48 protein-coding genes and 1 riboswitch (1 of these 49 cut by a window edge) are annotated in these 56,458 nt (G+C 73.4%); of the genes, 21 read left to right on the top strand and 27 right to left on the bottom strand.

What is annotated here, in order from left to right; translation table 11 throughout:
* The 3 genes in view from ACFVHB_RS24130 to ACFVHB_RS24120 are tightly spaced (each overlapping or abutting the next) and all read right to left on the bottom strand, a layout consistent with a single transcriptional unit that may run on beyond the window.
* Positions 1-495, bottom strand: the 5' portion of a protein-coding gene (locus tag ACFVHB_RS24130; protein ID WP_380325906.1) for an ATP-binding cassette domain-containing protein. Its footprint begins 315 nt before the window's first position; the window shows 495 of its 810 coding nt (coding positions 1-495); it begins with the start codon at positions 493-495; the stop codon falls past the left edge of the window.
* Positions 492-1,523, bottom strand: a complete 1,032-nt coding sequence (locus tag ACFVHB_RS24125; protein WP_380325903.1) for an ABC transporter permease — start codon at positions 1,521-1,523, stop codon at positions 492-494. The genes ACFVHB_RS24130 and ACFVHB_RS24125 overlap by 4 nt, the downstream gene beginning before the upstream one ends.
* Positions 1,520-2,539 (bottom strand): substrate-binding domain-containing protein, encoded by a 1,020-nt coding sequence (locus ACFVHB_RS24120; protein ID WP_380325900.1) that lies wholly within the window; start codon positions 2,537-2,539, stop codon positions 1,520-1,522. Before ACFVHB_RS24120 ends, ACFVHB_RS24125 begins: the two co-directional genes overlap by 4 nt.
* Positions 2,540-2,992: 453 nt before the next feature.
* On the opposite strand from ACFVHB_RS24120, the gene ACFVHB_RS24115 reads away from it, so the two are divergent.
* Complete coding sequence (locus ACFVHB_RS24115; protein ID WP_380325897.1) at positions 2,993-4,096, top strand: alpha/beta hydrolase; 1,104 nt, start codon at positions 2,993-2,995, stop codon at positions 4,094-4,096.
* Between the two features lie 163 nt (positions 4,097-4,259).
* Here the strand turns inward: ACFVHB_RS24115 and ACFVHB_RS24110 are convergent, their stop codons facing one another.
* Positions 4,260-5,852, bottom strand: coding sequence for a PucR family transcriptional regulator (locus tag ACFVHB_RS24110; protein WP_380325894.1), 1,593 nt, complete (start codon positions 5,850-5,852; stop codon positions 4,260-4,262).
* A gap of 421 nt (positions 5,853-6,273) precedes the next feature.
* Between ACFVHB_RS24110 and ACFVHB_RS24105 the strand changes: the two genes are divergently transcribed.
* The 5 genes from ACFVHB_RS24105 to ACFVHB_RS24085 all read left to right on the top strand — a co-directional run bounded on the left by ACFVHB_RS24105 (position 6,274) and on the right by ACFVHB_RS24085 (position 13,314).
* Positions 6,274-7,161, top strand: a complete 888-nt coding sequence (locus ACFVHB_RS24105; protein WP_380325891.1) for an FAD binding domain-containing protein — start codon at positions 6,274-6,276, stop codon at positions 7,159-7,161.
* Positions 7,158-7,646, top strand: coding sequence for a (2Fe-2S)-binding protein (locus ACFVHB_RS24100; protein ID WP_380325888.1), 489 nt, complete (start codon positions 7,158-7,160; stop codon positions 7,644-7,646). The genes ACFVHB_RS24105 and ACFVHB_RS24100 overlap by 4 nt, the downstream gene beginning before the upstream one ends.
* Positions 7,643-10,015, top strand: a complete 2,373-nt coding sequence (gene pucD, locus ACFVHB_RS24095) for a xanthine dehydrogenase subunit D (protein WP_380325885.1) — start codon at positions 7,643-7,645, stop codon at positions 10,013-10,015. Before ACFVHB_RS24100 ends, pucD begins: the two co-directional genes overlap by 4 nt.
* A gap of 423 nt (positions 10,016-10,438) precedes the next feature.
* The gene (locus tag ACFVHB_RS24090) at positions 10,439-11,920 is read left to right on the top strand and encodes an NCS2 family permease (protein ID WP_380325882.1); all 1,482 of its coding nucleotides are present in this window, start codon (positions 10,439-10,441) and stop codon (positions 11,918-11,920) included.
* 83 nt (positions 11,921-12,003) lie between these two features.
* Complete coding sequence (locus tag ACFVHB_RS24085; protein ID WP_380325879.1) at positions 12,004-13,314, top strand: XdhC family protein; 1,311 nt, start codon at positions 12,004-12,006, stop codon at positions 13,312-13,314.
* 59 nt (positions 13,315-13,373) lie between these two features.
* Here ACFVHB_RS24085 and ACFVHB_RS24080 read toward each other — a convergent pair whose 3' ends face one another.
* Positions 13,374-13,667: a hypothetical protein gene (locus ACFVHB_RS24080; protein WP_380325876.1), complete on the bottom strand. Its 294-nt coding sequence runs from the start codon at positions 13,665-13,667 to the stop codon at positions 13,374-13,376.
* Between the two features lie 255 nt (positions 13,668-13,922).
* On the opposite strand from ACFVHB_RS24080, the gene ACFVHB_RS24075 reads away from it, so the two are divergent.
* Positions 13,923-14,216, top strand: coding sequence for a hypothetical protein (locus tag ACFVHB_RS24075; protein WP_380325873.1), 294 nt, complete (start codon positions 13,923-13,925; stop codon positions 14,214-14,216).
* Positions 14,217-14,289: 73 nt separating this feature from the next.
* Here the strand turns inward: ACFVHB_RS24075 and ACFVHB_RS24070 are convergent, their stop codons facing one another.
* Positions 14,290-14,493: a cold-shock protein gene (locus ACFVHB_RS24070; RefSeq protein WP_380325870.1), complete on the bottom strand. Its 204-nt coding sequence runs from the start codon at positions 14,491-14,493 to the stop codon at positions 14,290-14,292.
* Positions 14,494-14,611: 118 nt separating this feature from the next.
* Here ACFVHB_RS24070 and ACFVHB_RS24065 point away from each other — a divergent pair, with 118 nt between their 5' ends.
* Positions 14,612-15,673 (top strand): helix-turn-helix transcriptional regulator, encoded by a 1,062-nt coding sequence (locus tag ACFVHB_RS24065; RefSeq protein ID WP_380325867.1) that lies wholly within the window; start codon positions 14,612-14,614, stop codon positions 15,671-15,673.
* Here ACFVHB_RS24065 and ACFVHB_RS24060 read toward each other — a convergent pair.
* From ACFVHB_RS24060 to ACFVHB_RS23995, 14 genes are all read right to left on the bottom strand, one after another.
* On the bottom strand, positions 15,664-16,578 hold the full coding sequence (locus tag ACFVHB_RS24060; protein WP_380325864.1) for an SDR family oxidoreductase: 915 nt from the start codon (positions 16,576-16,578) through the stop codon (positions 15,664-15,666). The genes ACFVHB_RS24065 and ACFVHB_RS24060 overlap by 10 nt on opposite strands.
* Positions 16,579-16,727: 149 nt before the next feature.
* Complete coding sequence (locus ACFVHB_RS24055) at positions 16,728-18,461, bottom strand: SDR family oxidoreductase (protein WP_380325861.1); 1,734 nt, start codon at positions 18,459-18,461, stop codon at positions 16,728-16,730.
* The gene (locus ACFVHB_RS24050) at positions 18,458-19,447 is read right to left on the bottom strand and encodes a M24 family metallopeptidase (protein ID WP_380325858.1); all 990 of its coding nucleotides are present in this window, start codon (positions 19,445-19,447) and stop codon (positions 18,458-18,460) included. The genes ACFVHB_RS24055 and ACFVHB_RS24050 overlap by 4 nt, the downstream gene beginning before the upstream one ends.
* Before the next feature lie 14 nt (positions 19,448-19,461).
* Positions 19,462-20,550: a PDR/VanB family oxidoreductase gene (locus ACFVHB_RS24045; protein ID WP_380325855.1), complete on the bottom strand. Its 1,089-nt coding sequence runs from the start codon at positions 20,548-20,550 to the stop codon at positions 19,462-19,464.
* A gap of 253 nt (positions 20,551-20,803) precedes the next feature.
* Complete coding sequence (locus tag ACFVHB_RS24040) at positions 20,804-21,718, bottom strand: metal-dependent hydrolase (RefSeq protein ID WP_380325852.1); 915 nt, start codon at positions 21,716-21,718, stop codon at positions 20,804-20,806.
* A 200-nt stretch (positions 21,719-21,918) separates the two neighbouring features.
* A complete protein-coding gene (locus ACFVHB_RS24035) occupies positions 21,919-22,698 on the bottom strand; it encodes an IclR family transcriptional regulator (protein ID WP_380325849.1) in 780 nt (259 codons plus the stop codon).
* A gap of 173 nt (positions 22,699-22,871) precedes the next feature.
* Entirely contained in the window at positions 22,872-27,608 is a 4,737-nt protein-coding gene (locus ACFVHB_RS24030) for a hypothetical protein (RefSeq protein WP_380325846.1), read from the bottom strand.
* Positions 27,605-28,165 (bottom strand): hypothetical protein, encoded by a 561-nt coding sequence (locus ACFVHB_RS24025; RefSeq protein ID WP_380325843.1) that lies wholly within the window; start codon positions 28,163-28,165, stop codon positions 27,605-27,607. Before ACFVHB_RS24025 ends, ACFVHB_RS24030 begins: the two co-directional genes overlap by 4 nt.
* A gap of 250 nt (positions 28,166-28,415) precedes the next feature.
* Positions 28,416-29,876, bottom strand: coding sequence for a catalase (locus ACFVHB_RS24020; protein ID WP_380325840.1), 1,461 nt, complete (start codon positions 29,874-29,876; stop codon positions 28,416-28,418).
* A gap of 78 nt (positions 29,877-29,954) precedes the next feature.
* Entirely contained in the window at positions 29,955-31,220 is a 1,266-nt protein-coding gene (gene alc / locus ACFVHB_RS24015; protein WP_380325837.1) for an allantoicase, read from the bottom strand.
* Between the two features lie 9 nt (positions 31,221-31,229).
* Positions 31,230-32,606 (bottom strand): allantoinase AllB, encoded by a 1,377-nt coding sequence (allB, locus tag ACFVHB_RS24010; RefSeq protein ID WP_380325834.1) that lies wholly within the window; start codon positions 32,604-32,606, stop codon positions 31,230-31,232.
* A 196-nt stretch (positions 32,607-32,802) separates the two neighbouring features.
* Positions 32,803-33,960 carry a glycerate kinase gene (locus tag ACFVHB_RS24005; protein WP_380325831.1) on the bottom strand — a complete coding sequence of 386 codons (1,158 nt, stop codon included), beginning with the start codon at positions 33,958-33,960 and terminating at the stop codon, positions 32,803-32,805.
* A 420-nt stretch (positions 33,961-34,380) separates the two neighbouring features.
* Positions 34,381-35,268: a 2-hydroxy-3-oxopropionate reductase gene (locus ACFVHB_RS24000; protein ID WP_380325829.1), complete on the bottom strand. Its 888-nt coding sequence runs from the start codon at positions 35,266-35,268 to the stop codon at positions 34,381-34,383.
* A gap of 62 nt (positions 35,269-35,330) precedes the next feature.
* A complete protein-coding gene (locus ACFVHB_RS23995; protein ID WP_380325826.1) occupies positions 35,331-36,173 on the bottom strand; it encodes a TIM barrel protein in 843 nt (280 codons plus the stop codon).
* A 216-nt stretch (positions 36,174-36,389) separates the two neighbouring features.
* On the opposite strand from ACFVHB_RS23995, the gene ACFVHB_RS23990 reads away from it, so the two are divergent.
* The 7 genes from ACFVHB_RS23990 to ACFVHB_RS23960 all read left to right on the top strand — a co-directional run bounded on the left by ACFVHB_RS23990 (position 36,390) and on the right by ACFVHB_RS23960 (position 42,267).
* Positions 36,390-36,635 carry a thiamine-binding protein gene (locus ACFVHB_RS23990; protein ID WP_380325960.1) on the top strand — a complete coding sequence of 82 codons (246 nt, stop codon included), beginning with the start codon at positions 36,390-36,392 and terminating at the stop codon, positions 36,633-36,635.
* On the top strand, positions 36,632-37,012 hold the full coding sequence (locus ACFVHB_RS23985; RefSeq protein ID WP_380325823.1) for a helix-turn-helix domain-containing protein: 381 nt from the start codon (positions 36,632-36,634) through the stop codon (positions 37,010-37,012). Before ACFVHB_RS23990 ends, ACFVHB_RS23985 begins: the two co-directional genes overlap by 4 nt.
* 197 nt (positions 37,013-37,209) lie before the next feature.
* Positions 37,210-37,713, top strand: a complete 504-nt coding sequence (gene uraD / locus ACFVHB_RS23980) for a 2-oxo-4-hydroxy-4-carboxy-5-ureidoimidazoline decarboxylase (RefSeq protein ID WP_380325820.1) — start codon at positions 37,210-37,212, stop codon at positions 37,711-37,713.
* A 60-nt stretch (positions 37,714-37,773) separates the two neighbouring features.
* Positions 37,774-38,109, top strand: a complete 336-nt coding sequence (gene uraH / locus ACFVHB_RS23975) for a hydroxyisourate hydrolase (RefSeq protein WP_380325817.1) — start codon at positions 37,774-37,776, stop codon at positions 38,107-38,109.
* 27 nt (positions 38,110-38,136) lie between these two features.
* Positions 38,137-39,057 carry a factor-independent urate hydroxylase gene (pucL, locus tag ACFVHB_RS23970; protein WP_380325814.1) on the top strand — a complete coding sequence of 307 codons (921 nt, stop codon included), beginning with the start codon at positions 38,137-38,139 and terminating at the stop codon, positions 39,055-39,057.
* A 274-nt stretch (positions 39,058-39,331) separates the two neighbouring features.
* Positions 39,332-40,825, top strand: coding sequence for a nucleobase:cation symporter-2 family protein (locus ACFVHB_RS23965; RefSeq protein WP_380325811.1), 1,494 nt, complete (start codon positions 39,332-39,334; stop codon positions 40,823-40,825).
* 56 nt (positions 40,826-40,881) lie between these two features.
* Positions 40,882-42,267, top strand: a complete 1,386-nt coding sequence (locus ACFVHB_RS23960) for an 8-oxoguanine deaminase (protein WP_380325808.1) — start codon at positions 40,882-40,884, stop codon at positions 42,265-42,267.
* A gap of 282 nt (positions 42,268-42,549) precedes the next feature.
* On the opposite strand, the gene ACFVHB_RS23955 is transcribed toward ACFVHB_RS23960, so the two are convergent.
* Entirely contained in the window at positions 42,550-44,010 is a 1,461-nt protein-coding gene (locus ACFVHB_RS23955) for an MFS transporter (RefSeq protein ID WP_380325806.1), read from the bottom strand.
* Between the two features lie 55 nt (positions 44,011-44,065).
* On the opposite strand from ACFVHB_RS23955, the gene ACFVHB_RS23950 reads away from it, so the two are divergent.
* Positions 44,066-45,091 (top strand): helix-turn-helix domain-containing protein, encoded by a 1,026-nt coding sequence (locus ACFVHB_RS23950; RefSeq protein ID WP_380325803.1) that lies wholly within the window; start codon positions 44,066-44,068, stop codon positions 45,089-45,091.
* 151 nt (positions 45,092-45,242) lie between these two features.
* Here the strand turns inward: ACFVHB_RS23950 and ACFVHB_RS23945 are convergent, their stop codons facing one another.
* On the bottom strand, positions 45,243-45,629 hold the full coding sequence (locus ACFVHB_RS23945; protein WP_380325800.1) for a gamma-glutamylcyclotransferase: 387 nt from the start codon (positions 45,627-45,629) through the stop codon (positions 45,243-45,245).
* A 143-nt stretch (positions 45,630-45,772) separates the two neighbouring features.
* Positions 45,773-47,425, bottom strand: coding sequence for a malate synthase A (aceB, locus tag ACFVHB_RS23940; RefSeq protein ID WP_380325797.1), 1,653 nt, complete (start codon positions 47,423-47,425; stop codon positions 45,773-45,775).
* A 201-nt stretch (positions 47,426-47,626) separates the two neighbouring features.
* Between aceB and ACFVHB_RS23935 the strand changes: the two genes are divergently transcribed.
* Complete coding sequence (locus ACFVHB_RS23935) at positions 47,627-48,424, top strand: IclR family transcriptional regulator (RefSeq protein ID WP_380325794.1); 798 nt, start codon at positions 47,627-47,629, stop codon at positions 48,422-48,424.
* 197 nt (positions 48,425-48,621) lie between these two features.
* Positions 48,622-49,218: a hypothetical protein gene (locus tag ACFVHB_RS23930; protein WP_380325791.1), complete on the top strand. Its 597-nt coding sequence runs from the start codon at positions 48,622-48,624 to the stop codon at positions 49,216-49,218.
* 101 nt (positions 49,219-49,319) lie between these two features.
* Here the strand turns inward: ACFVHB_RS23930 and ACFVHB_RS23925 are convergent, their stop codons facing one another.
* On the bottom strand, positions 49,320-50,555 hold the full coding sequence (locus ACFVHB_RS23925) for a hypothetical protein (protein WP_380325788.1): 1,236 nt from the start codon (positions 50,553-50,555) through the stop codon (positions 49,320-49,322).
* A gap of 2 nt (positions 50,556-50,557) precedes the next feature.
* Positions 50,558-50,682, bottom strand: a riboswitch (cyclic di-AMP (ydaO/yuaA leader).
* A 463-nt stretch (positions 50,683-51,145) separates the two neighbouring features.
* Here ACFVHB_RS23925 and ACFVHB_RS23920 point away from each other — a divergent pair.
* A complete protein-coding gene (locus tag ACFVHB_RS23920; RefSeq protein ID WP_380325785.1) occupies positions 51,146-51,475 on the top strand; it encodes a MoaF N-terminal domain-containing protein in 330 nt (109 codons plus the stop codon).
* A 240-nt stretch (positions 51,476-51,715) separates the two neighbouring features.
* On the opposite strand, the gene ACFVHB_RS23915 is transcribed toward ACFVHB_RS23920, so the two are convergent.
* Together ACFVHB_RS23915 and ACFVHB_RS23910 are read right to left on the bottom strand one after the other, a co-directional pair.
* On the bottom strand, positions 51,716-52,858 hold the full coding sequence (locus ACFVHB_RS23915; protein WP_380325782.1) for an alpha/beta hydrolase: 1,143 nt from the start codon (positions 52,856-52,858) through the stop codon (positions 51,716-51,718).
* 283 nt (positions 52,859-53,141) lie between these two features.
* Entirely contained in the window at positions 53,142-53,768 is a 627-nt protein-coding gene (locus ACFVHB_RS23910; protein ID WP_380325957.1) for a TetR/AcrR family transcriptional regulator, read from the bottom strand.
* Between the two features lie 269 nt (positions 53,769-54,037).
* Between ACFVHB_RS23910 and ACFVHB_RS23905 the strand changes: the two genes are divergently transcribed.
* Positions 54,038-54,802, top strand: coding sequence for an SDR family NAD(P)-dependent oxidoreductase (locus ACFVHB_RS23905; protein ID WP_380325779.1), 765 nt, complete (start codon positions 54,038-54,040; stop codon positions 54,800-54,802).
* A gap of 216 nt (positions 54,803-55,018) precedes the next feature.
* Here the strand turns inward: ACFVHB_RS23905 and ACFVHB_RS23900 are convergent, their stop codons facing one another.
* Positions 55,019-55,768 (bottom strand): TetR/AcrR family transcriptional regulator, encoded by a 750-nt coding sequence (locus ACFVHB_RS23900; protein ID WP_380325776.1) that lies wholly within the window; start codon positions 55,766-55,768, stop codon positions 55,019-55,021.
* A 104-nt stretch (positions 55,769-55,872) separates the two neighbouring features.
* On the opposite strand from ACFVHB_RS23900, the gene ACFVHB_RS23895 reads away from it, so the two are divergent.
* The coding region (locus tag ACFVHB_RS23895) for a carboxymuconolactone decarboxylase family protein (protein ID WP_380325773.1) at positions 55,873-56,458 on the top strand (586 nt) is incomplete at its 3' end.

Below are 56,458 nucleotides of genomic sequence, written 5' to 3'. Positions count from 1 at the left end.
CTTGGCGCCGAAGTGCACGGCGCGGGCGATCGCGACGCACTGGCGCTGGCCGCCGGAGAGGGTGCCGATCGGCCGGTCGACGTCGTGCAGGTCGATGCCCATCCGGGCGAGCGCCTCGCGGGTGGTGGCGCGCATGCCGTCGGCGTCCAGCCGCAGGCCGCCCCACCGCTTGTGCCCCCGCTCGGAGCCGAGGAAGAAGTTCCGCCAGACCGGCATCAGCGGCACCACGGCGAGGTCCTGGTAGACGGTGGCGATGCCGCGGTCCAGGGCCTGGCGCGGGGAATCGAAGCGGACCTCCTCGCCGCCGACCGTGAGGGTGCCCTCGTCGTGCTGGTGCAGCCCGGCGATGATCTTGATCAGGGTGGACTTGCCGGCGCCGTTGTCGCCGAGCACGCAGCTGATCTCGCCGGCCCGCAGGCTCAGCGAGACGTCCTCCAGCGCCCGGACGGTGCCGTAGGTCTTGCCCACGCCCTCCAGGGCGAGCAGCTCCGTCATCGCGGTCCCCTCTCGGCGCGGCGCTTGACCCAGGAGTTCAGCAGGGCGGCGAGCAGCAGCATCGCGCCGAGGAAGAACTTGAACCAGTCGGGGTTCCACTGGGCGTAGATGATGCCCTTGCTGGCCATGCCGAAGATCAGCGCGCCGAGCGCGGAGCCCACCACCGAGCCGTAGCCGCCGGTGATCAGGCAGCCGCCGATGACGGCCGCCACGATGTAGATGAGCTCGTTGCCGACGCCCTCGCCGGACTGCACGGTGTCGAAGGAGAACAGCAGGTGCTGGCCGAGCACCCAGGCGCCGAAGCCGACGCCGAGGTAGAGCACGGTCTTGGTCCGGGCCACCGGCACGCCGACCGCCCGGGCCGCGGCCGCGTCGCCGCCGACCGCGAAGATCCAGTTCCCGAAGCGGGTGCGCAGCAGCACCCAGCTGCCGACCGCGAGCAGGCCGAGCCACCACCAGACGGTGGCCTTGATCGTCAGGCCGCCGACGGTGACCTCGGAGGCGAACAGCCAGCGGCAGGAGGCGAAGCCCTCCATGTCGGAGATCGGCTTGGTGGAGACGGTGCCGGAGACCAGCTTGGTGACTCCCAGGTTGGCGCCGGTGAGCATCAGGAAGGTGCCCAGGGTGACGATGAAGCTGGGCAGCTTGGTCCGGCCGAGCATCCAGCCGTTGAAGAGGCCGACGGACAGCGTGACCGCGAGCGAGACCGCCACCCCGACCCAGGTCACGGCGGTCAGCTGGTAGCTGACCATGGACGAGGTGAGTGCGGCGGTGGTGACCAGCACGCCGGCCGAGAGGTCGAACTCGCCGCCGATCATCAGCAGCGAGACCGGCACCGCCATGATCCCGATGGTGGACGCCGCGTACAGCACGGTGCCCAGCGAGGAGACCCGCAGAAAGGGTTCGGCGAGGGCGGCGAAGACCAGGAAGACGGCGGCGGCGGCGATCAGCGCGCCGAGCTCCGGCCGGGCGAGCAGCCGGCGCACCGCCGCCGGGCGCTCCTGGACGAGGACGTCGGTGGTGCTCAACGCGTCCCCCTCGCGACGTACTCGGCGAGCGCGTCCGCGTTGTCCTTGGTGAGGATCTGCGGGCCGGTCAGCACCGGCTTGCCGCCGCCGAGCATGTCGAGGTTGGAGCGGTGGAGCCAGAGCAGGTCGACGCCCTCGTAGCCCTGGAGGTAGGGCTGCTGGTCGACGGCGAAGCCGACGCTGCCGGACTTGAGGCCGGCCACCACGGCCTGGCCCAGGTCGAAGGTGTCCAGCTCGACGGTGCGGCGGGCGTCCTGGGCGGCCTGCAGGCCGGTGGCGGCCATCGCGCCGGAGAGGGTGAGCACGGTGTCGACGGCCGGGTCGGCCTGGAGCTTGGCGGCGATCGCGGCGCGCGCGTCGGGCATGTTGACGCCGTCCACGTAGAGCACCTGGAACGAGCCGCCGGCCTTGGACTGGGCGCCGGAGCAGCGCTGCTCCTGACCGACGTTGCCCTGCTCGTGGATCACGCAGAGGACGTTCCGGCGGCCGCGGGCGGCCAGCTCGGCGCCGGCGGCCTGGCCGGCGGTGGACTCGTCCTGGCCGATGTGGGTGAGCGCGCCGAACTTGGCGGAGTACTCCTGGCCCGAGTTGATGGTGATCACCGGGATGCCGGCGGCCTTGGCCTTGCCGAGCACGTCGGCCATCGCGTCGCCCTTGGCGAGGGTGACCAGCAGGCCGTCCACCTTCTGGTCGATGGCGGCCTGGACGAGCTGGACCTGGTTCTGGGTCTGCGCGTCGTTGGAGTACAGGAAGGTGATGTTGTCCTTGGCGGCGGCCTGCTCGGCGCCCTTGCGCACGGTGTCCCAGAAGGCGTCGCCGGCGCCCGCGTGGGTCACCATGGCGACCTTCCAGCGCGGGGTGGTGACGGCGCTGCCGGCGGCGGCCGCGGCCTTGGCGCGGGCCTGCTCGGCGCGGAGGCCTCCGGTACTGCTGCAGCCGGCCACGGCGGCCAGCAGGGCCAGCGCGGCGCAGACGGCTCGGGACCGGCGGGAAGGGCGAAAGCGGGTTGTGCTCATCCCCATAGTCTGGCTGGCCGGTCGAGTGCGGCTCGCACCGCCTCGCCCGCCGCCCGGCTCGGCGCGGCGCGGCTCCCCTCGGCTCCGCCCGGCTCCCCCTGCCGCACCCGGCTCCGTCGGCGTCCCTCGGGGGTCCGCCCCGGTCCGTTCGGGTCCGTCCGGGCGGTATCGTGCCCTGTCGGGGGGCGATCCTGGGAGTCGGCTGGGCACCTCGTCCGGACGCGGGCCGTCAGGGTGGCAGACTATGGCGGGCCCGAAAAGGGATCACCACGGAAACGTGATGTTCCTCTCAGGTTCCGCACAGATTCGGACGGCAACCGATCCCCGTTTCAGGCCGTCCAATGCCATTGGAGCGAGTTCCGGGCGAGTGGGGCCCGGGGCGGCTTTGAACCCGGATACGAGAACTTGATGCAACTGACAGGTACGCCATTCCTCCTCTGCACGATCATCCTCGTGCCGATCTCCATCGCGGTGGCCCTGCTGCTGTGGGGCAAGGTGCGCGGACCTCAGCCGGTGCGGATCCTGTCCAGGCTCGCGATGATCCTCTTCTGCCAGGTCACGGCCGTGCTGATGGTCTTCGTCATGGTCAACAACGCCAACCTGATCTACGGCAGCTGGGACGACCTGCTCGGCACCGGCAAGCACGTCCGCGCGGTGCCCGCGGTGCCGCCGGCCGATCCGGGCCCCGGCGGCGCCGCCCAGCCCGGCGGCACCCAGGCGGGCGGGGACGCCAAGGCGCCGAAGGTCACCCAGCAGTTCCGCGGCGTCGACGACCCGAAGGTGCCGAACGACGTCCAGAAGACCGACCTCAAGGGCCAGCTGTCCGGCGTCGACGGCGAGGTGCTGGTCTGGCTGCCGCCGCAGTACCACGACCCGGCGTTCAAGGACAAGAAGTTCCCGGTCGTCAAGCTGATCCCGGGCTTCCCCGGCTCCTCCTCGACCTGGTACGGGACGCTGAAGGTCTCCGAGCAGCTGAAGCCGCTGATGCAGGAGGGCAAGGTCGCCCCGTTCATCCTGGTCTCGCCGCGCACCCTGCTGCTGGGCAACAGCACGGACGCCGGCTGCACCGACGTGCCCACCAAGGTCAACGCCGACACCTGGCTGACCCGGGACGTCCCGCAGATGGTGCTGGACAACTTCCGCGCCGACCCGTCCCCGGACCGCTGGGCGGTCGCCGGCTACTCGGCCGGCGCCCACTGCGCCACCAAGCTGGCCCTCGCCCACCCCAACCGCTACCGGGCCGGCGTCAGCCTCTCGGGCTACAACGACCCGGCGACCGAGAAGGACTCGCTGGTCGGCAAGGACCCGAAGCTGCGCGAGGCCAACAACCCGGTCAACATCGTCAAGAACGCCGCCCAGCCGCCGAAGGTCGCGCTCTACGTCTCCGGCAACAAGGGCGACGGCTACGAGGACGGCCAGGCCATCGCCGCGGTCGCCAAGGCGCCGACCACGGTGCAGGTCCAGGAGACCACCGGGCCGCACTCCAGCGACGTCTGGAAGAACATGGTGCCCGGCGTCTTCCAGTGGCTGACGGGCGTCATCCCCGCCCAGCCGTAGGCGCCTGACGCCCGCACACGGAAGGGCCCCCGTCGCGACAGCTCGGGGCGGGAGCCCTTCGCCGTACGCACGGCGGCCGCTGCCCGCGCACGGCGGCCGCTGCCCGCGGACGGCGGCCGTTGCGGGCGGCCGCCCTTGCGTGCCCGCGGGCCCCGGCGGACCGTCAGGCCAGTTCGAGGGCCAGGTAGAAGTCCACCCGGTCCTCCAACCGGGACAGGTCACGGCCGGTCAGCTCCTCGATCCGGCCGATCCGGTAGCGCAGCGTGTTGACGTGCACGTGCAGCTGGGCGGCGCAGCGGGTCCACGAGCCGTCCGAGCGCAGGAACGCCTCCAGGGTGCGGACCAGGTCCGCCTGGTGCTCGATGTCGTAGGCGATCACCTTGTCCAGCAGCCGGCTGCGGAAGGCGCGGCGGACCTCGTCCGGGACGGCGGCCAGCAGCAGCACGTGCGAGGCCAGCTCCTCCGGGCCGGCCACGCAGACCCGGCCGACCCGGGCGGCGGCGATCCGGCGGGCGTGCCGGGCCTCCTCCAGGGCGCCGCGCAGGCCGCCGGCCTCGGAGGCGGGGGCGGAGACGCCGAGGGTGATCCGCCCCTCGGAGCCGAGACCGGCCTCCAGCGGGGCGAGCAGCTCGCGCAGGGTGTCGGCGGGCACCGCGGTGTCCAGCGCGGGCAGCACCACGACGGCGCCGGTGCCGGAGCCGGCGACCAGGGCGCGGTCGCTGGTCCCGCCCAGCGCCTCTTCGAGGACCGAGCGCACCGCGCCGTCGGGCAGGCCGGTGCCGTCGGCGCTGAGCACCAGCCAGGAGCCGTCCGGGGCCTGCGGCTTGGGCTCGGGGGTCTCGTAGCGGGCGGCCATCGCCGAGGAGGCGTACAGGGTGCGGCTGATCTCGGCCGGGTCGGCGTCGCGCTGCAGCAGGGCGAGCACCTCGTCGGCGAGGCGGCGGCGCAGCCGGCGGCTCTCGTCCCGGCGGTGCCGCTCGGCGGCGACCAGCCGGGCCAGGTTCTCGGCGAGCTGCTGGCGCTTGCCGGTCCACTCGGTGACGTCGCCGGCCACCGCGAGCACCCAGTCGGCGAGCGGCGCCTCGGCGTCGGGGTCGGCCGGGGCGGGCAGCAGCGAGTAGGAGCCGGTGAGCAGCCGGGCCCGGTGCGGCGGGCGGCGGCGCTGGCGCTGGGCGCCCAGGTGGGCGCGGACCAGCTGGTCGCGGTCCTCGGCGGAGAGCCGGTCGGCCGGGCCGGCGATCACCGCGCCGGTGGGGGTGAGCACCCAGCAGTCGAGGTCGAGGTCGCCGCCGAGCAGGTCGAGGACGGCGTCCAGGCCGCCGCCGCCGGCCGCCGAGACCAGCAGGCGGTGGCGGTCGACCAGGGCGGCCAGGTCGGCCGCGCGGTCGGCGGAGACCTGCCGGCCGATGAACTCGGTGACGGTCCCGAAAGCGATGTCGTCGGGTACGGCCAACAGGGGCATCCGGTGGCGGCGGCACGCCTCGACCAGGTCGTCGGGGACGGGGCCGACCTCGGCCTCGCCGGCCGCCAGGGCGACGGCGCCGCCGGCCACGATGGTGCGCACGAACCGTTCGGAGTCGGCCGGGCCGGTGCGCCAGAGCATGCCGGTGAGCACCAGCTCGCCGCCGTGCAGGTACCGGCCGGGGTCGTGCAGGTCCGTGGTCATGACACCGCTGACCTGCCGGTCCAGCTCTTCCTCGGCCGCGAGCAGGCGCAGTCGCGGGGCTCCGGGGGCGAGCAGGTCACGGACACGCATCCGGGGACTCCTATCGGGCTGGGGGGTGAGGGTGGGGGGCCCGAGCGCTCGGTCCGGGGAGACAGTGTGCCCGAACATCTGTGCTCGGTGTTACGTACCGAGGGGTGCCCGGATCACGGGCCCGTAGCTTGGGAATCACGGCCGGATTACGGTCGTAGGTAGCGCCCGGGGAACAGCTGGGCTGCGAGATTGTCCGCCTTAGAGGAACGTACAGGATGCCGGGCGGGACCACAGCCGGGGCTTCATGCCATCGGTGACTCCCAGTGGGCCCGGTCACAGCGGTTCACTGGGCCACAAGCCGCCGGACACACCCAGGTGACCAGGACGCAACGCGAAGGCGAAAAAGCAGTAGCACAGTCCGAACACCGGAAGCGGGCACTGTGCCCACCGTCTGGCCGGCAACGACTTGAGGAGACACCGCATGGAGTTCCTTCGGCCCGCTACCTGGGACGAGGCACTCGCGGCGAAGGCTGAGTACCCGACCGCGCTGCCCATCTCGGGTGGTACGGACGTCATGGTCGAGATGAACTTCGACGTGCACCGGCCATCCGCGATTCTCGACCTGAACCGCATCACCGAGCTCACCGAATGGTCGAACGACGGCGACGTCGTCAAGCTCGGCGCCTCGGTCCCGTACACCCGGATCATCAACGAGCTGTCCGGGCCGCTGCCCGGCCTGGCTCTGGCGGCCCACACCGTCGGCTCGCCGCAGATCCGCAACCGCGGCGGCGTCGGCGGCAACCTCGGCGGCGCCTCCCCGGCCGGTGACGCGCACCCCGCGCTGCTGGCCGCGGGCCGCGACGTGTTCGTCGAGGCGGGCTCGGTGCGCGGCACCCGGATGGTCCCGATCGACGAGTTCTACGTCGGGGTGAAGCGGAACAGCCTGGAGGCCGACGAGCTGATCCGGGCGGTGCACATCCCGGTCGCGGACGGCCCGCAGCAGTTCTCGAAGATCGGCACCCGCAACGCCATGGTGATCGCGGTCTGCGCCTTCGGTTTCGCCCTTCACCCGAAGAACGGCACCGTCGGCACCGGTATCGGTTCGGCTGCCCCCACGCCGCGCCGCGCCGTCGAGGCCGAGGAGTACCTGCAGGGCGTGCTGGCCGAGCGCGGTCTCTGGGAGTCCGGCGAGCTGCTGGGCGCCGAGGTGATCCAGCGGTTCGGCGAGCTGGTGAAGGCCGCGGCCTCCCCCATCGACGACGTCCGCGGCACCGCCGACTACCGCCGGCACTCGCTGGCCGTGATGGCCCGCCGCACCCTCACCTGGTGTTGGAACGACTACAGCAAGCAGATCAGGAGCGCGGCATGAGGGTCACTTTCACCGCCAACGGCAAGCCGGTCGAGGCCGACGACGTCTGGGAGGGCGAGAGCCTGCTCTACGTGCTGCGCGAGCGGGTCGGCCTCCCGGGTTCGAAGAACGCCTGTGAGCAGGGCGAGTGCGGCTCCTGCACGGTCTACCTGGACGGCGTGCCGGTCTGCTCCTGCCTGGTCGCGGCCGGCCAGGTGCAGGACCGCGAGGTCCGCACCGTCGAGGGCCTGGCCGACGAGAACGGCGAGCTGGGCCTCGTCCAGCAGGCGTTCATCGACGCCGGCGCCGTCCAGTGCGGCTTCTGCACCCCCGGCCTGCTGGTGCAGACCGACGCCCTGCTGGAGAACGACGCCCAGCCGAGCGACAACGACATCCGCGAGGCGCTGTCGGGCAACCTCTGCCGCTGCACGGGCTACGAGAAGATCATGGACGCGGTGCGGCTGGCTTCCGCCCGCAAGTGCGCTGGTAAGGCGGCTTCGGAATGAGCACTCGCACGATCCAGGGTCAGAAGAACCTCCAGAACATCAACCAGGCCAGCAAGGACGGCATCGGCGGCTCGCCGCTGCGCCCGGACGGCAACCTGAAGGTCAAGGGCGAGTTCGCGTACTCGTCCGACATGTGGCACGAGGACATGCTCTGGGGTATGGCGCTGCGCTCGCCGCACCCCCGCGCGAACATCCTGAGCGTGGACGTCTCCGACGCCCTCAAGGTGCCGGGCGTGTACGCGGTGCTGACCCACGACGACATCCCGGGCTCGAAGTACTACGGCCTGGAGATCCAGGACCAGCCGGCCCTGGCCATCGACAAGGTCCGCTACCACGGTGAGGCGATCGCGCTGGTCGCGGCCGACCACCCGGAGACGGCCCGCCGCGCGGTGAAGAAGATCAAGGTCGAGTACGAGGTGCTCACCCCGATCGTCACCGAGGAGCAGTGCCTCGACCCCGAGACCCACGGCTACGTGCACGAGCCGCACGAGTACAAGTCGCACGGGTACGGCAACATCTGCCACGAGCAGAAGCTGGTCTCCGGCCTCGGCGTGACCGACGAGGTGCGGGCGATGGCGGACGTCATCGTCAAGGGCAGCTACGAGGTCGGCATGCAGGACCAGGCCTTCCTCGGCCCGGAGTCCGGCCTGGCCGTGCCCGCCGAGGACGGCGGCATCGACCTCTACATCGCCACCCAGTGGCTGCACGTGGACCGCCAGCAGATGGCGCCCGTGCTGGCCCTGCCGGAGGAGAAGGTCCGGCTCACCCTGGCCGGCGTCGGCGGCGCCTTCGGCGGCCGCGAGGACCTGTCGATGCAGATCCACGCCTGCCTGCTGGCCCAGCACACCGGCAAGCCGGTCAAGATCGTCTACTCCCGTGACGAGTCCTTCTTCGGCCACGTGCACCGCCACCCGGCGAAGATGACCTACGAGCACGGCGCCACCCGCGACGGCAAGCTGGTCTTCGCCGACGCCCGGATCGTGCTGGACGGCGGCGCGTACGCCTCGGCCTCGCCCGCCGTGGTCGGCAACGCCGCCTCGCTCGGACACGGCCCGTACGTGATCCCGAACGTCAAGATGCACGCCATCGCGCTCTACAGCAACAACCCGTCCTGCGGCGCGATGCGCGGCTTCGGCGCCGTCCAGGCCGCCTTCGGCTACGAGACGCAGATGGACCGCCTCGCCGCCGAGCTGGGCATGGACCCGGTGGAGTTCCGCCAGCTCAACGCGATGGCCGAGGGCGACTTCATGCCCACCGGCCAGCAGATCGACTCGCCCGCCCCGGTCGCCGAACTGCTGCAGCGGGTCAAGGACATGCCGCTCCCGCCGCCGCTGGACACCGAGAACCTGGACGTGCGCCAGATCCCCGGCGCACTCTCCAACACCTCGCACGGCGAGGGCATCGTGCGCGGCGTCGGCTACTCGGTCGGCATCAAGAACGTCGGCTTCTCCGAGGGCTTCGACGACTACTCCACCGCCCGGGTGCGCCTGGAGGTGATCGGCGGCGAGCCGGTCGCCATGGTGCACACCGCGATGGCGGAGGTCGGCCAGGGCGGCGTCACCGTGCACGCCCAGATCGCCCGCACCGAGCTGGGCGTCGAGCAGGTCACCATCCACCCGGCCAACACCGAGGTCGGCTCGGCCGGTTCGACCTCCGCCTCGCGGCAGACCTACATGACCGGCGGCGCGGTGAAGCTCGCCGCCGAGGCGGTCAAGCAGGCGCTGATCGAGAAGGGCCGCCGCCGCTACGGCTGGACCCAGAACGACCTGTCGCTGGTCGGCGGCAAGGTGGTCTCCGAGTCCGCCGGCGCGCTGGTCTCCATGGTGGACCTGCTCGGCGACGAGGCGATCGACCTCACCCGCGAGCACCACCACCGCCCGACCGTCCCGTTCGACAAGGAGACCGGGCAGGGCTTCGGCCACGTCCAGTACACCTTCTGCGCCAACCGCGCGGTGGTCGACGTGGACGTCGAGCTGGGCCTCGTCAAGGTGGTCGAGCTGACCGCCGCCCAGGACGTCGGCAAGGCGCTCAACCCGCTCTCCGTGGTCGGCCAGATCCAGGGCGGCTGCACCCAGGCGCTCGGCCTGGCCGTGATGGAGGAGATCATCGTCCGGGACGGCAAGGTGCGCAACGCCTCCTTCACCGACTACCTGATCCCCACCATCCTGGACACCCCGCCGATCCCGGTGGATGTCCTCGAACTGCCCGACCCCAACGCCCCGTACGGGCTGCGCGGGGTCGGCGAGGCCCCGACCGTCTCGGCGACGCCGTCGATCGTGGCCGCCATCCGCAACGCCACCGGCCTGGCGCTCAACCGGATCCCGGTGCGGCCCGAGCACCTGACCACCGAGGCCCCCGGAGCGCTCTAGCCCCGGACCCCCGCACACCTCCCCGGGGCGGCGACCGTCTTCCCCGCCGCCCCGGGGCAGCACCCCCAGCAGGGAGACGAGCACCACCCACCGAGCACCACAGAGCACCACCCCCCGAGCACCACCCGAGCACCACCCGAGCACCACCCGAGCAGTGAGAACGCACCACCAGCAGTGAAGAGCACCACCCATGCAGCACCAGAAGCAACGCGACCGCACCATCCCGCTGCCTCTCCCACGCCGGGGTTCTGCAGCGGTGCGCACCACCCTCACCCGGCCACCGGCCGGAGCCATCACCAGCAGCACCGCAGCACTGCCACAGAGTGCACCCAGTGAGTCGAATCGTCCCCCTGTGCCAACTTCGTTGACTGGCTGTCAGGTCGGCTCGCCCACCCCAACCCCCTTTGACACTTGGGAGTGGACATGACCAGGATCCCCACGGAGCCCGGCACCACTGAAGACAGACCCGCCGAGGACGACGCCCCCACGTCGACCCCCGCGACTCCTTCGAAGAACGCGCTGGACGCGTACTTCAAGATCTCCGCCCGGGGATCGACGCTCGCCAACGAACTGCGCGGTGGTCTCACCACCTTCATGGCGATGGCGTACATCATCCTGCTCAACCCGATCATCCTGAGCGGGGCCGACGTCACCGGCGTGAAGCTGGACCACGCCGCGCTGACCACCGCCACCGCACTGGCGGCCGCCGTCACCACCATCCTCATGGGCGTGATCGGCAACGTCCCGCTCGCCCTCGCCGCGGGCCTCTCCGTCTCCGGGGCCGTCTCCGCCCTGGTCGTGCCGCACACCACCTGGCCACAGGCCATGGGCCTGTGCGTCATCTACGGCCTGCTGATCGTGCTCCTGGTGGTCTCCGGCCTCCGCGAGAAGATCATGAACGGCATCCCCCTGCCGCTCAAGCACGCGATCACCATCGGCATCGGTCTCTTCGTGACGATCATCGGCCTCTACAAGGCCGGCTTCGTGCACACCGGCGGGCCCACCCCGCTCTCGCTCGGCCCCTTCGGCGAGCTGGCCGGCTGGCCGGTCCTGATCTTCTGCCTCACCCTGCTGACCATCTTCGTGCTGATGGCCCGCAATGTCCGCGGCGCGATCCTGATCGGCATCGCCGCCGGCACCGTGGTCGCGGTGATCGTCAACAAGGTCGCCGACATCCCCGCCGACGCGTGGAAGAGCGCCGCCCCGGTCTGGCCGGGCAGCCCGGTCTCCGCCCCCGACTTCAGCCTCTTCGGCGACGTCGACCTGTTCGGTGCCTTCGGCGGGAAGGGCATGGGCGCGATCAGCGCCTCGGTCGCGGTCTTCACCCTCGTCCTGGCCGGCTTCTTCGACGCGATGGCCACCATCATCGGCGTCGGCACCGAGGCGGGCCTGGCCGACAAGCAGGGCCGGATGCCCGGCCTCTCCAAGGCCCTGTTCATCGACGGCGCCGGCGGCGCGGTCGGCGGCCTGGCCGGTGCCTCGGGCCAGACCGTGTTCGTCGAGTCCGCCACCGGCGTCGGCGACGGCGCCCGGACCGGCCTCGCCTCCACCGTCACCGGTGGCCTCTTCGCCCTGATGCTGTTCTTCTCCCCGGTCGCCGCGATCGTCCCGGTCGAGGTCGCCTCCGCCGCCCTCGTCGTCATCGGCTCGATGATGATGAGCCAGGCCCGGCACATCGACTGGTCCGACCGCGAGGTCGCCATCCCCGCCTTCCTCACCTGCGTCCTGATGCCGTTCACCTACAGCATCACCGCCGGTGTGGCCGCCGGTGTCATCTCGTACACCGTGATCAAGGCCGGCCAGGGCAAGTGGCGCGAGCCCGGCCCGCTGATGTGGATCCTGACCGCGGTCTTCGTGGTCTACTTCGCGCTCACCCCGATCAAGTCCTGGCTGGGCGTGCACTAGCAGCACCGCCGCCGTACGGGAATCGTTTCCCGTACGGCGGCCCCTCCCGTTCCGTCCCCCCGAGGTGTAAGGAGCCCCCCGACATGCAGGACATCGCCGAGCAGCTGCAGGTCTGGCACGCGTCCGGGCGCTCCTTCGCCGTGGCCACCGTGGTCGGGGTCTCCGGCAGCGCGCCGCGCGACCCGGGGGCCGCGCTCGCCGTCGACACGGCCGGCGAGGCGATCGGCAGCGTCTCCGGCGGCTGCGTCGAGGGGGCCGTCTACGAGCTCTGCCAGGCCGCCATCGAGTCCGGCGAACCGGTGCTCGAACGCTTCGGCTACAGCGACGAGGACGCCTTCGCGGTCGGCCTGACCTGCGGCGGCATCCTGGACGTCTTCGTCCAGCCGGTCGTCCCCGGCACCGACCCCGCGCTGGACGCGGGCATCACCTCCATCGCCTCCGGCACCCCCGTCGCCCTCGCCCGGGTGATCGCCGGCCCCGGCGGACTGGTCGGCGCCACCGTCGCCGTCACCGCCGACACCCACCACGGCGCCCTCTCCCCCGCGCCGACCACCGCCCACCCGTCTCCCGCCACCACCCTTCCGACGACGCTCCCCCAGCCTCCGGCCGGGGGCACCCCGATCGCGCGAAACTTCCTGTTCGCCCTGGAGCGCGCGATCGTCGCCGAGGCCCGGGCCATGCTGGACGCCGGCCGCACCGGCAAGGTCGTCCTCGGCCTGGACGGCCGTCCCTGCGACGACCAGGAGCAGGGCACCGTCACCTTCTTCGTCGAGTCGTACGTGCCCGCGCCGCGGATGCTGGTGTTCGGCGCGATCGACTTCGCCGCCGCCGTGGTGCGGATCGGCAAGTTCCTCGGCTACCACGTCACCGTCTGCGACGCCCGCCCCGTCTTCGCCACCGAACGGCGCTTCCCGGAGGCCGACCAGGTCGTGGTCGACTGGCCGCACCGCTACCTGGACTCCCAGCTCGACCGGATCGACGGCCGCACCGTGCTCTGCGTGCTCACCCACGACGCCAAGTTCGACATCCCGCTGCTGGAGCGGGCACTGCGGCTGCCGGTCGGCTACGTCGGCGCGATGGGCTCGCGCCGCACCCACCGCGACCGGCTCGCCCGGCTGCGCGAGGTCGGCCTCACCGAGGCCGAGATCGGCCGGCTGCGCTCGCCCATCGGCCTCGACCTCGGCGCCCGCACGCCCGAGGAGACCGCCGTCTCGGTCGCCGCCGAGATCGTCGCCCACCGGCGCGGCGGCAGCTGCCTGCCGCTGAGCGCCGGCGACGGGCCGATCCACCACGACCTGGCACGGGCCGGGGACGCGCCGGGGCCGGGGGAGGCCGGCGGCGAGGCGGCCGCGGCGGCGGCCGACACCGAGGACCCGCGCCCACACGCCGCCTGACGGTGTGACCGGCGGAGCGTAGCGCGGGCCGCCCAGCGGCGAGCGGGTGACGCCGCGGCTCAGGTCACGACGTTGTAGGCCTCGCAGATCAGCGGCGGGACGGTCGGGATGCCGACCTCCTGGAGGATCGGCATCAGCACCGCCGCGAAGTGCTCGAACGCCTCCCGGGACTCCCACACGTCCGTCACGTGCCAGCCACCGTCCGGCGTCGGGCCCGCCGCGTGCAGGACCAGCCCGCGCACCGGCCAGTCCGACGGCGCGTTCAGCCCGGCACCGCCGGTCAGCCGGTCCACGGCCTCCTCGTACTGTTCCTGGGTGACCTCCGGGAAGTCGAAGGCCGCGATGATCGCCATGGGGATGCTCCTGCCCGGTCGGGTTCCGCCGTATCCGTCTCCGTCTCCGCCTCCCATGCAGCCCCCGGCCCGGCCCGCCGGCCAGCCCAGCGCCCCCGGCCGGGTGACCCCACGGCTCCCACGCCGGCCCCCGCGGGACCGGCTGACGTTCCCGCGGCACCGGCTGACATTGCGGGGCCCGGGCGGCGGCGGGACGCTGGAGCTCAGGAACCGCCCCTGCGGGCCCCTCGCGAGCCCGGGGAAGGAGCACCGGTCATGCGTGCCCTGCTGGAGATCTCCCTCGACACCCCGACGGCGAACGCCGTGATCAACGAGCGCGCGGTCGCCGAGAAGTTCGACCGCATCATGAGCGCCCTCAAACCCGAGGCCGTCTATTTCTTCGCCCGCAACGGTCGGCGCAGCCAGATCATGGTCATCGACGTACCGGACGAGGCCTCGCTGCCGTCCGTCTGCGAGCCGTTCTGGCTGGAGTTCAACGCCGAGGTCGACGTGCACATCTGCATGAACGCCGACGAGCTGCGCGAAGGGCTGAGCCGCCTGGAGCGCTGACCACCGCTCAGTCCGGCCCGGTTTCGGGTTACGGCTTACGGCTTACGGCTTACGGCTTACGGCTTACGGCTTACTACAGCGGGCGTACCCGCTCGGCCACCCAGCGGCCCTCCTGCTCGGTCGGGTCGTACTCCACCCGCTGGCCCTCGGCGAGCGCCCGGTCCTCCCCGCCGACGATCGAGTCGAAGTACACGTACAGCGCGGGCCCCTCCTCGTCGGGCGTGATCAGGCCGTAGCCGTGGTTCACGTGGTAGGACTGCACGGTGCCGGTGGCCATGGGTGCTCCTTCGCTTCCGCTCGGTGATGAACCCCCTGGACCTCCTGGGTAACAGACGACCACCCCGGATCCACAACGGCGCGCCCTAGGATCGGGGTGACGAGGGAGGTTGTGGCCGATGCGGGCGGCGCGCGCGATATCGCTCCTGTTGCTGCTCCAGGCGCGGCGGAGCATGACCGGGCCCGAGCTGGCCGCGGAGCTGGAGGTGTCCGAGCGCACCGTCCAGCGGGACGTGCTGGCGCTGGCCGAGGCCGGGGTGCCGGTGTACGCCGACCGCGGGCGGGGCGGCGGCTACCGGCTGCTGGACGGCTACCGCACCCGGCTGACCGGGCTGGACCGGGCCGAGGCCGAAGTGCTGCTGCTCGCCGGACTGCCCGGCCCGCTGGGCGACATGGGGCTCGACGGCCCGGCGCTGGCCGCCCGGCTGAAGGTGCTGGCCGAACTCGGCGAGGCGCCCTCGGCCGGCGTGCGGAGGTTCCACCTGGACGCGCCCGGCTGGTTCCGCACCGCGCCCGCGCCGCCGCTGCTCGCCGAGGTCGCCCGGGCCGTCTGGGGAGAGCGGCTGCTGCGGGTCCGCTACCGGCGGAGCGGGCAGGCCGCCGTCGAACGGACGCTGCAGCCGTACGGCCTGGTGCTGAAGGCGGGCGCCTGGTACCTGGTGGCCCGCCCGGACGGCACGGGCGGCACGGGCGGCACGGGCGGCGCGGACGGTGCGGACGGCACGGGCGGCGCGGACGGCACGGGCGGCACGGGCGGCGCGCGGGTGTACCGGGTGGACCGGCTGGAGTCCGCCGAGCCGCTGGAGCCGCGGTTCGAACGCGACGAGGGGTTCGACCTCGCCGCGTACTGGGAGGCCAAGGCCGCCGAGTTCGCCCGCTCGCTGCTGCGGGAGAGCGTCCTGGTGCGGCTCAGCCCGCTCGGCGCCGAGCGGCTCCCCCACCTGCTGGAGCCGGTCGCCGCCCGGCAGGCCCTGGCGACCGCCGGTGAGCCGGACGGCGACGGCTGGGTCACCGTCCGGCTCCCGGTGGAGTCGGCGGAGGTCGCCTACGACGAGCTGTTGCGGCTCGGTCCCGAGGCCGAGCTGCTCGAACCACCGGAACTGCGGCGGCGGCTGGCGCGGGCGGCGGCCCGGACGGCGGCGCTGTACTCCGCCGCCGCCCGAGCCGGTGCTCAGCGGTAGCCGGCCGGGTCCAGCGGGCCCTCCGCCCGCTCCACGTCCACCAGGTAGCGCCACGCGTCCGGGCGGCTGCCGTCGAGGTCGGTGAAGCCGTACTCCCCCGCCAGGGCGCCGCTGGAGGTCGACTTCCCGTTCCAGCGGGCGCGTTCGGGGTCGGCGGCCAGCGCGACCACCGCGCGGCCGACGTACGCGGGCGACTCCGAGATGCCGAACTGCGGCTCCCGCGCGGTCGCCTCGCGCCAGGTCTCCTCGGTGACGCCGAAGTGCTCCAGCATCATCTCCGACCGCATCCAGCCGGGCGTGAGCGCCACCGCCGTCGCCCCGCGCGGGCCGAGCTCGTGCCCCAGGGCGAAGGCCATCCGCAGCACCGAGGCCTTGGCGAGGTCGTAGAAGAAGGAGTTCCGGTAGCGGGTCGCGTTGTACTCGACGGTGCCGTCGGTCATCTCCACCACCAGCCCGCCCGGGTGGCGCAGCAGCAGCGGCAGCAGGTGGTGGCTGGTGATCGCGTGCGTCTCGACGGCGAGGCGCAGCAGCCGCAGCCCGTTGTCGAGGTCGTGCTCCCAGACCGGGCTCTCCCACGCGAACAGTTGCTCGCCGCCCCAGATGTCGTTCACCAGGACGTCCAGCCCGCCCTGCTCGGCCTCGATCCGCTCCGCCACCGCCGCCACCTCGGCGGGCACCAGGTGGTCGGCCCGCACCGCGATGCCCCGCCCGCCCGCCGCGGTCACCAGCGCCGCCGTCTCCTCCAGCGTCTCCGCCCGCCCGTACTCCGACCGGTGCCCCTCGGCGCTGCGCCCGGTCGCGTAGACCGTCGCCCCCGCCGCACCCAACTGCACCGCGATCCCCCGCCCGGCCCCTCGGGTGGCCCCCGCCACCAGTGCGACCTTGCCCTTGAGCGGCTGTCCCATGCCTCGTCCTTCCTCGCGCTTTCGCCGACAACGACGATGCTGCCGTGGAACCCCGACACCTCCTGTCGGGATTATGGACGCCTTGCCAACGCGGGGTACCTTCCGGATCCTGCCCGACGCCCTCTGAGGGGCCGTCGGGCAGGACCCCCTCAGGTCACGTTGAGGCGGGCGGCGAGACGGAGGAGGCCCGGGGAGAGGCGGCTGAGGAAGCGGGCCGCCTTGGCCTCGGGGGTGACGGGGACGACCGGCCTGCCGGTGCGGACGGCGTGCACGATCGCGGCCGCGACCTTCTCGGGCGGGAAGCCGCGGCGGGCGTAGAGCCGGGCGGCGCGGGCCTGCTTGGCGGCCTGTTCGGCGGGACTGGTGCCGGAGAAGGTGGAGGTACGGGTGATGTTGGTGTTGACGATGCCGGGGCAGATGGTGGAGACGCCGATGCCGTGGGCGGCCAGCTCGGCGCGCAGGCAGTCGGAGAGCATGAAGACGGCGGCCTTGCTGGTCGCGTAGGCGGTGAGCGCCTTGGACGGCAGGTAGGCGGCGGCCGAGGCGAGGTTGACGATGTGGCCGTCGGCGCCCCGGTCGGCCATCAGGTTGCCGAAGGCGCGGCAGCCGTGGATGACCCCCCAGAGGTTGACGTCCAGGACGCGCTGCCACTCCTTCTCGGTGGTCTGCAGGAACGTCCCGGAGTGGCCGATGCCGGCGTTGTTGACCACCACGTCGGGGATGCCGTGCTCGGCGGCGACCGTCTCCGCGAAGGCGTCCACGGCGGCGCCGTCGCTGACGTCGACCCGGTAGGCGTGGGCCGGCGGGCCGATCAGGCCGGCGAGTTCGGCGGTGCGCCGGGCCGCGTCGAGGTCGAGGTCGCACACCACGACCCGGGCGCCCTGCTCGGCGAAGGCCAGCGCGGTGGCCCGGCCGATGCCGCTGCCGCCGCCGGTGACGACGACCAGCTCGCCGGGGCGGGCCCGTTCGGCGCTGCGCCCGGCGTCGACGGCGGCGGTGAACTCGCGGACCATGCCGGCCACGGTGGATCCCTTCTCCAGCAGGGCGGACCAGTGGGTGGCGTGCAGCGAGCGGCGGGTCAGGTCGGGCACCCAGCGCTCCAGCCCCTCGGAGAGGAACTCGCCGACGTAGTGGTCCTTGGTCAGGGTGATCAGCTGGACCGGCACCTTGGTGGGCCGCTCGCGCGGTCGGCGCAGCGCGGGCCGCATGTTCGCCCGGTACAGCTCGATGCCGCGCACGGCGTCCCGCCGCAGGGTGGGCTGCGGGTGGCCGGCGCGCGGGGTGACCTCCTCCAGGTCGCGCAGCACCCGGCCCCAGGCGCGGGCCAGGCCGAGCCGCCAGATGCCGGGGGCGAGGTAGGGCAGGTGGAAGGCGGTGATGTACCAGGAGTGCACGCCCTGGGAGAGCAGCTGCCGCAGGTGGCGGGGGGTGGGCCGGCGGTAGCGGTCGCGCAGCCAGAAGCCCATGTGGTCGAGGCAGGGCCCGGACATGGTGGTGTAGGAGGCGAGCCGGTCCTCGGCGCCGGGGGTGGTGACGGCCTCCCAGGACTGCAGCGAGCCCCAGTCGTGGGCGACCACGTGCACCGGGCGGTCCGGGCTGACGGCGTCGGCGACCGCGAACAGGTCGGCGGCGAGCCGCTCCAGCCGGTAGCCGTCGCGCGTGGCCGGGACGCCGGACTCACCGGCGCCGCGCACGTCGTAGCGGACGACGTGGTGGTCGCGGGCGAGGTCGTCGGCGACGTCGTCCCAGACCACGTGGGTGTCGGGGTAGCCGTGCACCAGGAGGACGGTGGGCGCGGCGGGGTCGCCGTCCTCGAAGACGGCGAGCGGCAGCCCGCCGGAGGTGACGGTCCGGCGGCGGGTGGTCGTCCGGGGGGGCGTCATCGGGTCGTCTCCTGGGCGGTCGCCGGGGTGGGTGCGTCGTCGGTCGCGGTGGTCGGCGTGGTGATGGCGGCGGTGGTGGGGGTGGGGGTGGTGGCGGTGGGGGTGGGGGTGGTGGCGGTGGGGGTGGCGGTGGGGGCGGTGGGGGTGGTGGCGGTGACCGCCGTGGTCCAGCGGCGGACGTGCGGCAGGTCGTCGTCGAGCCAGTACGCGTCGTCCTCGGTGACCACCAGCAGCTCCTCGAACTTGATGCCCACCTCCCGGAACCCGATGTGCGGCTCCACCGCCCACAGGCCCGGGGTCGGCGCGTGCCGGGAGGACCGGCCGTCCGCCCAGAGCGGCGAGCGGCCGTGCAGGCGTTCGCCGATCAGCTCGCGGCCGAGGGTCTGGAGTGTACGCACCCCGAAACCGAACAGGTTGACCCCGGCCGGTCCGCGGGCGGTCATCCGGGTCACCTGGTGGCCGATCACCCGGCCCGGGTAGACGCGGTGGCGGTTGTCGTAGCCGTGCACCTCGATCTGCGCGTCGACGGCCGCGTACACCTCGTTCAGCGGCTTGCGGGCGCGGACCTCGGCGAGGATCAGCTCGCGGTACACCTGGAGGTCGGCGGCGAGCCGGTCCCAGACCGGGTTCTCGCCGACCTTGCCGCCGTAGCCGATGTCGGCGGTGTAGCCGTCCACGACCGGCGCGCAGTCCAGCACGTACGGCATGCCCTCCTCCAGGCGGCGGTTGCCCGCGAAGAACTGGAGCGGGGTGTGGAAGTGCCGGAACGCCGTCCGGTCGCCGAACCAGGCGAACGGGACGTGGAAGAAGTCCTGCACGCCGGCGGCGACCAGGCAGCGGCGCAGCTTGGCGGTGGCCTGGCGCTCGGTGACGCCGGGTTCGATCCAGGCGGCGACCTGTTCGGCGCAGTGGTAGGCGAGTTGCTGGGTCTCCCGGAACCGGGCGAGGTCGTGCTCGGTGAACGGGAAGGCGGGGGTGCGGGGCACGGCGGGGCTCTCCTTTACACGTCCAGGACGAGGGTCTCGCCCTCGGCGGCCCGGGAGACGCAGGGCAGCAGGGCGCCGGCGGCGCGCTGCTCGGGGGTGAGACGGCGGTCTCGGTGATCGGGCCGGCCGGCGAGCAGGCGGACCTCGCAGGTGCCGCAGAAACCCTGGTGGCAGGAGTACGGCAGGTCGGGGCGGGCCTCGCGGAGCACGTCCAGGGCGGACCGGTCGGCGGGGACGTCGAGCGGCGGACCGTCCGCGCCGAGGCGGACGGTGAACGGCTCGCCGTCGGTGATCGGGGCGGCGCCGAAGCGCTCGAAGTGCAACGAGGCGGCGGGCGAGTCGTCCAGCGCCCGCTGGACGGCGGCCAGCATCGGGGCCGGGCCGCAGCAGTAGACGGCGGCGCCGTGCGGGGCGTGCGCGAGCAGCTCGGCGCCGGTCGGCACGCCGCCGTGCTCGTCGTCGGTGCGCAGGTGGACCCGGCGCGGGTCCAGGGCGCGCAGCTCGTCCGCGTACGGGAGGGTGTCGGCGGTGCGGCCGACCTGGACGAGCTGCCAGTCCAGGCCGTGCCGCTGCGCCTCGCGGGCCATCGGGAGCAGCGGGGTGACGCCGATTCCGCCGGCCAGCAGCAGGACGGCCGGCTCGGCGCAGAAGGCGAAGCCGTTGCGCGGGCGGCGGGCGGTGAGGCGGCTGCCGGGGTGCAGGGTGTCGTGGATCTCCACCGAGCCGCCGCCTCCCCCGGGGAGCCGGCGCACGGCGATCCGGTAGTGGGTGCGGTCGGCCGGGTCGCCGCAGAGCGAGTAGTGGCGCTCGCGGCCGGAGGCGAGCGCGAGCCGCAGGTGCGCGCCGGGCTGCCAGGCCGGGAGGGGGCCGCCGGAGGGGTCGGCGAGCCGCAGCTCGACGGCGTCGACGGCGACCTGACGGCGGGCGGTGACGACCAGTTGCAGCGGGGGGACGGGTCGGCTCTGCGGGCGGCGGGGGCTGCGCCGCAGCAGCGGACCGCCGAGCGCCGGGGAGTAGCGGTCGCCGAAGGCGGTGAGGCGCTGCAGGAACCGGTCGGCGCGGGGGCGGCCGTAGAGGTCGGGCGGCGGGGTGTCCAGGTCCATGCGGTTCCTTCGGTCGGGGACGGCGGGCGGGGGGCGGCGGGCCGGCGCGAGGGTAGCGGGGTGGCAGCGGGGGCGAGGGCGGCTGGCGGGGCGAACAGATGACAGATGACAACTTTCAGCGTTCAACTTTCAGCTAACAGATTTCAACTGATGAAATCTGTTAGCTGTCATCTGTTCGCCGTGAGCCGTCGTCCGCAGGCCGCGGGCCGTCGTCCGTGGTCCGTCGCCCGTGCCCCGTTGACCCCTCCGGCCGTCAGTGGGTGGCGGCGGCGCGGGCGGCCGGGGAGGTGGCGAGGTAGCCGAGGGCCTGGCTGGAGGAGCCCTCTTGGGTGGGGTGGTAGCCGGGCCGCAGGTAGCGCAGGCCGGAGCGGACCGACTGGAGCGGGTCGGGCAGCAGGCCGCGCTTGGCGATCCGGCCGGCCTCGCGCCAGGTGGGCTTGAGCCGGCCGTCCAGGGTCGGGTCGGCGGCCAGCAGGAAGCGGGCGCCGCGCACCCAGAGGTGCACCAGCAGCGGGCCGGAGACGACCATGCCGCGGATCCGGCGCAGGTACCCGGGGTCGAGGTGGACCATCAGGTCGAAGGCGACGCTGCGGTGCTCGACCTCCTCGGCACCGTGCCAGCGCAGCAGGTCGAGCATCGTCGGGTCGGCCTCGGCCCGGTCCAGGCCCGGGGAGTTGAGCGCCCAGTTGCCGAGGAAGGCGGTGAAGTGCTCGATCGCCGCGATGAAGGCGACCCGCTCGATGACGTTCTCGCGCCGCTGGGCGGGCGTCAGGCCGGGCTTGTCGCCGAGCACCCGGCGGAACAGCCAGGAGACCTGCCGGACGTAGGGGCGCGGGTCGAGGCCCTGGCCGAGCAGGTGGTCCAGCACCTCCTGGTGCGCCTCGGCGTGGATGGCCTCCTGCCCGATGAAGCCGAGCACCTCCTCGCGCAGCCGCTCGTCCCGGATCAGCGGCAGCGCCTCCTTGAACACCTTGACGAACCAGCGCTCGCCCTCGGGGAGCAGCAGGTGGAGGACGTTGATGACGTGGGTGGCCATCGGCTCGTCCGGGATCCAGTGCAGCGGCAGCCGGGCCCAGTCGAAGCGGACGTCGCGGGGTTCCAGGACCAGGGCGTCGTGGACTCGCGAGGCGGGGGCGGCGACGGCGGGGACGGGTGTGCTGCGGGACATGGGAGGCCCTCCTGACCTGCGGGTGGCTGCTCGACTGAGGGAAACGTACTCGCGGGTAGTGGTGGCGACAAGGGTTTCGGCGACTCTTATCGACATCGAGTCTAATAAGTGATGTACACCGCGGGAGGCTCCCGGAAACGCGGAAGCCCCGCCGAATCCCCGGGCGGGGTGTCGGCGGGGCCACGGGCCCTGTCGGACGGTCAGACCGCCATGGCGAGCATCAGCGGCGCGGCCCGGGCCGCCAGCAGCTCGGCGGCCGCCTTCAGCCGGTGCACGTTGTCCACCGGCATCGAGGTGGCCAGGCAGCCGACCGTGCTGCCCGCCGTCACCGGAACGGCCGCGCAGACGGTGCCGAGCGCGTACTCCTGGATGTCCAGCACCGGCACGGTGGCCGGCTGGCGCTCCAGCCGGTGCATCAGCTGGTCGGCGTCGGTGATGGTGCGCGAGGTGAGCCGGGCCACCGGGTGCCGGGACAGGTGGTCCCGGCGGGCGTCGTAGTCGAGCTGGCTCAGCAGGCACTTGCCGATCGCGCTGGCGTGCGCGGTGGCCCGGAAGTCCACCCACTCCTGCACCGCCGGCGCGTGCTCGCCCGCGGCGACCGCCTCCACCGACAACTCCCCGTCGTGGTACCGGCTGAAGTACACGGCCGCACCCAACTCGTCGCGGAGCTCGGCGAGTTTGCGGTCCATCCGGGCGCGCACCAGCTGCTCCCGGTTCTGCTGCCCGAGCAGCGCGAAGGTACCGCCGAGCACCCAACCGCCGTCCTGGCACTGGAGATAGCCCTCGATCTCCAGGATCTCGGCGAGCCGGCGCACCGTCGGCAGGCTCAGGGACGTCTCCCGGGCGAGGGAGACCAGGGTGGCGCCGCCGGGGTGCCGGTCGACGGCCTCCATCAGTCTCAGGGCGTGCTGCAAGGAGGTGAAGGGACCGGGCATGCCCTGGTCCGGTGCGGCGTGACGACCCGGGGCTGGTGTCGACATGTCGTCCCCTTCCGATGTCCGCCCGGGGAGCGATCCGCGGGCTTCTCCAGCCTATCCACCCCGGGCGCCCGGCAGTTGCCGTCCGAGGATATTGGTGCAGGTATCGTGAACGGGCTTGACCGGCATATGCCTCCGATCGCCGGCCGGAACGGGCACCGCACCGCGCGGAGGTCTCAGGAGGCCGGCGGGCAGGGATCGGTGTACTCGGTGCCGGGCAGCAGCCCCTGCCACTTCTCCTCGCTCATCCGCCCCGGCAGCGCGGCGCAGAGCGCCTTCGGCAGCTCGTCGTCCAGACCGGTGGGCACCAGCAGCACGCCCACGTCCAGCGCCCGCAGCAGGTCGGAGTCGAAGTCCAGCAGCATCGCCCCGTCCGTCGGGCCGATCGCCAGCACCGTGAGGCGCTTCAGGTCGATCCGCGCGTAGTCCTTCAACCGTTCGGCGTTGGCCAGGAGTTCGGCCCCCGCGCCGTCCTCGTCGGCCGCCGAGGGCGCGCGCCAGATCGCCAGGCCGCCGCCGTCCGCCGTCTTCCAGCCCACCAGCCGGCCGCTCTTCTGAGCGGCCTCCAGCCCGGACAGGGCGGTCAGACCGCCCTGGAGGACGACCGGGCGCAGCTCCGGCAGCCTCAGCAGGGCGGGCCTGCCCCGGTCGCTCGCCACCGCGAGCAGGTGGTCGGAGACCAGCGCGTTGACGTGGCCGTCGCCCGCCAGCGTGCCCATGGTGCGGGCGCCGTCGGGGCCGCCCGGGGACCAGAGCCGGATCACGGGCTCGCCGATCTCCCGCCGCCCCGGCTCCGGATCCTTCAACGGCGCGGTGACCAACAGCCAGTCACCCTCCGTGCGGTAGAGCGCCTGCGGCGGCTCGTCGACCCGGGCCGTCTGGACCGGGTGGCGCGGATCGACGAAGTCCCAGAACTGCGCCTGCCGGGGCAGCAGCAGCGCCGCCGACCGCGGGCCGGTGAACGAGGGAACGGCCTGCGGACCGGCCCCGCCGATCGTCCCCTCCTGCTCGGCGCGGTCCAGCCGCTCGATGTTCCAGATCACCGCGTCGCCGGTGGCCGCCCGGTGCAGCAGCAGACGCTTCCCGTCCGGGGCGAGCGCGAAGCCCGCCGAGCCCGCGTCACCGTCGCCCGAATGCTCGAACTCCTGGCCCGGTGTGAGCGCTCCGTCGGTGAAGTCCCAGAGTTTGAGCCTCGTCCCGTCCCGGTTCTGGCTGATCAGCGCCGCGCGCCCGGGCAGGAAGCGCGCCCGGGCCCACGGCTCCGGCAGCACGGCCGCCACCGACGGGGCCTTGTCGGGGTCTGCGATCCGCCAGATCCGGGCGGTGTCCGCGACGACGTCCGTCCCCACGTAGAAGCCGCCGTCCGCCGAGAGCATGGAGCCCGAGACCGTCCCGCGCTGCGCCGCGAGGTCCGGCACCGAACGCCGCAGCGGGCTCCAGAGGCGGATGCCGCCGTCGTAGCGGCCCGCCGCGAGAGCGCGGTTGTCCGGCCGGTAGGCGACCGCCTGGACCGCGTACGGCGGCATCGGCACGTCGTCCTCGTCGCCCGGTCCCAGCGTGGCGAGGTCGGGCCGGGGGCCGGTCGTCCCGCGACCCTCCGACGGCAGCTCGTCCGGGCCGCCGAGGTCGCTGTCCTGCGGCCCGACGGTGAAGACCCGCACGTGGCCGTCCCAGCCGGCGCCGGCCAGGTAGCGGCTGTCCCCCCGGAAGGACAGCGCGGGAGTGCCGGCGGGCAGCCTGAACGGGCCCAGGGCCTTCTGGGGGTGCTCCCGGTCGGTGATGTCCCAGGCCTTCACGTCCTCCGGGCCGCCGCCGGCCAGGGTGCGGCCGTCCGGGCTGATCGCGACCGAGAACGCGTAGGCGTCGGTGATCAGCGTCCCCGGTGCGGCACTCAGGCGGTCGGGGGCGTTCCACAGCCGGATGTTGCCTCCGTGCAGCCCCACCGCCACGGTCCGGCCGTCCGGGTGGAAGGCGACGCAGTTCAGCGGCGTCTCGCCGTCCGGTCCGGCGACCCGCCCGCCGGTCGGCCGGCTCGGGTCGGTGACGTCCCAGAGCACCAGACCCCGGTCGGTGGCCACCGCGAGCAGCCGTCCGTCCGGGCTGACGGCCAAGCCGTGGGCCAGGCCCGAGTCGTCGGCCGTCACCCGCGCGACCTCGCGCGCGTGGTCCGGGTCGGCGAGGTCCCAGACGTAGAGCTGCCGGCCCGCCTGGGCGAACAGGTGCCGGCCGTCCGGCCGCCAGGCGATGGTGGCCGTCCCGTCCACCGCCAGGGTCTGCCGGGGGTGCGGACGGACCGGGTCGGAGACGTCCCAGGTCCGCACGGTGTGGTCCTTCGAGGAACTCGCGAGCGTCGCGCCGCCGGGCTGGAAGGCGAGGTTCAGGACGGCGTTGCCGTGCCCCTCCAGAACGGCCGGGACCGGGGTGAGCGCCGACCGGAGCAGGGCGGACCTCGCCTCCACGGTCGGGGCGGTCCGGAAGGCCACCAGGCTCATCTCCAGTGCCGCCGCCGGGTCGTCGGGCCGGAGCGCGTCCGCCACCGCGGCGATCCGCTTCGACCGGACCTCCGCTGCGCGGTCGTCGGCGAGGCCCTGCTGGAACCTGGCGACGACCACCGCGCCGACCAGCGCCAGCACGAGGGTGACCGCCGTCGTGCGGAAGGACCTCCTGGCCCGGCGCTGCCGTCGTTCCAGCTTCGTGCAGGCCCGGAGGTACTCCAGCTCGGCGGTGGTGAGGGTGATCCGTGCCGCCGGGGCGGTCCTGGCCGGGTCGGTCCGGCCGCGCAGTGCGGCGAGCTGGTCGCCGCCGACCAGGTAGGAGCTCCGGCGGTCGCTCTCCTCCCAGCGGGCGGCCAGCCCGGTGAGGCGCTGGCGGGCCAGCAGTTCCTCCTTGGACTCGCCGAGCCACTGGTCGAGCTGGTCCCAGGCCCGCAGCAGCGCCTCGTGGCTGATCTCGACGAAGCCGCCGCCGCGCACCACCAGGCGGGCGTGGGTGAGGCGGTCCAGCACCTCGCTGATCACCTGCTGCTCGGCGGCGGAGCGCCCGTCCAGCAGCTCCGCGAGGCCGGCCCGCCGGCGCACCGCGACGTCCTGCGGGCCGATGTGCACCATGCGCAGCAGGATGTCCCGCAGGACGCCGCGGCGCCGGTCGTCCAGCTCGTCGTGGAGCCGCTGGGCGGTGTTGCTGACCGACTGCCAGATGCCGCCGGTGCGCTCGTAGCCGGCGAGGGTGAGGACGTGGCCGCTGCGGTGCAGCCAGGTGGCGTGCAGGGCGTGGGCCAGGAACGGGAGGGCGGCACCGGGCGAGGACGGGCGGTCCTGCCGGCCGTGCCGCAGGTCGTGCAGGAGCCGGTCGGTGAGGCCGTGCTCCAGGCTCAGACCCGCCCGGGCCGCCGGGAGTTCGACGGCCTCGCGCAGTTCGGCGGGCGTCAGCGGCGGGAGGTTGACCACGCCGCGTTCCACCGCGGCGTAGAGGGTGGGGTGGTCGGTGAGGAGGCCGTAGTGGTCGGCCTGGACGGCCAGCACGGCGAGCGGCCGCCCGGACGGGGCGGGCGCGGTGAGCGGGGCGGGCGCGGTGGGCGGGGCGGGCGCGGTGGGCGCGGTGGGGGCGGTAGGCGCGGCGGGCGGGGCGAACGGGGCGGGTCCGGCGGGCGGTTCGGACCGGTCCGGCCGGGCGGGGCCGAGCAGGGAGAGGAACCGGTCCCGCTCGGCCTTGTCCTCGCAGCGGGTGAAGACCTCCTCCAACTGGTCCACCAGCAGCAGCCGCGGGGTCTGGTGCCCCGGCCGGGCGGGCGGGAACTCCCCCGCCGACAGCGCCCGCAGCACGTCGTCGGGGGCCCGCCCGGTGCTCTGGGCCCACCGTTCGGCGAGCAGGTGCAGCGGGTGCTCGCCGGGCGCGGGCAGCAGCAGGGCCGGCCAGGGCACGGACTGGGGCCGCTCCGCCCGGCGCTCCCCGAGCCCGGCCAGCAGGCCGGCCCGCAACAGGGAGGACTTGCCGACGCCGGAGGAGCCGACGACGAGGACGGCGTCCTGCCGGCCCGGCGTGCCGACCTCCGCCAGGAGCCGCTCGGTGAACCGCTCGCGGCCGAAGAAGTAGGCCGTCTCCGCCGCCTTGAACGCCCCCATGCCGGGGTACGGGCAGGGGCCGGGTGCCGGCGGCAGCGGCCGCCAGTCGGGCCGCTCGGGGTAGGCCCGGTTGCGGGTGAGGACCGCCGAGACCAGGGCGCCGTCGCTCTGCAGGCGCGGGCCGGCGCCGTCCCAGGGCAGGCCGGCCAGGCCCCGGTAGAGGCTGTCCAGGGTGAGGTCCGGCGGACCGGACGGGTCGCCCTCGGCGAGCAGGGTGAGCAGTCGCCCGCTGAACAGCGTGTGCGGCCGGCCCGGCGGCGCGAAGGCGAGCTCGTAGCGGGAGGCCGAGCTGAGCAGGGCGCTGCCCTGCGGCCGGGCGTGGACGGCCGGGTCGCCCGGGCCGGCCTCGGGGACGGCGGCCCGGCCGGAGTAGCAGCAGTCCAGGACGACGACGCTGCCGTGGCGGGCGGTGCCGAGGAGGTGCCGCAGCACCGTGTAGGGGACGGCGTGGCCGATCGACTCGTCCGACTCGCTGGCCCAGGTGGCGAGGTGGAGATCGTTGCCGGGCCCCAGGATGCCGTGGCCGACGTAGTAGAGCAGCAGGACGCCCTCGGCCTCGGCGGCCTGCCGCTCGACCAGCGTGACCACGTCCGGGGCGGTGGCGTAGGGCGGCAACCGGTGGATCGCGTCGGCTGCCAGCCCGCAGAGCTCGCGCAGCGCGGTCTCGACGTCGTCGAGCGTGGTCTCCACGGCGGGCAGCGGCCGCAGCAGCGAGCCGGCCCGGTGGGCGCCGGTGCCGATCAGGACGGCCCGCGCGCCCGGCCCGAACAGCCGGCCCGGCGGGGCGCTCACCGCGCGGCCCCGTCACCGCCCGCCCCGGGGCCGCCCGATCCTGGGCTGCCCGATCCTGGGCCACCCGCTCCGGGGCCCGCGGGGTCGGGGACCTCAAGGGCGGGGCCGGCGGCACCGGGACCCGCGGAACCGGAGCCCGGGCTGGTGACCGCCGCCCCGGAGGTCGGCGGCCCGTCCGACCCGCCATCCAGCGCCGAGGTCAACTCTCTCACCAGGTCGGCCATCTGTTGCGGCGTCAGCCCCTTCACCTGTCGGGTGGAGAGGCTCAGCCGGCTGCCGTCCGGCCGGGTGATCGTGAGGGTGTGACCGGCACGCCGGGTCCGCACCCAGGCGACCACCGCCCCCGCGAACACGGCCGCCACGCCGCCCGGTTCGAGCAGGGCGACCAGCGCGTCGGCGGCCAGGCCCATGCTTCCCGGCTCGGACGGCCCGCCCGCCCGCCCGACCCGGCCGCGCAGCCCGGGCTCCTCGGCCAGCCAGCGGCGCAGCTCGTGGAGGGCGCCGCCGTCGGCACCGTTGCCCTGTCCTTCGTCCTCGACGCTGACGACGATCCGCATGATCCCCCCGTCGGACAACCTTTCTGACGATCGGTCAGCGTAGCCGTCCGGCGGCTCCGGGTCAGCGTCCGTGCACGAATTCGCGGGCGGCGAGCCTCGCCGGGGGTGGCGGCCGACCGCACTCGGGGCCAGCGGCCCCGGACGGCGAACGGGCCCCTCCCCCACTGCCCTGGGGGGAGAGGCCCGGCCGCGGCCGCCGGGGTGCGGGCCCCGGCGGCCGGTGAGGGGGGGGTCGGAAGGAGTCGGTGCGTCAGCCCTCGTCGCCGGCGCGCAGCTTGGCGACGGCGGCCTCCAGGCGGGCGCCGTACTCCTCGTCGGCGGCGTGGAAGTGGGCGAGGTTCTTCTCGACGATGTCGTCGCGGGTCACCTGGGCCAGGAAGCCCGCGATGTTGTTGATCAGGCGGGTCTTCTCGCCCTCCGACATCAGCCGGTAGAGCTCGCCGGCCTGGAAGAAGTCGTCGTCCTTGGTGTGCGCCGGCGTGGTGTAGGTGCCGGTGTAGCCGTCCAGCTTGACCGGCGCGGCGAGCGCGCTGTCGGTCTGGGCGGGGCCGTCGTACGAGTTGGGCTCGTAGTTCTTGGCGCGGCCGGACTTGTTGACGGCGGAGAAGCCGTCCCGGCCGTAGTTGTTCGCCTCGGTGGCGCGCGGGGCGTTCACCGCGAGCAGGGTGTGGTTGACGCCGAGGCGGTAGCGCTGGGCGTCGGCGTAGGCGAACAGGCGGCCCTGGAGCATCTTGTCCGGGGAGGGGCCGATGCCGGGCACGAAGTTGTTCGGCGAGAACGCGGACTGCTCGACCTCGGCGAAGACGTTCTCGGGGTTGCGGTTCAGCACCAGGCGGCCGACCTTGACCAGCGGGTAGTCCGCGTGCGGCCACACCTTGGTGAGGTCGAAGGGGTTGAAGCGGTAGTCCGCGGCCTCGGCGACCGGCATCAGCTGGACGTAGAGGGTCCAGGACGGGAAGACGCCCCGCTCGATGGCCTGGTGCAGGTCGCGCTGGTGCGAGTCGGCGTCGGCGCCGAGCACCTCGGCGGACTGCTCGCCGTCCAGCGAGCGGATGCCCTGGTTGGTCTTGAAGTGGTACTTCACCCAGTAGGCGTCGCCCTGCTCGTTGACCCACTGGTAGGTGTGCGAGCCGTAGCCGTTCATGTGGCGGTACGAGGCCGGGATGCCGCGGTCGCCGAACAGCCAGGTGATCTGGTGGGTGGAGGCCGGCGAGTGGGCCCAGAAGTCCCAGACGTTGTCGGCTTCCTGGACGCCGGTGTACGGGTCGCGCTTCTGCGAGTGGATGAAGTCGGGGAACTTGATCGGGTCCTTGATGAAGAACACCGGGGTGTTGTTGCCGACGAGGTCGTAGTTGCCCTCCTCGGTGTAGAACTTCACCGCGAAGCCGCGCGGGTCGCGGACGGCGTCGCTGGAGCCCAGGTTGCCGGCCACGGTGGAGAAGCGCAGGAACAGCTCGGTGCGCTTGCCGACCTCGGAGAGGAAGGCGGCCTTGGTGTACTGCGAGACCTCGTCGGTCACCTCGAAGTAGCCGTACGCGCCGGAGCCGCGGGCGTGCACGACGCGCTCCGGGATGCGCTCGCGGTTGAACCGGGCCAGCTTCTCCAGGAGCTGCTGGTCCTGGATGAGCAGCGGGCCGTACTCGCCGGCGGACGCCGAGTTCTGGTTGTCGGCGATCGGCGCGCCGGACTCCGTGGTCAGGATCTTGGACATGGAGGGTCCTTCGGGGTGTCGATGAAGGCGGTGCGTGGAGAGGGGGGTGACGGTCGCTCGGCGCGAGGTGACGGGGCCTCAGATGCCGAGCAGGCGCCAGACGGCGGAGCGGCGGCGGGAGGAGTGCTCGCCGTCCGGGCCGTCGGCCGGGCGGAGCGCGGCGACGGCCTCGGTGGCCGCGGCCCGGTCCGCCAGCGGACGGGCGGCGGCCAGGTCGGCGGCCTCCTCGGCGCCCAGGCCGGCCTCGGTGAGCGCGGTGACGGCCTCGGCGGCCGGGACGGCGTTGAACCAGCGCAGGGCGAGGGCGGCGCGGCCGGCCTCGGTGAGCCGGCCGGTGAGGCGCAGGCGGGCGAGGCCGCCGTCCGGGTAGACGTTGATCCGGACGTGGGTCACCGGGCGGCCGACGTCGAGCCGGAAGCGGTGCCGGGTGTCGGGCTGCAGGCGGGTGCGGGGGAGGATCTCGAACCAGCCGTCGCGGTCCTCGGACGGGTTGCCGCCGTTCGAGGCGTCGTAGCCGACGAGGTCGGCCCAGCCGGGGGCGTTGGCGACGAAGTGGGTGGTGTCCACCTCGGCGGCCAGGACCTCGCCGCCCCCGGCCAGGGCGATCTGCACCCAGTCGTTGGCCTTGTCGCGCCGACGCCGGGTCTCCCAGCCTTCGCCCATGACGGAGGCGCGACCGGGAGCGTTCAGGTTGTGCGGGGAGGAGAAGTAGCGGTCGGACGCCGCCTCGGCCACGCCGCCGTACTCCTGGGCGGCCAGGTCGAAGGTGAGGCCGTCCAGCTCGCGCGGGTCGGGCAGCACCTGGCCGTGCACGCGCAGCCGGGCGACGCCGCCGTCCGGGAAGATGTTCAGGCGTACGTGGGTGAAGCGGGTGGCGTTGTCGACGGCGAACTCGTGCGCGGTGTCGCCCTGGAGGGGCGTGCGCGGCAGCAGTTCGACCCACTCGGCCGCGGCCAGCTCCTCCGGCGAGGGGTGGCCCGGGACGGCGGCGGCCTCGATGGAGGCGCTCTCCGGGTAGTTGCCGGTGAAGTGGGCGGTGTCGACGACGAGCCCGCGGATGACGCCGCCGACGCCGAGCCGGACGATCGTCCAGTCGTGGTCCTCGTCGGTGGGGTGCGGCTGGTCGGCGGATATGCCGCGGCGGCGCTTGGACTCCCAGCCGTCCATGATCTGGCCCTTGTGGCCGAAGGTGTGCGGGCGGAACTCGGCGGGCTTGGCGACCAGCAGGTTCTCCGCGTCGGCGAAGGTGTCCTCGTTGGTGGCGACGACGCCGGCGCCGAGCAGCCGGGAGGCCAGGTTGACCAGCTCGGTGAACGGAGCGCTCGGGGTGTTGACGGTGCTCACTGAGACTCCTCAGGACGAGTGATCGGGGCGGGTGGCCGGGCGGGTGATCTGACGGCCGAACGGCTCGGCGGTGACGTCGACGACCCGGCCGCGCAGCCAGGTGGTGCGTACGGCGCCGGTCAGGGTCCGGCCCGCGTACGGGGTGACGGGGTTGCGGTGGTGCAGCTCGGCGGCGTGCACCGCGAACGCGGCGTCGGGGTCGAAGGCGACCAGGTCGGCGTCGTGGCCGACGGCGATGGCGCCCTTGGTGCCGGTGAGGCCGGCGAGGGCGGCCGGGCCGCTCGCCATCCAGCGGACCACGTCGGCGAGCGTGTGACCGCGGCGGCGGGCCTCGGTCCAGATCGCGGGCAGGCCGAGCTGCAGGGAGGCGATGCCGCCCCAGGCCCGGGCGAAGTCGCCGCTGCCGCCGAACTCGGGCAGCAGCTTGAGGTCCGGGGTGGACGGCGAGTGGTCGGAGACGATCGCGATGAACTCGCCGGCCGCCAGGGCCGCCCAGAGCGCGTCGCGGTTGGCCTCGTCGCGGATCGGCGGGCAGCACTTGAAGGCGGTGTCGCCGTCCGGCACCTCCTCGGCCGCGAGGGTGAGGTAGTGCGGGCAGGTCTCGGCGGTCACCCGGACGCCGTCCTCGCGGGCCTGCCGCAGCAGCGGCAGCACGGCGGCGGAGGAGACGTGCAGGATGTGGACGCGGGCGCCGGTGCGGCGGGCGGTGTCCAGCAGCCGGGCGACGGCGGCGGTCTCCGCGTCGGCGGGCCGCGAGGCGAGGAAGTCCCGGTAGTGGACGCCGGGCCGCTGCGGGGCGGCGGCCAGGACGGCCGGGTCCTCGGCGTGGATGATCGCCAGCGCGCCGAGCCGGGCCTGCTCGGCCAGGGCGGCCTCCAGGTCGGCCTGTTCGACGTGCGGGAACTCGTCCACGCCGGACGGCGCGAGGAAGCTCTTGAAGCCGAACACGCCCGCGCGGTGCAGCGGTTCGAGGTCGGGCAGGTTGCCGGGGACGGCGCCGCCCCAGAAGCCGAGGTCGACCCAGGCCTGGCCCTCGGCGGTCTTCCGCTTGGCCTCCAGGCCGGCCGGGGTGGTGGTGGGCGGGATGGAGTTGAGCGGCATGTCGATGACGGTGGTGACGCCGCCGGCGGCGGCCGCCCGGGTGGCGGTGGCGAAGCCCTCCCACTCGGTCCGGCCGGGCTCGTTGACGTGCACGTGGGTGTCGACCAGGCCGGGGAGCAGGGCGGTGTCGCCGAGGTCGGTCAGATGCTGGTCGCCGGCGAGGAGGGTGCCGTGCGCGGCGATCTGCTCGATCCGCCCGTCCCGGATCAGCACGTCCGCGGGACGCTCGCCGTCCGGCAGCACCACCCGGCGGGAGCGGATCACCGCAGTCTCGCTGAAGGGCATGGGGGACCTCCGAAACCTGAAGAGGGTGGCCTGGGGAAGAAAGGGGGTTCGTCGAAGGATTGCCCGGAGCCTAGGGCCGCCTTCAACAAAACGTCAATGGAGGAACGTACGAGTGCCGGCGGTTCCGGCCGGCGGGTGCCACGGGGGCGGCCGGCCGGAAGGCGCGGTTCCGGCCGGCGGGTGCCGCGGGGTCCGGTCAGCGGGCCAGGAAGGCCGTCGCCAGCCGCTCCCCGGCGACCTCGGCGAGCTCCGCCGCGCGGGTCATCGAGTCGCCGGGCTGTTCGGCCAGGTCGGTGAGGGCGTACGCGGCGGCGAAGCCGGCGGCCCGCCACTCGCGCTCCGACAGTTCCAGCCGCCCCGCCACAGCGGCCACCCGAACCCCCGCCCGGGTGGCCGCCGCGGCAACGCCGGCGGGTGCCTTGCCGTGGAGCGTCTGAGCGTCCAGGCAGCCCTCGCCGGTCACGACGAGGCGTGCCCCACGCACGGCCTCGTCGAAACCCAGCAGTTCGAGCATCAGCTCGATGCCGGGTCGCATGGTGGCGCCGAGCAGGGCGAGGGCGGCGAAGCCCACCCCACCCGCGGCCCCGGCGCCGGGGGCGTCGCGGAAGTCCCGTCCGACGGCCTCGCCGACCACGTCGGCGAAGCGGGTCAGGCCCTCCTCCAGCACCACCAGGTCGTCGCCGTCGGCGCCCTTCTGCGGGCCGTAGACGGCGGTCGCGCCGCGCGGGCCGAGCAGCGGGTTGTCCACGTCGCAGGCCACGACGACCTCGACCCCGGCGAGCCCCGCCGCCGGTGTCGCGGTGGCCAGCGGTCCGAGGTCGATCCGCGCCAGCTTGCGCAGGGCGGCCCCGCCGGGCGCCAGCTCGGCGCCGTCGGCGTCCCGCAGCGAGACGCCGAGCGCCTGGACCATGCCCGCGCCGCCGTCGGTGCAGGCGCTGCCGCCGAGGCCGAGCACGATCCGCTTGGCCCCCAGGCCCACCGCCCGGCCGATCAGCTGGCCGACCCCGTACGAGCCGGCCGCGAGCGGGGCGGTCCGGCCGCCGGGGAGCCGGGCGAGTCCGGAGGACTGGGCCAGCTCGACCACGGCGGTGTCGCCCCGGACGGCGAGCGCGGCGTCCACCGGCAGACCGGTGGGGCCGGCCACCTTGGCCGGAACGCGGTGGAAGCCGGCCGCCAGCGCGGCGGCCAGGGTGCCCTCGCCGCCGTCGGCGACGGGCAGTTCGCGGATGTCGGCGCCGGGCGCGACGCGGCGGATGCCGGCGGCGATCCGGGCGGCGACCTCGGCGCCCTCCAGGGTGCCCTTGAACTTGTCGGGAGCTACGACCACATGGCCCTGGGTGGGGGTGGCGGGCATGGCGTGGGCCTCACTTCCGGACTGGTCTGGCATCGGTTCGTCAAGCATGTGCCCGGGGGTCGGGGGGTGCGACCCCCTCCCCGCCGTTCCCCTCGTCCCGCTTCCGACGTACGAGAGGCTCCCCTCGGCGAGGGAGGGGGCCGGGCGACGCGCAACAGGCACGACCGAAGTGCCCCCGACAGGGAGTGCGCGTCACCGGTCTGGTCGATCGGCAGGGGGCGGATGAGCCCCAGCCCGCCTGCCGATCGGGCCTGGCCTCCTGGTGGCGCGGGCACGACCGGATAGGTACACGCCACCAGGAGGAGTCCGTGGGGGGGCCGGCGCCGTGGCGCCGGCCCCGGGGGTGCCGGCCGCCGCGCGTCCCGGGACGGGTGGCGGCGGGCCCGGGGGTCCCCCGGCCGGCGGCCGGGGGACGGCCGGCTACTTGACCTCGCGGCCGGACAGCCGCTCGACGCCGCGCAGCAGCGCCGAGTGGTCGAGGGAGCCGTCGCCGTTGGCGCGGGCCGAGGCGACCAGCTGGGCGACCACGGCGCCGACCGGCAGCGCGGCACCGACGGCGCGGGCGGCGTCGGTGACGATGCCCATGTCCTTGTGGTGCAGGTCGATCCGGAAGCCGGGGGCGAACTCGCGGTTGAGCATGTTCGCCTTCTTGCGGTTGAGCACGGTCGAGCCGGCCAGGCCGCCGCCGAGCACCTCCAGCGCGGCACCGAGGTCGACACCGGCGTTCTCCAGGAACACCACGGCCTCGGCCAGCACCTGGATGTTGACGGCGACGATCAGCTGGTTGGCGGCCTTGACGGTCTGGCCGGCGCCGGCCGGGCCGACGTGGATGACCGTGGTGCCCAGCGCGTCGAACAGCGGCTTCGCCTCGGCGAAGTCCTCGGCGGCGCCACCGACCATGATCGACAGCACCGCCTCGACGGCGCCGGCCTCGCCGCCGGAGACCGGGGCGTCGAGGGCGCGCACGCCCTTCTCGACGGCGGCCTTGCCGACCTTGATGGAGGTCTGCGGGGTGATCGAGGACATGTCGATCACGAGGGTGCCGGCCTTCACGTTCTCCAGCACGCCGCCCTCGCCGAGGATGACCGCCTCGACGTGGGGGTCGGCCGGGACCATGGTGATGACGACCTCGGCGTCCTTCACCGCGTCGGCGATGCTGCTGGCACCCCGGCCGCCGGCCGCGATCACGGCGTCGATCGAGGCCTGGGAGAGGTCGAATCCGGTGACGTCGTGACCGGCCTTGACCAGGTTGATGGCCATGGGCTTGCCCATGATGCCGAGGCCGACGAAAGCGATCTTGCGGCTCATCGCGTCGTTCCTTCTGTCCGTAGGTGGGGAGGGTGTGGGGCGGGCTTGCTCGGCGGCGCGCGTCAGCGGGACGCACGCAGCTCGCGCGGGAGCCACTCGAAGCTGTCGGCGCTGACGCCGGTGGAGGGGCGGTACTCGAGGCCGATCCGGCCGGTGTAGCCGGCGGCGGCGAGGCGGGCGAAGAGGTCCTCGAAGTCCAGCTCGCCGGTGCCGGGCTCGTTGCGGCCCGGGGTGTCGGCGATCTGCACGTGGCCGAAGCGGTCGGCGTAGGTGTCGATGACGGCCGCCAGGTCCTCGCCGTTCTTGGCCAGGTGGTAGAGGTCGCAGAGGAACTTCGCGTTGCCGAGGCCGGTCGCGGCGTTCACCTTGTCGACGACGTCGACGGCGGCGGCGGCGGACACCAGCGGGTAGTCCGGGGACTCCGGCCGGTTCAGCGCCTCGATCAGCAGGATCGCGCCGATCTCGTGCGCGGCCCTGGCGGCCAGCACGAGGTTCTCCAGCGCGAGCGCGTCCTGCTCGGCCGGGTCGACGCCCTCGATCCGGTTGCCGTAGAGCGCGTTGAGCGCCTTGGTGCCGAGCGAGGCGGCCAGTTCGGCGGCGACCGGGACGTTGGCCCGGAAGCGCTCCCGCTCGGACGGTACGGAGACGGTGCCGCGGGCGCCCTTGCTCAGGTCGTCCAGGAAGTTGAGGCCGGTGAGCTGCACGCCGGCGTCACCGAAGGCCTTGCGGAGCGCGTCCTGCTCGGCCCGCGACGGGGCGTGCTCCTCGCCGAACGGCCACCACAGCTCGGCGGCGGTGAAGCCGGCGGCCGCGGCCGCGGCCGGGCGCTCCAGGAGCGGAAGCTCATTGAACAGGATCGACAGGTTGACCGTGTAGCCGTGCTGGGAAGCGGCAGTCACGTCCATCACATCTCACTCTCTTCCGACATCCGCAACTTCCACGATCCGGAAGAGGGATTCTGCTTGGTGGAAGCATGTCCGCCGCGCCGAGCGGGTGTCAAGACTGCCGCAACAATTTGTTGAAGCAGACCGAAACCCCTGCCCACCGGGCCCGGCCGCTGTTCGATCGCCCAGCCCCTGACCCCGCCCGCACCCGCTCGCTACAGTGAGCGGGTGCGATTGATGGTGGAGTTCACGACAGAACCGTTCGAACTGGACACGTTTCCCGAGCACGCCGTGGCGGCCCGGAAGGTGGTCGACGAGGCCGGCCTGGCCGTCTCGGTCGGCCCGTTCGGCACCGGCGCGGAAGGCGACGCCGACCAGGTCCTGGCCGCGGTGACCAAGCTGCTCCGGGAGACCCTGGACGCCGGCGCGACCCGGATCTCGGTCCAGGTCAGCGTGTTGGACGAGGAGGGCGGTGCACCGTGACCGAGCACGTGGAACACCCGCTCGCCGCGGCGATAAAGCCGCTGCTGGACGCCGTCGGCGCGACGCCCGTCCCACTGGACGAGGCGAAGACCGAGGACGTCGTCCTGGAGTGGGAGGGCGCCCCGGCCCTCGCCGTCCGGCTGCCGCACCTGAGCAGTGCGCTGGACCGCCTGCTGGCCGAGATGACCCGCCAGTTCGACGGCCGCCCGCTGACCGAGCTGGACCGCTGGGAGAAGCAGCGGGTCGTCGCCCTCCTGGAGGAGCGCGGCGCCTTCACCGTCCGCCACGGGGTGGAGACGGTCGCCACCGCGCTCGGCGTCAGCCGCTTCACCGTGTACAACTACCTCAACCGCCAGGACGGCTCGAAGTCCGGCTGAGGCTTCCGGGTGAACCCCGCCGGCCCGGCCAGTCTTCACTAGCCCCCGGCGGGGCACACTTGTCTCATCGCACACGAAACGGCCCGGTAACCGGGACCGGTTCAAAACGTAACCACCAACCGTTCAACAAAGTGTTGACGGCCCGGGTGGGTGGATCTAGCTTGTGCGGGTGGCACCACTCTTCAGGAGGTCCACCCGTGACCAACCACCCCCACGCCCTTGAGTCCCTGGCGGCGGCCGACGCCGCCGAGCTGAGGGCGATCCTGCTGGAGGTCTGCTCCAGCGCCCGTTGGGCCGACGCCGTCGCGGCGGCCCGGCCCTGGTCCGACCGCGCGGCCCTGCTCGACGCCAACGCGTCGGCCATGGCCTCCCTCACCGTCGCCGACCTGCACGACGCCATGGCCGGCCACGCCCGGATCGGCAAGCCCAAGGCGGGCGACGCCACCTCCGAGCGCGAGCAGGCCGGCATCCAGGGAGTGGACACCGCACTCCTCGACGAACTGCACGAGGCCAACGCCGCCTACGAGGCCAAGTTCGGCCACGTGTTCCTGATCTGCGCGACCGGCCGCACCGCGGACACCATGCTCGCCGCCCTGCGCGAGCGCTACCCCAACGACCCCGCCACCGAGGCGGAGATCGTCCGGGGCGAGCTGCGCAAGATCAACGACATCCGCATCAACCGCCTGCTCGACGAATCCTGACCCTGCCTCAGGACTTCCCGACGCACCGTCACACCTGCCATCAGTAAGGTCACTTCACCCATGACTGGCATCTCCACCCACGTGCTCGACACCAGCCTCGGCCGCCCGGCCGAGGGTGTCCCGGTCGAGCTCGCACTGCACACCGAGGGTGGCTGGAAGGTGCTCGGCACCTCCGCCACGGACTCCGACGGCCGGGCCAAGGACCTGCCGGCCGTGGAGGCGGGCTCGGTCGTCCGGCTGCAGTTCGACACCGCGGCGTACTACGCCGCGAAGTCGGACGAGACGCCGTTCTTCCCCGAGGTCTCGATCGTCTTCACGGTCGCGCCCGCGCAGCACCACTACCACGTGCCGCTGCTGCTCAACCCGTTCGGATACTCGGTCTACCGCGGAAGCTAGACCGCTTGATTGATTGGGAGCCACGTCATGGCCCACGTGCTCGGTCAGAACCAGTACGGCAAGGCGGAGAACCGCATCGTCCGGATCTACCGTGACTCGACCCGTCACGAGATCAAGGACCTGAACGTCTCGGTCTCCCTCCAGGGTGAGTTCGAGGACGTCCACCTCACCGGGTCGAACGCCAACTGCCTGCCCACCGACACCACCAAGAACACCGTGTACGCCTTCGCCAAGGAGTACGGGATCGAGTCGGCCGAGGCCTTCGGCATCCTCCTGGCCCGCCACTTCGTGGACAACACCGAGCGCGGTGTCGTGCACAGCGCCCGGATCCGGATCGAGGAGTACGCCTGGGACCGGATCAAGACGCCGGACAACTCGGCGCGCTTCATCGGCTCCGAGGAGGTCGGCCACTCCTTCGTCCGCAACGGCCAGGAGACCCGCACCACCGAGATCGTCTACAACGGCGAGACCGTCCAGGTCATCTCGGGCCTCAAGGACCTCATCGTGATGAACTCCACCAACTCGGAGTTCTGGGGCTACATCAAGGACAAGTACACCACCCTGCAGGAGGCGTACGACCGCATCCTGGCCACCCAGGTCACGGCCCGCTGGAAGTACGGCTTCAGCGGCCGCGACGGCGAGGCCCAGCCCAACTGGAACCGCTCCTACACCCACGTGAAGCGGCACCTGCTGGAGGCCTTCGCCGAGACCTACTCGTACTCGCTGCAGCAGACCCTGCACGCGATGGGCACCCGGGTCCTGAACAACCGCGCCGAGGTGGACGAGGTCCGCCTGGAGCTGCCGAACAAGCACCACTTCCTGGTCGACCTTGAGCCGTTCGGCCTCAAGAACGACAACGAGGTGTACTACGCCGCCGACCGGATGTACGGCCTGATCGAGGGCACCGTGCACCGCGAGGGCGTGGTACCGGTGATCCCGGTCGCCTGACCTCCCCATGAACACCGTCCGGCGTCGTCGCACCCTCCGGCCCCACGGGGCCGGCCGGCTCCGGACGGGCGGCACCACCGCAGTACCCGCACCACCTGTTTCTCCACCCCCCACCCACCGGAGATCGTGCCCGCCTCACGGCGGCCGGCCCGGGGAGCTGGAGATGCCGGCCGAGGGACCCTTGCACCGCCGTCCCGCCCTCGGCCACCGCGCGATCGACCTGTCTCCAGCGCCACGGGCGCGTCGCGGGCCACGGGCACAAGAGGGGCTCGACATGGCACCTGACAACACCAGCACCACAGACGGCGGTTCCACCCCCGGCAGAGACCACTCCGCCGGGCCCTCCGGTCCGGACGGCGCGTCAAACGGCCTCCCCGGCAAGCCGTCCGGACCGGAAACCCACCCCGTGGACGAGGTGCTGCCACCGGTGAAGCTCGTCTCCACCGGCCTGCAGCACGTCGCCGCGATGTACGCGGGAGTCGTGGCTCCCCCGCTCATCGTCGGCGCCGGCGTCGGGCTCTCCCCCGCCGACCTCGCCCTGCTCATCTCGGCCAGCCTGTTCACCGCCGGACTGGCCACCCTGCTCCAGACCCTCGGCGTCTGGAAGATCGGCGCGCGGCTGCCGTTCGTCAACGGCGTCTCGTTCGCCGGCGTCGCGCCCATGATCGCCATCGCCAAGGGCTCCATCGACAAGGAGGGTGGCCCGCAGAACGCCCTCCCGGTGATCTTCGGCGCGGTGATCGTCGCGGGGCTCCTGTGCTTCCTCGCGGCACCGTACTTCTGCAAACTGATCAGGTTCTTCCCCCCGGTCGTCCAGGGCACCGTGATCACCCTCATCGGGGTGTCCCTGCTCCCGGTGGCGGTCAACTGGGCGCGCGGGGGCTCCCCGGGCGCCCCCGGATACGGCTCGATGCGGGCCATCGGCCTCGCCGCGATCACCCTCGTCGCGGTGGTGCTCTGCAACCGGCTGCTGCGCGGCTTCTGGCAACAGCTCTCGCTGCTCATCGGACTGGCGATCGGCACCCTGCTCGCCTTCCCGCTGGGCCTGGCCGACTTCGGCGCGGTCCAGGACGCGAAGATCTTCGCGCTCCCCTCCCCGTTCCACTTCGGCGCTCCCATGTTCGACGCGGCCGCGATCGCCTCGCTCTGCATCGTCATGGTGGTCTCGATGACCGAGTCCACCGCCGACATGCTGGCACTCGGCAAGATCGTCGACCGTGAGGCCGACGAACCCGTGCTCGCCGCCGGCCTGCGGGCCGACGGACTGGCCACCGCGCTCAGCCCGGTCTTCAACGGCTTCGCCGCCAGCGCCTTCGCCCAGAACATCGGGCTGGTGGCGCTGACGAAGATCCGCAGCCGCTACGTGGTGGCGGCCGGCGGAGGCATCCTGGTCCTGCTCGGGCTCTTCCCCGTGCTCGGATCGGTCGTCTCCCTGGTGCCGCAGCCCGTCCTGGGCGGCGCCGGGATCGTGCTCTTCGGCACGGTCGCGGCGAGCGGCATCCGCACCCTCGCGGAGGCCGGGATGGAGTCCAGCTCCCACACCATCCTGGTGTCGGTCTCGCTCGGCGTCGGCATCATCCCGATCGCCGTCCCGACCTTCTACGACTCCTTCCCGGAGGCCGTCCGCACCCTGATGCACTCCGGGATCTCGGCCGGCACCGTGATGGCCGTCCTGCTCAACCTGCTCTTCCACCACGTCGGAGTCCCCCGCCGCCCGTCGGCCGACGGGACGCCCAGCACGACGGTGCCGACGGCGACACCGTCCTGACCCACCGGGCGGGCATGCGCCCCATGCCCGCCCGGCCTCCCCCATAGGAGTTCCCCATGGCAGTCCAGCCCCCGCCCGCCGACCAGCGGATCGTGATCGAGAACGTCGCGATCGCGACGGTCGACGCCAACGACACCGAGTACGCCCGCGGCCACGTGGTGATCCTCGGCAACAAGATCGAGTCGGTCGGCGACGGCCCCGCCCCGCAGTGGCTGGACAACGTGGTTCGCCGGATCAACGGCGAGGGCCACCTCGTCACCCCCGGCCTGGTCAACACCCACCACCACTTCTACCAGTGGATCACCCGCGGCCTCGCCCAGGACGACATCCTGTTCGACTGGCTGGTCGCGCTCTACCCGACCTGGGCCCGGATCGACGAGAAGCTCGTCCACGCCGCCAGCCAGGGCTCGGCCGCCGCGCTGCTCAAGTCCGGCTGCACCACCGCCTCCGACCACCACTACGTGTTCCCCAAGGACGGCGGCGACGTCCTCGGCGCCTCCATCGAGGCCGTCCAGGAACTCGGCCTGCGCTTCACCGCGCTGCGCGGCTCGATGGACCGCAGCAAGAAGGACGGCGGCCTGCCGCCGGACCACGCGGTCGAGGAGCTCGACGCCATCCTGGCCTCCTCCGAGGCCGCCGTGGACAAGTACCACGACGCCTCCTTCGGCTCGATGCTGCACGTCGCCATCGCGCCCTGCTCGCCCTTCTCGGTCTCCACCGACCTGCTGCGCGAGTCCGCCGTCCTCGCCCGCCGCAAGGGCGTCCGCCTGCACACCCACGGCTCCGAGACCGCCGAGGAAGAGGCGTTCTGCAAGGAGCTGTTCGGGATGGGCCCGACCGACTACTTCGAGTCGGTCGGCTGGCTCGGCGAGGACGTGTGGATGGCGCACTGCGTCCACATGAACGACTCCGACATCGCCAAGTTCGCCGAGACCGGCACCGGTGTCGCGCACTGTCCCTCCTCCAACGCCCGCCTGGCCGCCGGCATCGCCCGCGTCCCCGACATGCTCAAGGCCGGCGTCCCGGTCGGCCTCGGCGTCGACGGCACCGCGTCCAACGAGTCCGGCGAGCTCGGCACCGAGCTGCGCAACGCGCTGTTGATCAACCGCCTGCACGGCTACCCGGCCGCGCTCACCGGGCGGCAGGCGCTGCGCCTGGGCACCATGGGCGGCGCCCGGGTGCTCGGCCGGCAGGACGAGATCGGCTCGATCGAGGTCGGCAAGCTCGCGGACCTCGCGCTGTGGAAGATCGACGGCATCATGCACTCCTCGATCGCCGACCCGGTCGCCGCGCTCACCTTCGGCGCCCTGCCGCCGCTGGCCGTGCTGTTCGTCAACGGCAACGCCGTGGTCGAGAAGGGCCAGCTGACGACGGTGAACGAGGACCGGATCGCCCAGGCCTGCGCCCGGGCCGCCAAGGAGCTCGCCGCCCGGCCGGTGTGACTCCCCCCGCCGGGGAGCGGTCCCGCTCCCCGGCCCCCTGAACTCCGGGTCGCCCAGGGACGGTGCGTCACCCGGACTCCGCGAGCCGGCCCCTCCGGGCGGCCCGCGGGACGCAGCCCCGGACCCACGGCGAGGGTCCGGGGCTGTGGCGTGCCCGCTCCCACCCCCGTGGGGCGCGGGTCCGCCGGCCTGTGGGGTGGCGGCGTGTTCGTGGCGGCGGGTCGGTCGCGGCATGTTCTCGCGGCGGCTCCTCGCCGGCCCTGCGCCGCGCCGGCCGTGGCCCTACGCGGTCCGGTCGGCGACGCGGCTCGCCTCCGTGGCGGTGCGGGGGTGGGTGCTGGGGGAGGTGTCGGGGACGGTGCCGCGGACGGCTTCGCGGGCGGTGCCGGGGACGGTGCCGCGGACGGCTTCGCGGGCGGTGCCGGGGACCGTGCCGCGGACGGCGGCCGACAGGGCCGCCCCGGCCGTGGCGAACAGGCCCGCCAGGACCACCCAGCCGACGCCCCCGTGGTCGACGGCCGTCACCGTGATCACCAGCGGGCCGATCACGTGCGCGGCCGCCTGCCCGCTCATGAAGACCCCCTGGTACTCGCCGTGCGCCCGGGGATCGGCGAGGTCCAGGCTGAGCGTCCAGCCGCCGGCCGAGGTCAGCAACTCCCCCAGGCTGTGCACCAGCGCCCCCGCCAGGACCGCCCCGGTCGCCACCCCCGCCGGGCCGAACTGGGCCACCGCGTACGCCAGACAGCCGCCCGCGAGCAGCAGCGCACCCCGCGCGCACGCCCGCGCCGCCGTCGGCACGTCGGTGACGCCCCGGCTCGCCCGGACCTGGAGCACCACCACCACGAGGCAGTTGAGCACGTTCACCGCGGAGACCACGGCCGGCGGCGCGTCCGTGGAGAGCACGATCCAGAGCGGCAGGCCGATGCTCAGCACCGCCAGCTGGAGCTCCAGCACGGCGTGCAGGGCGGTGACCAGCAGGTAGCGGCGGTCCCGCAGCGCGGTCCGGCGCCGCACCGGGCCGCCCTCGGCGCCCGCTCCGCCGCTGACGCCCGTTCCGCCGCTGACGGCCGCTCCGCCGCTGACGGCCGGTCCGTCAACGGCATCCGTTCCGCTCACGGCGCGGGTGCCGCGGGCCAGTTCGTCCGGGATCGGAAGCCCGGCCAGCAGCGCCGCCGCGCCCAGGAAGGTCACCGCGTCCAGGGCCAGCACGGTGACGTAGCCGGCGTAGGAGTCGGACTGCAGCGCGAGCGCCGCGCCACCGGACCCGACCACCAGACCCGCGTTCATCACCGAACGCAGCAACGCCCGGGAGCGGACCTGCCGTTCGGTGGGCAGCGCCCGGGCGATCAGCGCGCTGCGCACCGCCGCCGACCCGCGCTCCAGCACCGTCGCCACGCAGGCGAGCGCCACGAAGCCGGCGAAGGAGTGCACGAACGCGTAGCCGAGCACCGCCACCGCCTCCAGCGGGCCGAGCACCAGCAGCAGCCGCTTGCTGCCGACCCGGTCCGCCAACCGTCCCATCGGCACGCCGGCGAGCACGCCGCAGACGCCCGCGACGGTGAGTCCGAGCGCGACCCGGCCGGGGGTCAGGCCGACGGACCGGGTGAAGAACAGCACGCTCACCGTGACGAACAGCCCGTTCCCGACGGTGTTCACCAGCGTCATCAGGACGAGCCGGCGCAGCAGCGGGTCTGCGGGGAGGAAACGGCCGATGGCGGGCGGACGCACCGCGGTTGAGGTCATGCCAGTAGGACAGCGGGCTTCCCGCGGCGGCGGAATTCTTTTACCGTTACGGTCAATGTTCGAGTTCCGCTTCGACGTTGACGACCTGGCCGCGACCTGGTTCGGCCATTCCCCGCTCCAGGAGACGGTGTTGAGCCTCCGTGCCCGGGTCTGGCCGTCCTATTACCCGGAGCAGCAGCCGTGGATCGCCGGCTGGCAGTCCCGCTACGAGAGCCTGGACACCGGGCTGTTGGCGGCGCTGATCACGCCGACCGCGTTCGTGCCGGACTTCCTCACGCCCCGCCCGGCGACGCCGCGGCCGGAGTTCTCCGCCGAGCTCGCCCATCTGGCGGCCACGCCGCCGGAGGTGGCGCGGGCCGATGTGCTCGCGGCGTACGAGGGTGACGGGAGTCCGCTGCCGCCGGTGCTCGCCGGGTTGATCGACGACCCGGCGGCGCTGACCGCGCGCGTGGCCGAGGCGTTGGAGGCGTACTGGACGCGTTGCCTCGCGCCCGCCTGGTGGCCGCGGGCGCGGTCGGTGCTGGAGGCGGACATCGCGTACCGGGGCCGGATGCTCTCCGAGCGGGGCGCGGAGGGCCTGTTCGCCGACCTCGACTTCCGGATCTCCTGGCAGGCCGGCGTGCTGCGGCTGAACGACTCCAACCCTGCCGTGCAGGCGCTGGGAAGGTCGGTGGACGTCGCCGGGCGGGGGCTGGTGCTGATCCCGACGCTGTTCGCCCGTGGTGCGCAGACCGACATCACCCAGTCGGGGCCTCCGCTGATCACCTATCCCGCGCGCGGCCGGGCGACCATGGCCGAGGGCCTGGACGGGCGCCGGGACGGCCGGCTGGACGAGGCGGCGGGTGGCCCGCCGGCGGCCCTGGCCGGGCTGATCGGCCCGCCCCGGGCCCGGTTGCTCGCCCTGTTGGGGACTCCCGCCAGCACCACCGAACTCGCCCACCGGCTGGGAGTCACCCCGGGCGCGGTGAGCCGCCACCTCGGTGCACTCGCGGCCGCCGGTCTGCTGGACCGCGCCCGCCACGGGCGGAGCGTCCTCTACCGGCGCACCGCCCTCGGCGACGCGCTGGCACGCGGCGGGTGAGCGGGCTCCAGCGGACGGAGCTCAGCCGACGGAGCTCAGCCGACGGAGTTCAGCGAACAGATGACAGCTGACAGCTTTCAGATAACAGATAACAGATTCTGTTATCTGTCACCCGAGTTCCGCCCGCGCCCACGCGGCGGCGCGTTCCGGCTCAGGCCGTGCGGCCGAGGGTGGCGAGGTAGGCGCGCCAGCCGCCGTGGTGGGTGATCTCGCGGTGGACGCCGCGGTCGAGTTCGCCGCGGGCGAGGAGCATCGAGAGACAGGCGGAGCCGTCCTCGAGCTCGATCACGCCGAGCTCCAGCTCGCGCGGCTCGCCGGGGAGGATGACATCACGCAGGTGCTCCAGGGTGATGTCGTAGAGCTCGCCCTCGATCGCGGTGTCGACGGCCGGGTCGGGGTGCAGGCCGGGGCAGACGTCGTCGATGGAGAAGAACCGGTAGCCGGGCGCGGTGCGGACCGGGCCGACCAGGGCGTCGGCGACGGAGGCGTGGAAGGGGCCGCCGACCATGGCCTGACCGTTGAAGAAGATGCGGGGCACTGCGGACTCCTCGGTGGAAGAGCCGTCCCGTACGGCGACGAGAGGACAGGTGGATTCGTCGCCGTACGGAACGGAGTAAAGGGGCGGCGGGACTGCTACAGCCTGGCAGGCGGCAACCGTCCCCCCGCTGGATAGATTGGGGCTCAGCCCAGCAGGGGAAGCGCGGGGAGGGTCAGGAAGTCCGCGAACTCCTCGGCCAGGGCGACCTGTTCGAAGAGCTTGGCCGCCTCGCGCCAGCGCCCACCGGCGTAGGCCTCGTCGCCCAGCTCGACCCGGAGCTCGGCCAGCTCCTCGGCGACCAGTCGGCGCACCAGGTCGGCGGTGGCCTTCTCACCGGTGTCGGAGAGCACGACGCCGTTGTGGATCCACTGCCAGATCTGCGAGCGGGAGATCTCGGCGGTGGCGGCGTCCTCCATCATGTTGAAGATGCCGACCGCGCCGAGGCCGCGCAGCCAGGCCTCGATGTAGCGGACGCCGACCTGGACGGCGTTGTGCAGGCCCGCGTGGGTGCAGGTCCCGCCGGCGCCGGCGATGTCGAGCAGCTGGTCGGCCGTGACGGGCTCGGCCGGGCCGGGGTCGTCCTTCTGGTTGGGGCGCTCGCCGAGCACGGCGTCGAAGGAGGCGCGGGCGACCGGGACGAGGTCCGGGTGGGCGACCCAGGAGCCGTCGAACCCGTTCCCGGCCTCGCGGTCCTTGTCGGCCTTGACCTTCTCCAGGGCGGCCGCGTTGACCTCCGGGTCCTTGCGGCTGGGGATGAACGCGGCCATGCCGCCGATCGCGTGGGCGCCGCGCCGGTGGCAGGTCTGCACCAGCAGCCGGGTGTAGGCGGCCATGAACGGCGAGGCCATGGTGACGGAGTTGCGGTCCGGGAGGATGTAGTGCTCGCCGGCGTCACGGAAGTTCTTGACGATCGAGAACAGGTAGTCCCAGCGGCCGGCGTTGAGCCCGGCGGCGTGGTCGCGCAGTTCGTAGAGGATCTCCTCCATCTCGAACGCGGCGGTGATGGTCTCGATCAGCACGGTGGCGCGGATGGTGCCGTGCGGGATGCCGAGGGCGGCCTGGGCGTGGGTGAAGACGTCGTTCCAGAGCCGCGCCTCCAGGTGGCTCTCGGTCTTCGGGAGGTAGAAGTACGGGCCGGAGTTCGGGTCCTCGGCGCCGCGGGCGAGCAGCCGGGCCGCGTTGTGGAAGAAGTAGAGCCCGAAGTCGAGGAAGGCGCCGGCCACCGGTGTGCCGTCGACCAGCAGGTGGTTCTCGTCGAGGTGCCAGCCGCGCGGGCGGACCACGACGGTGGCGAGTTCGGCGGCCGGCTTGAGGGTGTAGGCCTTGCCGGCCGAGGACGTGAAGTCGATCCGGCCCTCGAAGGCGTCGATCAGGTTGATCTGGCCGGTGACCACGTTCTCCCAGGTCGGGGAGGTGGCGTCCTCGAAGTCGGCGAGCCAGACCTTGGCGCCGGAGTTCAGCGCGTTGATGACCATCTTGCGGTCGGTGGGGCCGGTGATCTCGACCCGGCGGTCCTGGAGCGCGCGCGGGGCCTCGGCCACCGTCCAGTCACCCTCGCGCACGGCGGCCGTCTCGGGGAGGAAGTCCAGGGTGCCGGTCCGGGCGATCTCGGCGCGGCGGGTCTTCCGGCGGGCCAGGAGCTCCTGCCGACGGTCCTCGAAGGCGCGGTGGAGGCCGACGACGAAGGCGACCGCCTCCGGAGTGAGCACCTCCTCCGCCCGGTGGACGCGCGGACCGGCGACAGTGACGACCGGAGCGGCGGGGGAGACGCCGGCGGGTCCCTGATCTGTAGCCATGAGCAGGACACTCCTAAGACGGTTGAGCATGGCGAAGGGAGTTCCGGTGGGAACTTCCTTGATCTGAACCGATCTGAACCCCGCCTACCGGAGGGTTCGATTCTGTAAGGTGGAGACTAGTTTCCGCGATACAGAATTTCAACGGTTTGTTGAGGTGATCGCAGGGACTCTACTCCTCCCCCGACAGCGAAGGGAACGCCGGTGGTCGCGACCCCCGACACAGCATCGACGACAGGCCCGGACCGCGCGAGCGGCGGTGTGCAGTCCGTCGAGCGCGCCTTCCAGCTGCTGGAGGCGCTGGCCGACTCCGGCGGCGTGGCGACGCTCAGCGAGCTCTCCACCTCCTCCGGGCTGCCGATGCCCACCATCCACCGTCTGGTTCGTACCCTCGTCCAGCAGGGCTATGTCCGCCAGGACACCGCGCGTCGCTACACCCTGGGCCCGCGGCTGATCCGGCTGGGCGAGACCGCCGGCCGGCTGCTCGGAAGCTGGGCCCGCCCCTACCTGTCCGAGCTGATGGAGGCGACCGGCGAGACGGCGAACCTCGCGGTGCTGGAGGGCGGCGAGGTGGTCTACGTCGGGCAGGTGCAGTCGCGGCGCTCGATGCGGATGTTCACCGAGGTCGGCCGCCGGGTGCAGCCGCACTGCACCGGCGTCGGCAAGGCGCTGCTGGCCCAGCTGTCCGAGGAGGAGGCGCGCGCGGTGCTCGGCCCCAACCCGCTGCCCGCGCACACCGAGTTCACCGTGACCGACCCCGAGGAGCTGCTGCGCCAGCTGGCCGAGGCGCGCGAGCGCGGCTACGTGGTGGACGATCAGGAGCAGGAGATCGGGGTGCGCTGCATCGCCCTCGCGGTACCCGGCGCGCCGACCCCGACGGCGCTCTCGGTCTCCGGCCCGGAGGCCCGGATCCGGGCGCTGGAGGAGCAGGCCGGCGCGGCCTCGCTGGTGCCGGTGATGCATCACATCGCGGCCCGGCTGGGGCAGGTCCTGGCGCCGTGAACCGCCCCTGACGTGGCGTCATTCACCCGTTCGCACCCCGGAGGCCGGCGCCGTCGGCCTCCGGTGCGGGCTTTCGCCCGTTCGAGCGGCCCGAGGGCGGGTTGTCCGGGCGGCGGCCGGCAGGTCGGTCACGCTGGGTGCGGGCGCGCCCCGCGACGGCGCGGGGCGCCGGAGCACGGAGGGCAGGGTGAGCGCCGATGTCGCGCAGTGAGGCGGTACGGGGTTTCTTCGGCAGGTCGCTGACGGTGGGGTGTGCGCTGACGGCGCTGGCCGCGGGGTCCGCGTGGGCCTGTCCGGACGGCGACCCGGGAGCGGCCGGGGGCGGCCAGGGGGCGGCGGTCGCGGCCCCGGCGGCGCCCGTCGCGGCGCCCGTGGCGGTGCCCGCGGCGCCGTCCCACTCGGACCTGGAGGTCGTCCGGCTGGACCCGGACCCCGCCGCACCGGGCGGCACCACCACGGTGCACGCCTTCGTCGCCAACGGCGGCCCGGACCGGACGGCCTCCCCGTTCACCGTGGTGATCACCCTGCCCGAGGGCGTGACCCCCGAGGGGCCGTTCTTCCCGGACAACTGCTACGCCTTCCAGAACGGCCACCGGGTGCGCTGCACCTTCCCGGCGGGGCTGAACGCGCTCCAGAGCGCGACCGCGCTCATCCCGGTCCGGCTCGCCACCACCGTCCCGGCCCCCGGCACGCTGACCGGGGGCTGGGTGGCGGTGCGCAGCGACGACGACCGGAACGAGGCGAACAACAAGCGGCCGTTCGAGATCCCGGTCGTCGAGACCGCCGAGCGGTAGGCACCGACCCGCCGGTGGGCGCCTACCCGCCGGTAGGCACCGACCCGGCGGTCGGCGCCCACCGGCGGTCAGCGGGGGCGGCGGTCAGCGGTGGACGCGGATCAGCGGTAGACGCGGACGTAGTCCGCGGCGAAGGTGATCGGCGCCGTGCCCTGCGGCGCGGGGTGGTACTGCCCCGCGCTCAGGGACAGGTTGAGGATCAGGTACGCCGACCAGTTGGTGCCGACGCCCGTGCCGTCCGAGAAGACCTTCACGCCGTTGATGTACCACTCGACCGAGGTGGCACCGTAGTGGGTGCCGACCGTGACCCACTTGTCGTGGGCGATCGCGTTGGCGTCGGTGACGTACTTGTGGTTCGGGTTGATGTGGTTGGTCAGCTCCAGCAGGTTCGCGTTGTCCGTGTGGTACTCGAAGGTGTCGATCTCGCCGTGGGTGCCGCTGGTGCTGTTCCACGTCCACAGCGCCGGCCAGGCACCGGTGCCGGCCGGGAGCTTGACCCGGGTCTCGACGTAGTCGCCGGTCTTCACCTCGAAGCCCTCGGTGGAGTACTCGGTGGTGAGCAGGCCGGTGTCCCAGGACTGCTTGCCGTTCTCCAGCGTGTGGGTGCCCGGCTTGGCGGTGAAGGTGGCGACGCCGCCGGAGACGTTGACGTTGTTCTTGTTCAGCCAGTCGAGCTTGTTGTCGTTCGGGTTGTGGTCGCCGTAGTGGTACGAGCTGCTCTTGTCGGCCGTCCAGCGCGAGCCCAGGGCGAGGCTGTTGAACTCGTCCGACCAGGTGAGCTTCTTGCCGGCGACGGGCGCGGCGGTGGTGGGCGTGCTGGTCGCGGTGGGGGTGGACGTCGGGGCGGGGGCCGGCGTCGGCGCCGGGGTCGCGGAGGCGGCCGAGACCACCAGCTGCCGCGAGGGCAGGTTGTGCCAGGCGCCGCCGAGGTCCTGCCAGAAGCCGAACTGGGTGTAGGTGCCGGCCGGCAGCGTGCGCGAGCCGGTGGTGATCGACAGGCCGCTGGGGCAGATCTGCGCGTTGGCGACGTTGCCGGGGAAGTCGAGGTTGTGGCCGGCCGCGTCGCGCACGCCGACGCCGACCGCCTTGGCGGTGAAGCAGGCCGAGGAGTGGACCGTCAGCGCGGCCCTGGTGGCCTGGCCCGCGACCATGGTGGCGGGGGTGAGCTTGTCCTGGGTGACGGTCGGCGTGGCCGCCTGGGCGGTGGTCGCCGCCTGGACGCCGAACAGTCCGGCGCCGCCGATGGCGAGCGCGCCGGTGACGGCGAAGGCCGCGTTGCGGCCGCGGTGGGAGGGGCGGGCGTGGCGCGCTGCGGTGCGCCGGGCAGGCTTCTGCATGGCAGTGTCCTCTGCGACGCCTGCGAGGTGAGCTGTCGGGTTCGGGCTGAGGTTGCCCGGCCGCCTGTGGAGCGGCTTCACCCCTAGCCGTGGCCCGGGCGCGGGAGCGCACGGGCCTGGCACTGACCTGGGTCCCCCGCTCCCGTCCATCGTGGTGCTCGGCTGCCCGCCGGCGGGTGGACGGGACTCGGCGTCCCGACGGCGGAGGTCCGCGAAGCGGACGCCCGAGCAGGCTAGGCAGGCCGTCCGGGACGCGACAACTCGACGGCGGTTGTTGTCGCGCAGGTCACACCCGAAGCGGCGGAGTTGATCAACGGCGGTACGAAGTTGATCAGTTGAGTCAGCCCGGACGGGCGGCGGGTCGCCGGCCGGGGGCCCGGCGCCCGGCAGGGGCCCGGACCGCCGCCGGGGCGCCCGGGTGCCGGGGCCGCACGCGGGCGGCGGTCGGCGGGTGGCGGGCGGCGGGTTCGGGCGGGCCCGTGCCGTGGCGGGGTGTCGACAAGTCCACCCCGGAGGTCATCCGGTCGGATAGGTTGGAGGTCCCCACGCGGTTCCGTACCGCACCACGAGAGACGAGGACCCGTCCCGCCATGACCGCGCCCCTGCCCGGCTTCGCCGGCCGCACCTACCTCTTCCAGGTCGACAACGGCGCGGCCTTCCGCAACGCCTACTCGGCCGACGGCAAGCGGCTGCGCTGGGAGGGCCTCGGCGAGTCGGCCGGCCAGTGGGAGGACGTCGCCCTGCACGTCGCCGAGGTCGGCCCGGACCTGTACTTCGTCAGCTGGACCGAGCAGAGCGGCATCACCGTCAGCCACGTGATGGACCTCGGCAAGCTGACGGTGCGCGCGTTCTGGACGTACGAGGGCGAGGGCGGCCGGGTCGGCGAGCTGCACACCGGAACGCTGGAGCCGGTGGCCTGAGGCACCGAGCGGCAGGACGCCGGGCCGCTCACCTTCCCGGGTGAGCGGCCCGGCGTCTCGCGTTCGGGAGTCGGCCGGTAGCGGTCCCGTCGGCCCGCCGGTAGCGGTCCCGTCGGCCGGCCGGAGTCGGCCCGCAGGAGTCGGTCCGACCCGGCCCGAAACGGTCTGACCCGGCCCGATCGGGATCGGTGCGGCCCCGAGCGGTCCGGACCGCTCGGCGAGGGCGGGTCCGGACCGGGGTCAGACCGGCTGGCCCGGGACGGTGAGGTGCTGGGAGAGCCACTCCAGCGAGGACGGGAGCAGCTTGCTCCACGTCTCGAAGTTGTGGCCGCCGGTCTGCAGCATGCTGTACGAGACCTTCATCGGCGGGTTCACGGCGGCGACGAAGGCCTCGGTGTCGCGCCGGTAGTCGCCGTCGCCCTCCTTGGTACCGGCGAGCAGCACGGACACCTTGGGCTGCGGCAGGTTCTTCAGCCGCCACATCAGGTCGGCCTCGTTGCGGCGCTGTTCACTGCCCTTGAAGAGGTCCGGCACGGTCGGGTCGTCGGCGGCGTTGTAGTAGCCGGAGAGCGAGACGGCGGTCGGGAAGACGTCCGGGTGCCGCATGGCGAGCTTGAGCGCGCAGTAGCCGCCGGTCGAGTTGCCCATGAAGGCCCAGGCCTGCGGCGCGGAGGAGACCCGGAAGCTCGCCTGGATCGCGGACGGGACGTCCTTGGTGAAGTACGCGTCCGACTGGGCGCCGCCCGGGATGTCCTCGCACTCGGTGTCCGCCGGCAGCGCGGGCGACGGACGCACCATCACCATCACGGTCGGCTGCATCCGGCCCTCCTGGAGCAGCTTGAGCGCCGCGCCCGGGTAGTTCAGCCGGGTGACGAGGTTCTTGGCGATGCCGGGGAAGCCGGTGGAGATGATGACGGCCGGGAACTGCTTCTGCGCGTACTCCGGCTGGAAGTACTGCGGCGGCAGGTAGACGTAGCCCTCGGTGGAGAGGCGGGTGGTGGCCCCGTCGATCCGGATCTCGCGGATCTCGCCGGACTGCTTGGGGTCGCGGCCGAGCGCCCCGCCGCCCTGGACGGCGGCGTGGCCGATGGTCTCCACCTGGAGGCGGCCCGAGGCGTCCGCCTTGTTCTGGATGACGACCGGTCCGTTGTCGCCGGTGCCGAGCAGGTCGTCCCAGCTGCTGTAGAAGGCGAAGTAGTTGTTGGCGACCAGGCCCAGCGCGGCGAGCACGGCGAGCTGGGTGGCGAGCAGCACACCGATCCGGCCGAGCACCGCCTGCCAGGTCTTCTTCGCCAGTCTCGGCCACAGCCAGACCGTGCCGGCCATCATCACGACGGCGATCAATACGGTCAGCGCCAACACCTTGTGGCTCGTCAGACCCATGTCCTGCTTGCTCCCACGCCTCGTACGTCCCCCGCCCCGGCCCCCGACGGCCCGTCGGCGGGCCACGCCCTAGGACACCCGGGACGGCCGCCCCGGTTCCCCCGTCCGCAGCGGAGACCGTCGCCGAGGCGCGATCGACAAGCCTATCGGTCGGCGAAGGCCCCCCCGACCCGCCGACCAGCGGGTATCGGGGGTCCAACACGGTCCGCAGGTATGACACGAGGGCCCGCGGGTGGGTGTGGGGGCGTGTGCGGGCGCCATGAGCCCGCGTGGTGGCGCGGGGTCAGCTGACGAGGTCCCAGAGGCGCAGGCCGGCCGTGAGCTCGCGCATGCAGCGGGCACCCAGGTCCCGGGGCGAGCCCGGGCCGGCGGTCGGGGCGTCGGAGAACGCCCACTCCTCCAGTGCCACCCGGATGGCGGTGGTGGCGGCCGCCGCGGCGAGCCGGATCTCCAGTTGGTCCGTCCCCTGCGGGCAGCGCTCGGCGAGCACGCCGCGCAGCCGCTCCTCCGAGTCGGCGTGCACCCGCTGCCACACGTCGTCCAGGCGCGGGTCGCGGAGCAGGTCGCGGGTCCAGTGCATGGCCTCGACGGCCGGGTCGTCGGCCGGCGTCAGCGACTCGGCGGCCGACCGTTCCAGCGCCTCGCGGACCGGCAGCTCGGCCGCGCTCTCCGCGAACAGCCGCACCCAGCGCCGTCCGCCCGCCGCCAGCAGCGGGGCGACGGCGTCCTCCTTCACCGAGAAGTAGCGGTAGAAGGTGCGCAGCGAGATCCCGGAGGAGAGTGCGATCTCCTCGGCGGTGACGGCCTCGGCCCCGCGCTCGGCGAAGAGTGCGGCGGCGGTGCGGGCGATCTCCAGCCGGGTCGCGTCGCGGCGGCGCTGGTTCAGGGTGGGGCGTCCGGTCACGGTGATCAATGTACGCGAACGAACGTGCGCGGTGACGCATCGTGCCGGTGTGGCGCGCTCTGCCGCGTCGGCACGGCGCGCCGTGCCGACACGCGGTGCCGGGCCTGCCTGCCCGCCTACCCGTCTGCCTGCCTGACCTGGCCTGGTGCGGCGCGTCGGCGCGGCGCAGTGGCAGGACATGCCCGAGTGGCACATCAAGACTTATTGGCACGTTGTGCCACTTCGGCGTACCGTGTCAGCGAGGTCGCGAGACCACGAACGAACGGAGTACCACCATGGAGCGCTTCAGCGGACGGAACGTCCTGATCACCGGCGGCGGCTCGGGCATCGGCCGGGCCACCGTGCACCGGATCCTCGCCGAGGGCGGACGGGTCGTCGCGGTCGACGTCAACGAGGACGGCCTGAAGACCACGCTGGACCGCGCGGTCGCCGACGGCACCGCCGACCGCCTGACGACCGCGGTGCTGGACATCTCGGACGAGGCCGCGGTACGCGCCGGCGTGGCCGAGGCCGTGACGGGCCTCGGCGGGCTGGACGTCCTGGTCAACGCGGCCGGGATCCTGCGCTCCTCGCACACCCACGAGACCAGCCTGGAGTTCTGGAACAAGCTGCTCGCGGTCAACCTGACCGGCACGTTCCTGATGACCCGTGAGGCGCTGCCCGCGCTGCTGGCCGGCGGCAAGGGCGTGGTGGTCAACTTCAGCTCCACCTCGGCGAGCTTCGCCCACCCCTACATGGCCGCGTACGCCGCGACCAAGGGCGGCATCCAGTCCTTCACGCACGCCATCGCCTCGGAGTACTCCAAGCAGGGCCTGCGCGCGGTGTGCGTCGCGCCCGGCAGCATCGACAGCGGCATGACCAACGACCCCGGTCTCCCCGCGGACACCGACTTCAGCCTGCTCGCCAAGCTCGCCCCGGCCCTGGGCCAGGGCTTCGCCGGGCCGGAGACGGTCGCGGGCGTGATCGCCATGCTGGCCTCGGACGACGGCGCGTTCGTCACCGGCACCGAGATCCGGATCGACGGCGGCACGCACATGTGACACCCGGGCCACCCTCCGGGCGGCCCCGGAACGGCCACCTCGGGCCCGCGCCGCTCCCACGAGCGACGCGGGCCCGCGCGCGTCCGACCCCCACGTCCCGCCCCCCACGCCCCGACCCTCACCGCCTCCGGCCCCCACGCCCCGGCCCTCACCGCCCCCGGCCCCCATGCCTCCGCCCCCCACGCGTCCGGCCACCGCGCGCCGGGCTCGCGCGGGTCAGCCCAGTCCGCCGTGCCGGGCGGCGGCCAGGGCGGCGGTCACGGCCCGGTCGGCCGCGGCGTCGTCGACCGGTTCGCCAGTGATGAGCACCCGGAAGTAGAGCGGCGCCGCGAGGGCCTTGATCACGTCGGCCGGGTCGATGCCGGCCGGCAGCTCGCCGCGCGCGACGGCCCGGGTGACGATCGGTTCGGCCCGGCGCAGCCGGTCGTCGAAGATCCGCGAACGGACCTCGGCGACCCCCGGAGCCTCGACCGCCTCCGAGAGCATCACGGCGAGCACCGCCGCGCCGGCCGGCCCGCGCAGCCACGCGGCCAGGCCGCGGGCGAGCAGCCGCAGGTCCTCCTCGACCGTGCCGGTGTCGGGGATCGGGATGTCCATCGCGATCTGCCCGGCCAGGGCGTCCACGATCAGCGCGTCCCGGTCCTTCCAGCGCCGGTACACCGTGGTCTTGTGGACGCCGGCCCGGCGGGCGACCGACTCGACGGTCAGTGCGGCGTACCGCATCTCGGCGAGCTCGGTGAGCGTCGCGGCCAGGACCGCCGCCCGCACCTTCTCCCCCCGCCCGACCACCGGGCGCCGGCCCGTCGCGGGAAGCTCGGCCGCCGGAAGGCGCTCCGGCGGGAGGTCCGCCGCATCGGGCCGGCCCGCGCCGGAGGGCCGGTCGGCACCGGAGGGCCGGTCGGCGTCGGGGTGCCCGTCGGCGTCGGGGTGCCCGTCGGCGTCGACGGAAGGGGATTCGGCAGACATTGCAACTCCCAGTTGCGTTAAGGCGATCGGCGTGACACGCTCACGGTATCGCAACCCAGAGTTGCGATACCGCCTCAGGCATCGCCACCAGGAGGGGAACGCGCATGTCCAGGCCCTACCGTCACACCAACCCCGTCGCGCGGGAGTCGGCCACCGGCCAGGTCGCCGCCGTGTACGCGCAGCTGGAGACCGACTTCCTGCTCGCCGACGGCCCGCTGATGAGTCTCTCCCCGGCCCCCGAGGTGCTGGCCGGCACCTGGGCCCTGCTGCGCGAAGCCGAGATCGTCGGCACCGCGCCGCGCGCCGACAAGGAGGCCGTGGCCAGCGCCGTCTCGCTGGCCAACCGCTGCCCGTTCTGCACCGAGGCGCACGCCCTGCTCGCGCACGGCGCCGGGGACCACGACCTCGCCGAGGCCGCGCGGGTCGGCCGCACGCCGGACGACCCCCGGCACGCCGACCTGCTCGCCTGGGCGGCCGCCACCCGCTCCCCCGGCAGCCCGCTCCTCGCCGAGCCGCCGTTCCCGCCCGCGCGGGCGCCCGAGTTCGTCGGCACGGCGCTGGTCACCCACTTCATCAACCGGATGGTGACCTCGCTGCTCGACGAGGACGCGCTGCTGCCGAGCGCGCTGCGCCGCTCCCGGTACGTCCGGCGGGCCGCCGCCCTCGCGGTCGGACGCGCCGCGCGGCGCG

The organism is Kitasatospora sp. NPDC127111, from assembly GCF_042677465.1.
GTDB lineage: Bacteria > Actinomycetota > Actinomycetes > Streptomycetales > Streptomycetaceae > Kitasatospora.
This window is presented reverse-complemented; position numbering and strand designations above follow the sequence as displayed.

Bases quoted from the DNA above. Each gene is read 5' to 3' on its own strand.
- ACFVHB_RS24120 (WP_380325900.1), bottom strand. From the start codon at position 2,539: ATGAGCACAACCCGCTTTCGCCCTTCCCGCCGGTCCCGAGCCGTCTGC.
- ACFVHB_RS24110 (WP_380325894.1), bottom strand. From the start codon at position 5,852: ATGCGTGTCCGTGACCTGCTCGCCCCCGGAGCCCCGCGACTGCGCCTG.
- ACFVHB_RS24105 (WP_380325891.1), top strand. From the start codon at position 6,274: ATGGAGTTCCTTCGGCCCGCTACCTGGGACGAGGCACTCGCGGCGAAG.
- ACFVHB_RS24100 (WP_380325888.1), top strand. From the start codon at position 7,158: ATGAGGGTCACTTTCACCGCCAACGGCAAGCCGGTCGAGGCCGACGAC.
- pucD (WP_380325885.1), top strand. From the start codon at position 7,643: ATGAGCACTCGCACGATCCAGGGTCAGAAGAACCTCCAGAACATCAAC.
- ACFVHB_RS24090 (WP_380325882.1), top strand. From the start codon at position 10,439: ATGACCAGGATCCCCACGGAGCCCGGCACCACTGAAGACAGACCCGCC.
- ACFVHB_RS24085 (WP_380325879.1), top strand. From the start codon at position 12,004: ATGCAGGACATCGCCGAGCAGCTGCAGGTCTGGCACGCGTCCGGGCGC.
- ACFVHB_RS24080 (WP_380325876.1), bottom strand. From the start codon at position 13,667: ATGGCGATCATCGCGGCCTTCGACTTCCCGGAGGTCACCCAGGAACAG.
- ACFVHB_RS24075 (WP_380325873.1), top strand. From the start codon at position 13,923: ATGCGTGCCCTGCTGGAGATCTCCCTCGACACCCCGACGGCGAACGCC.
- ACFVHB_RS24070 (WP_380325870.1), bottom strand. From the start codon at position 14,493: ATGGCCACCGGCACCGTGCAGTCCTACCACGTGAACCACGGCTACGGC.
- ACFVHB_RS24065 (WP_380325867.1), top strand. From the start codon at position 14,612: ATGCGGGCGGCGCGCGCGATATCGCTCCTGTTGCTGCTCCAGGCGCGG.
- ACFVHB_RS24060 (WP_380325864.1), bottom strand. From the start codon at position 16,578: ATGGGACAGCCGCTCAAGGGCAAGGTCGCACTGGTGGCGGGGGCCACC.
- ACFVHB_RS24055 (WP_380325861.1), bottom strand. From the start codon at position 18,461: ATGACGCCCCCCCGGACGACCACCCGCCGCCGGACCGTCACCTCCGGC.
- ACFVHB_RS24045 (WP_380325855.1), bottom strand. From the start codon at position 20,550: ATGGACCTGGACACCCCGCCGCCCGACCTCTACGGCCGCCCCCGCGCC.
- ACFVHB_RS24040 (WP_380325852.1), bottom strand. From the start codon at position 21,718: ATGTCCCGCAGCACACCCGTCCCCGCCGTCGCCGCCCCCGCCTCGCGA.
- ACFVHB_RS24035 (WP_380325849.1), bottom strand. From the start codon at position 22,698: ATGTCGACACCAGCCCCGGGTCGTCACGCCGCACCGGACCAGGGCATG.
- ACFVHB_RS24025 (WP_380325843.1), bottom strand. From the start codon at position 28,165: ATGCGGATCGTCGTCAGCGTCGAGGACGAAGGACAGGGCAACGGTGCC.
- ACFVHB_RS24020 (WP_380325840.1), bottom strand. From the start codon at position 29,876: ATGTCCAAGATCCTGACCACGGAGTCCGGCGCGCCGATCGCCGACAAC.
- allB (WP_380325834.1), bottom strand. From the start codon at position 32,606: ATGCCCTTCAGCGAGACTGCGGTGATCCGCTCCCGCCGGGTGGTGCTG.
- ACFVHB_RS24005 (WP_380325831.1), bottom strand. From the start codon at position 33,960: ATGCCCGCCACCCCCACCCAGGGCCATGTGGTCGTAGCTCCCGACAAG.
- ACFVHB_RS24000 (WP_380325829.1), bottom strand. From the start codon at position 35,268: ATGAGCCGCAAGATCGCTTTCGTCGGCCTCGGCATCATGGGCAAGCCC.
- ACFVHB_RS23995 (WP_380325826.1), bottom strand. From the start codon at position 36,173: ATGGACGTGACTGCCGCTTCCCAGCACGGCTACACGGTCAACCTGTCG.
- ACFVHB_RS23990 (WP_380325960.1), top strand. From the start codon at position 36,390: ATGGTGGAGTTCACGACAGAACCGTTCGAACTGGACACGTTTCCCGAG.
- uraH (WP_380325817.1), top strand. From the start codon at position 37,774: ATGACTGGCATCTCCACCCACGTGCTCGACACCAGCCTCGGCCGCCCG.
- pucL (WP_380325814.1), top strand. From the start codon at position 38,137: ATGGCCCACGTGCTCGGTCAGAACCAGTACGGCAAGGCGGAGAACCGC.
- ACFVHB_RS23965 (WP_380325811.1), top strand. From the start codon at position 39,332: ATGGCACCTGACAACACCAGCACCACAGACGGCGGTTCCACCCCCGGC.
- ACFVHB_RS23960 (WP_380325808.1), top strand. From the start codon at position 40,882: ATGGCAGTCCAGCCCCCGCCCGCCGACCAGCGGATCGTGATCGAGAAC.
- ACFVHB_RS23955 (WP_380325806.1), bottom strand. From the start codon at position 44,010: ATGACCTCAACCGCGGTGCGTCCGCCCGCCATCGGCCGTTTCCTCCCC.
- ACFVHB_RS23950 (WP_380325803.1), top strand. From the start codon at position 44,066: ATGTTCGAGTTCCGCTTCGACGTTGACGACCTGGCCGCGACCTGGTTC.
- aceB (WP_380325797.1), bottom strand. From the start codon at position 47,425: ATGGCTACAGATCAGGGACCCGCCGGCGTCTCCCCCGCCGCTCCGGTC.
- ACFVHB_RS23930 (WP_380325791.1), top strand. From the start codon at position 48,622: ATGTCGCGCAGTGAGGCGGTACGGGGTTTCTTCGGCAGGTCGCTGACG.
- ACFVHB_RS23925 (WP_380325788.1), bottom strand. From the start codon at position 50,555: ATGCAGAAGCCTGCCCGGCGCACCGCAGCGCGCCACGCCCGCCCCTCC.
- ACFVHB_RS23920 (WP_380325785.1), top strand. From the start codon at position 51,146: ATGACCGCGCCCCTGCCCGGCTTCGCCGGCCGCACCTACCTCTTCCAG.
- ACFVHB_RS23915 (WP_380325782.1), bottom strand. From the start codon at position 52,858: ATGGGTCTGACGAGCCACAAGGTGTTGGCGCTGACCGTATTGATCGCC.
- ACFVHB_RS23905 (WP_380325779.1), top strand. From the start codon at position 54,038: ATGGAGCGCTTCAGCGGACGGAACGTCCTGATCACCGGCGGCGGCTCG.
- ACFVHB_RS23900 (WP_380325776.1), bottom strand. From the start codon at position 55,768: ATGTCTGCCGAATCCCCTTCCGTCGACGCCGACGGGCACCCCGACGCC.